The sequence below is a fragment of the Bradyrhizobium sp. CCGB01 genome (assembly GCF_024199795.1).
Taxonomy (GTDB): Bacteria; Pseudomonadota; Alphaproteobacteria; order Rhizobiales; family Xanthobacteraceae; genus Bradyrhizobium.
In genome coordinates this window covers 172569-227861 of record NZ_JANADK010000001.1, presented here as the reverse complement: position 1 = coordinate 227861, position 55293 = coordinate 172569, and the positions used below count along the sequence as shown (strand labels likewise).

Here is a 55293-nt window from a genome sequence, read left to right as displayed (position 1 = left end):
TGGCCATGGGTTACACTCCGGATGAAAGCTTCAGGATCGCGTAGGTCGAGGCGAGCGCGACGGCGACCGAGAAGAAATTGTTGAGCATGATCGAGACGAGCTTCAGCTTCTCGTTATGGACGTAGTCTTCGATCACGACCTGCATGCCGATCTTCATGTGCCAGGCGCTGGCGGCGATGAAGAGCAGCATGATGATGGCGATCGGCAGCGAGCCGAGGATCTGCGCCGCGAACGCCTGGTTGCGGCCGAACAGCATCACGATGACCACGATCACCGGGATCATCAGCAGCACCATCGCGACGCCGGTGATGCGCTGACGCCAGAAGTCGGACGTGCCCGAATGCGCCGCGCCGAGATTGCGGACGCGGCCGAGCGGGGTGCGCATGCTGCGCTTGGGCGAATCGGTTGCGCTCATCGTCCACCTCCGGTCGCGTAGGCGATGATCCAGATCAGCACCGTCAGCACGATGCCGCCGATCAGCGCGCCCCAGGTCAGGGCCTCGCGCTCGTTGGCCTTGAAGCCGTAGCCGAGGTCCCACACGAAGTGCCGGATACCGCTCAGCATATGGTGCATCAGCGCCCAGGTGTAGCCGAACACGATCAGCCGGCCGATGATGCTGCCGGTGAAGGCCTGGACGTGGCCATAGGCGGCCGGGCCGGAGGCCGCCGCGATCAGCCACCAGGCCAGCAGCAGGGTGCCGACATAGAGGGCGATGCCGGTGGCGCGATGGACGATGGACAGCGCCATCGTCAGCGTCCAGCGGTAGACTTGCATGTGGGGGGAAAGCGGTCGTTCGATCCGTGCGGTCATGGGCTTTTGATGTTTATTGCGGCCCAGCATGGGGCGCGCGGGGATCGCGAAAGGTCGGCTCTATTTACGGAGTCGATTTCACCTGCGCAATCACCAAATCGCCATAAATCGAACGGTGGTTCAGCCCTAGACCCTTGATGAAACAAGGCCAATCAGGGGCTTGGTATACCAGAGCCTTGGCCTATCGACCAAAAATCGAATCAATATTCGTTTCTTCAAGCGCGCGCCCGAAGCATTGAAATCGCTATTGGAACACCTCTAAACGGACCATGCCGTCCAAATCACTGCAGGTGCCGGCCAGCGACCTCTCCTTGTCCAACCATCAGGCGTCGACCCGCTGCCACGCCCGCTTTTCGTTGCCAGTCCCGGATATGCGCAGCCTGCATCCCACCCAAGACGCGAGGCGCGGCGTGTCGACCGGCCAAATCAGATCGCCTACAGCTTGGACCGCAGCCGAATCCGGGCGGACGATTCGGAGACGCTGCGGCCAGTCGCCGGGGCAGGTCAGGGGTGATTGCAGGTCTTGATATCAAGGAGATCATCGAGCTCGCGCTGTTGCTGATCGCAACGGGCGCGCTCTCGGGATTCCTGGCCGGTGTGTTCGGCATCGGTGGCGGCGCGATTCTCGTGCCGGTGTTCTACGAATGCTTCCGGATCGCCGGCGTGCCGCTGGAGGTGCGGATGCCGCTCTGCATCGGCACTTCGCTCGCGGTGATCATCCCGACGTCGATCCGCTCGTTCCAGGCGCATTACAAGCGCGGCGCCGTCGACATGACGATCCTGCGGGTGTGGTGGCTGCCGATCGTGATCGGCGTCATCGCCGGCAGCGTGATTGCGCGCTACGCGCCGGAAAAGCTGTTCAAGATCGTCTTCGTCGCCGTCGCCTATTCGGCCGCAGCCCGCCTCATCTTCGCGCGCGAGGGCTGGAAGTTCGGCGACGATCTGCCGAAGGGTCCCTTGATGCGAATCTACGGCTTCTGCGTCGGCATCCTCTCGACGCTGATGGGCATCGGTGGCGGGCTGTTCTCGAACCTGCTGATGACCTTCTACGGCCGTCCGATCCATCAGGCCGTCGCGACCTCGTCGGCGCTCGCGGTGCTGATCTCGATCCCCGGCGCGCTCGGCTACATCTATGCCGGCTGGCCGGCGGCGGCGACCTATCCCGGCGTTTCGGCTCTGCAGGTGCCGTTCGCACTCGGCTACGTCTCGCTGATCGGCGCCGTGCTGGTGATGCCGATGAGCCTCGTGACGGCGCCGTTAGGGGTGAGGGCCGCGCATGCGATGTCGAAGCGGACGCTGGAAGTCGCGTTCGGATGTTATCTCTTCATCGTCGGCAGCCGGTTCGTGATGAGCCTGGTGGGCGGGCAATAGAGTGCAATCGTAGGGTGGGTTAGCCGAAGGCGTAACCCACCACTGTCTATATCCGCGGAAGCAGAAGAGGTGGGTTACGCCGAGCGACTGCGCTCAGCGCAGCCGCAGGGCTAACCCACCCTACGGATCGCCCTTCCTCACTTCTTCGCGTAAATATCCTTGTACGTATCGCGCAGCACGTTCTTCTGCACCTTGCCCATGGTGTTGCGCGGCAGCTCGTCGACGACGAAGACGCGCTTGGGCATCTTGAACTTTGCAAGGCGCCCGTCGAGCGCCTTCAGCACTGCGGCCTCAGTCACATCGGCGCCCTTGTTGCAGACCAGCACCGCGGTGACGCCCTCGCCGAAATCGGCGTGTGGCACGCCGATCACGGCGGATTCGATCACGCCCGGCATCGCGTCGATCTCGCTCTCGATTTCCTTGGGGTAGACGTTGAAGCCGCCGGAGATCACCAGATCCTTTCCGCGGCCGAGGATGTGGACGTAGCCCTTGTCGTCGATCTTGCCGAGATCGCCGGTGATGAAGAAGCCGTCGGGGCGGAATTCCGATTTTGTTTTCTCCGGCATACGCCAATAGCCCTTGAACACGTTCGGGCCCTTGACCTCGATCATGCCGATCTCCTCGCGCGGCAGTTCCTTGCCGGTCTCGGGCTCGGTCACGCGCACGGAGACGCCGGGCAGCGGGAAGCCGACCGCGCCGGGCACGCGCTCGCCGTCATAGGGGTTCGACGTGTTCATGTTGGTCTCGGTCATGCCGTAGCGCTCGAGCACCGCATGGCCCGTGCGCGCCGACCATTCGCGATGCGTTTCGGCCAGCAGCGGCGCCGAGCCCGAGATGAACAGCCGCATATGCTTCGTCGTCTCGCGCGACAGCGCAGAGTTCTGGAGCAGCCGCGTGTAGAAGGTCGGCACGCCCATCAGCACCGTCGCGCGCGCCATCAGCTTGATGATGAGGTCCGGGTCGAGCTTCGGCAGGAAGATCATCGAGGCCCGCGAAAACAACGTCACGTTGGTCGCCACGAACAGGCCGTGGGTGTGATAGATCGGCAGCGCGTGGATCAGCACGTCCTTGTCTGTGAAGCGCCAGTAGCTGACGAGGCTCAGCGAGTTGGACGCGAGATTGTCGTGCGTCAGCATCGCGCCCTTGGAGCGGCCGGTGGTGCCCGACGTGTAGAGGATCGCGGCGAGATCGTCGTTCGCGCGCGCGACGGTCGTGAATTCGCTGCTGGCCTTGCCGGCGGCGTCCGTCAGCGAGCCTTTTCCGTCAGGCCCGAGCGTTTCGACCTTGGCCTTCACCTTGGCCGCGATCGGGGCGAGCCCTTCCGCCTTGGAGGGATCGCAGACCACGAGCGACGGCTCGGCGTCGCCGATGAAGTAATCGAGCTCGTTCAGCGTATAGGCCGTGTTGAGCGGCAAATAGACTGCGCCGGCCCTGACAGTGCCGAGATACAGCACGATATTGGCGACGGATTTCTCCACCTGCACCGCAACGCGGTCGCCGGGCTTCACGCCGCGCGCGACCAGCACGTTCGCCATCTGCCCGGCCCGGGCGATCAGATCGCCATAGCTGATATGAGCGCCGTCCTGCGTCTCGATCGCGAGGCGTTCGGGATCGTCGAGGCCGTCGAACAGGCGGGAAAACAGGTTGGCGTTGGCTGCTTGGTTCATGCAAGATTTCCTCGACCGCAAGACTGACAAGGCCGGTCAAAGCCGAGGGCTGGATTAGCAAAAACCGCCCCAATGAAGCAACGGAGACAGTTTGCATGACCAAAGGTGGGAAACGCGTGGCCTGGGTGACGGGCGGGGGCAGCGGGATCGGGGAAGCCGGTGCCGAGGCGTTGGCTGCTGACGGCTGGACCGTCGTGGTCTCGGGCCGCCGCAAGGACGCCCTCGATGCCGTGGTTGCCAAGATCACCAAGGCGGGCGGGGTGGCCGAGGCCATCGCGCTGGATGTCTCCAGCGCGACTGAGGCCCAGAAGGCGGCCGATCAAATCGTCGCGAAGCATGGCCGGATCGACCTGCTCGTGAACAACGCCGGTATCAATGTCCCCAAGCGGAGCTGGAAGGACATGGAACTGGACGGCTGGGACCAGCTGGTCCAGGTCAACCTCAACGGCGTGCTCTATTGCATGCGCGCGGTGCTGCCGACGATGCGCAAGCAGCAGGACGGCTCGATCATCAATGTTTCGTCCTGGGCCGGCCGCCACGTCTCGAAGATGCCGGGCCCGGCCTACACCACCACCAAGCATGCGGTGCTGGCGCTGACCCATTCCTTCAACATGGACGAATGCGTCAACGGCCTGCGCGCCTGCTGCCTGATGCCGGGCGAGGTGGCGACCCCGATCCTGAAGCTGCGCCCGGTGGTGCCGAGCGAGGCAGAGCAGGCCAAGATGCTGCAATCCGAAGATCTCGGCCGCACCATCGCGTTTATCGCGAGCATGCCGCCCAGAGTGTGCATCAACGAGCTCCTGATCAGCCCGACGCACAATCGCGGCTTCATCCAGACGCCGAACAACAGGGATTGAAGCGGGCACACTGCGCGGCAATCTCTCCTCGTCGTCCCGGGGCGCGACGCAGTCGCGAACCCGGGACCCATAACCACAGGGAGAGGTTGTCGCGCGAGATAGGTACTCCGAGTCTTCGCCAAACGACTTCCTGTGGTTATGGGTCCCGGATCTGCGCTGCGCTTGTCCGGGACGACAGTGAAGCGTGTGGCCGCATCCATCACACGAACTCACCGCCCCATAGTTTCACGCATCACAAAGAATTTTTGTTCGAAACCCCATCGCAAACCCTCCCGTAGTTCGGCCAACGACGGCGCTGCTGCCTCACGTCAAACTGTCGCAGCCACTGTTGTTGCCCAACTCAAACGCCGGCCATTGCCGGTCACAGCTCATCGGGAGACTCTCCATGTCGAAGCGTATTGCCTATCTCGCTGCCGCCGCCTTCAGCGCCCTGGCCATCACCGCGACCGTCGTCGCGCCGGTTCGTGCCGAGGAGAAGACCGTGATGGTCGGCGGCGCCGCGATGTTCCCGTCCAAGAACATCGTCCAGAACGCCGTCCACTCGAAGGACCACACCACGCTGGTGGCGGCGGTGAAGGCGGCCGGCCTGGTGCCGACCCTGGAAAGCAAGGGCCCGTTCACGGTGTTCGCGCCGACCAACGCCGCCTTCGGCAAGCTGCCGGCCGGCACCGTCGACAATCTGGTCAAGCCCGAGAACAAGGCGACCTTGACCAAGATCCTCACCTACCATGTCGTGCCGGGCAAGCTCGAGGCCTCCGACCTCACCGACGGCAAGAAGATGAAGACCGCCGAAGGCGAGGAGCTGACGGTGAAGAAGCAGGACGGCAAGGTCTGGATCGTCGATGCCAAGGGCGGCACCTCGATGGTGACGATCTCCAACGTCAACCAGTCGAACGGCGTCATCCATGTGGTCGACACCGTGCTGATGCCGGCGACGTAACACCGTCCAGCCCTGTTTCATCCCTCGAACAGGATGCTTTGAGACGGCGAGCCGGGGGGACCCGGCTCGCTTGTTTGTGACCACGATAGCCTGACGGCATCGTTTCAATGCGAAACGGGGCGTAACGAAAGCGGAAGTATCGGCGTATATTCAGGGTCACACGGCGTTCAGGACGGAACCATCATGTCGAGCCTCACAGTCACCGACGAACAGGTCAGCGCTACCCCGGCCAAAGTGATCCAGCCGGCCTGGGTCCGGGTCATGCACTGGATCAACGCGCTCGCCATGATCCTGATGATCCTGTCGGGCTGGCAGATCTACAACGCCTCGCCGCTGTTCGGCTTCAGTTTCCCGCGCGAGTATACGCTTGGCGGCTGGCTCGGCGGCGGTCTGCTCTGGCACTTTGCGGCGATGTGGCTCCTGATGATCAACGGCCTCGCCTATCTCGTCACCGGTTTCGCCACCGGCCGCTTCCGCAAGAAGCTGCTGCCCATCACCCCGTCCGGCGTGCTCCAGGACGTCAGGGCTGCCCTGACCTTCAAGCTCGGCCATGACGATCTCACCGTCTACAATTACGTGCAGCGCGTGCTCTATGCCGGCATCATCGTCGTCGGCGTGCTGATCGTGCTGTCCGGCCTTGGAATGTGGAAACCGGTCCAACTCTACTATCTGGTGATGCTGTTCGGCGACTACCCGACCGCGCGCTATGTCCATTTCTTCTGCATGGCCGCGATCTGCGCCTTCCTCGTCATTCACGTCCTGCTCGCGCTGCTGGTGCCGAAGAGCCTGCGCGCGATGATCATTGGCCGCTGAGCGGAGGGAGAACCATGGCCAAGCGCTCGTTCCTGATCCCCGGCGTCGACAAGCGGCTGCTGATCAAGGACTCCATCAAGGCGATGCCTGACTTCACGCGACGCCGCTTCATCGCGGGCGGCGCCAGCTTAGGTGCGCTGACGCTGCTCACCGGCTGCGATGTCGTCGACTCCTCCTCGGCCGAAACCATGCTGGCGAAGGTCTCGAAGTTCAACGACGCCGTGCAGGCTTTCATCTTCAATCCCGACGCCTTGGCGCCGACCTTCCCCGAGAGCGCGATCACGAAGCCGTTCCCGTTCAACGCCTATTACGATCTCGACGACGCGCCCGACATCGACGGCAAGGACTGGAAGCTCGAGGTGCGCGGTCTCGTCGACAACAAGAAGTCGTGGACGCTGGACGAGCTCTACAAGCTGCCGCAGGTGAACCAGATCACCCGTCATATCTGCGTCGAGGGCTGGAGCGCGATCGGCAGCTGGACCGGCACGCCGCTGCGCGATTTCCTCAAGCTGATCGGCGCCGACACGCGTGCGAAATATGTCTGGTTCCAGTGTGCCGACAAGGACGGCTACAACTCGCCGCTGGACATGCGCAGCGCGCTGCATCCGCAGACCCAGATGACGGTCAAATACGCCAACGAGATCCTGCCGCGCGCCTACGGTTTCCCGATGAAGATCCGCGTGCCCACGAAGCTCGGCTTCAAGAACCCGAAATACGTGGTCTCGATGGAAGTCACCAACGACTACAAGGGCGGCTATTGGGAAGACCAGGGGTACAATTCGTTCAGTGGGAGCTAGCTCCGCTGCCGTAGGGTGGATTAGCCGAAGGCGTAATCCACCACGCTTCCGAGTCTGCCGAACGAAGTTGGTGGATTACGCCAAGGGACTGCGCTTCGCGCAGCCCGGGGCTAATCCACCCTACGGCACCGAAGCCTTCGGCCCGACCTTCCGCTGGCACAGAGCCGCCACCGCCCCGAGCGCCAGCAACGCCGCTGAGACGTTCAGCGCGTAACTCAAACTCCCCAGCGCATCCGTGATCGCGCCGACCACGATCGGGCCGAGCGTCTGCCCGACGCCGAACGAGATCGTCATCGCCGCGATCGCGGTCGGCCACACCTCCGGCGGGTAGTTGAAGCGGACGAAGGCGGTGGTCGAGCCGACCACGGCGAAGAAGGCGACGCCGAACACCACCGCCGACACCGCGAGCCACGCGGGGGAATGCCCCAGCATCGGCAAGGCCGCGCCGAGCGCGTTGGTGCCGAGGATGATCGCGGTGGCGAGGCCACCGCGATCCAGCGCCAGCACGCCGCGCCAGGCCCAGGGCGTCGCAAAGGCGCTGAGGCCGATCAGGCTCCAGAACGCAGCCTGTGCCGCGGCCCCGCCGCCGCCGTCGCGCACATAGGCGATCATGAAGGTCATGTAGGCGATGTAGCCGGCGCCGAACAGGAAGTAGCCGGCGAGATAGATCAGCACCGGAACTATCGCGAAGGTGGCGTGGCTGCCTTCCGAAAAACGCACGTCGCTCGCGATGCGGACCAGGAACAGGGGCACGGTCATGACGACGGACAGCAGCGTCAGCGCCCACCACACCATCCACCACGAGCCCGGCCCGAAATATTGCAGCGTGAACGGGGCGATCAGCCCTGAGGCGAGAATGCCGATACCGGGCCCGGCATAGAACAGGCTCAGCAGGAAATTGGCCCGCTCGGGACGAGACTGCGCGATGGAAGCGGCCAGCGCGCCGCCGGCGACGAAGCCGGCCGCGGCACCCAGGCCCAGCACGAGACGCGCAAGGCTCAGCGCGACGAAATTGCCTGTCAGCGCGCAAGTGGCGAGCGCGGCGACGCAGGCCAGGGTTCCGCCCCGGATCGCCGCCGACCAGCCGACGCGCTGGATCAGCCGCGACGCCACAAGCGCGCCCGCGAGATAGCCGACGGCGTTGATGGTGTTCATGAAACCGGCCGCCGAGTAGGACCAGCCGAGGGTCTCCCGCATGTCCGGCAGCACCAGCGCATAGGCAAAGCGGCCGATGCCGAGCCCGACCGTCGCCGCCAGCGACAGGGTCAGGATCAGCCGCGCGGGATGCGCAGGAGGCAGAGGGCGATCAGGGGCGTGCAAGGGCTACTCCGGCATCCGGCAGTGTGGCAGGCCCCGCCCGCCTTGCACAGCCGCGAGGCGGCAATGGTGTCTTGCCAAGCGCGCAACGCCGCTCTAGCACTCCGGCCGAATTCGATCTGAGAGGAAACGACCATGGCGACCCACAAACTGCTGCTGCTCCCCGGCGACGGTATCGGCCCCGAGGTGATGGGCGAGGTGAAGCGGCTGATCGACTGGCTCAATTCGGCGGGGATCGCCAAATTCGAGACCGACACTGGCCTCGTCGGCGGCTCCGCCTATGACGCCCACAAGGTGTCGATCTCCGAGGGCGACATGGCCAAGGCCAAGGACGCCGACGCGATCATCTTCGGTGCGGTCGGCGGCCCGAAATGGGACGCGGTGCCCTACGAGGTGCGCCCCGAAGCCGGCCTGCTCCGCCTGCGCAAGGATCTCGGTCTGTTCGCCAACCTCCGCCCCGCGGTGTGCTATCCGGCGCTGGCCGACGCCTCGAGCCTGAAGCGCGAGGCGGTCGAGGGCCTCGACATCGTCATCGTGCGCGAGCTCACCGGCGGCGTCTATTTCGGCGAGCCCAAGACCATCACCGATCTCGGCAACGGCCAGAAGCGCGCCATCGATACCCAGGTCTACGACACCTACGAGATCGAGCGCATCGCCCGCGTCGCCTTCGAGCTTGCCAAGAAGCGCAAGAACAAGGTGACGTCGATGGAGAAGCGCAACGTCATGAAGTCGGGCGTGCTCTGGAACGAGGTCGTCACGCAAGTCCACAAGCGCGAATATGCCGACGTCACGCTCGAGCACCAGCTCGCCGATTCCGGCGGCATGATGCTGGTGAAGTGGCCGAAGCAGTTCGACGTCATCGTCACCGACAATCTGTTCGGCGACATGCTGTCCGACATCGCGGCGATGCTGACGGGCTCGCTCGGCATGCTGCCATCGGCCTCGCTCGGCGAGGTCGATGTGAAGAGCAAGAAGCGCAAGGCGCTGTACGAGCCCGTGCACGGCTCGGCGCCCGACATCGCCGGCAAGGGCCTCGCCAATCCGATCGCGATGATCTCGTCCTTCGGCATGGCCCTGCGCTATTCCTTCGACATGGGCGATCTCGCCGACAAGGTCGATGCCGCGATCGCTGCCGTGCTGGCCAGCGGCCTGCGCACCGCCGACATCAAGTCGGAAGGCACCACGGCCGCCTCGACCACGCAGATGGGCGAAGCGATCCTGAAGGAATTGCAGAAGCTGCACGCGTAAGACGAGCACAGCTCTCGTAGGGTGGGCAAAGCGCAAGCGTGCCCACCAATCGGTTTTGATTTGAGAGAGATGGTGGGCACGGCGCTTTGCGCCTTTGCCCACCCTACGGCACCTGCTCTCGGAGTTACGTTCATGGATGCCTCACCCCGCCCCAAGATCGCGGAAACCATCATCCATGAGACGGTGCGTCAGCGCGAGGCGCAGATCGGGCGCCGCTGCGAGATCCTCGCCAACACGCGCATCGAGTATGCTTCGCTCGGCGACTATTCCTATCTCGGCGAGAACTGCGAGGTCGCCGACGCGGAAATCGGAAAGTTCACGGCGATCGCCAACTCGGTACGGATCGGCGCGCCGAATCATCCGATGGGCCGCCCGTCCCAGCATCGCTTCACTTATGTCCCTGAATATTACGAGGCGGGCGTCACCCGCGACTGCGATTTCTTCGCGGATCGCCGCGGCGATCGCGTCATCGTCGGCAATGATGTCTGGATCGGCCACGCCGCCATCTTGCTGCCGGGCGTGAGCGTCGGCGACGGCGCGGTGATTGCCGCAGGCGCGGTCGTCAGCCGCGATGTGCCGCCCTACACGATCGTCGGCGGCGTTCCCGCGCGCGCGATCCGCAAGCGCTTCGACGATTCCGTCGCGGACAGCCTGCGCCGCATCGCGTGGTGGAATTGGCCGGACGAGCTCATCTTCGAACGCCTTGGCGATTTCCGCTCCGAGGCGATCGAGGAATTTTGCAGGCGCTACGATCCGGCGGCCAATTCGTAAGCTGGATGTTGCCTCAACGGCAGGTTTCGTACGGTGGGCAAAGCGAAGCGTGCCCACGCATTTCCTGCGATCGAGAAAGGTGGTGGGCACGGCGCTTCGCGCCTTTGCCCACCCTACGGCACCTTCCAAAACAAAAATGGCCGGGCGTGAGCCCGGCCATTTTGATTCGTCAGGTAGGTCCGCCTCAGTACAGCGGGAAATTCTGCGGATAGCCGCCGACATCGAGCGGCGGGCTCAGCGGCTGGCGATCGATCGGGCGGTTGAGGTTTTCGCGGCCGAAGGACGGATAGCCGACGGCCGGCGGGAAGGCGTAGTCGGAGTACTTGCGGTCGCCCGGATTGACTTCGGTGCCGCCGTCGAGCCAGGAGCGCTTGCTCACATAGATACGGGTGCGGCCCTGCTGATAGACCGCGTTGGGGCCGCTCGGGCCGTAATAGGGACGGCCGTTGTCATAGCGCTGCTTCTTGGTGTCGGCCGAGGCTGGTGTCGCGAGGGCTGAGGACATGGCAATGACGGCGCCGGCCGCAAGCCACATCGCCAGTTTGTTCGCGGCAGAGAAATTCGAGCTCATCACGTCCCCTTCAGGCGGCAAGCCGCCAATCGATTTCATCTCCATACTAGCCCGGCCGGGGCGGCCGCAACTAGGTCTATTGGGTCACACCAGCACGGAATAATCGTGCGCGTCGGCAAAAGTTGCATCAATACCAGCCACTTGGGCTTGATGCAGGTCAAAGCGCCCCGCGCAATTGCGCGTTCGCGGCGCCCAGCAGCCAGTCCGACGAGCCTTGGGGCGCGCAGGCGCGGCGCTTCAGCTCCGCATGGGCGAACAATTCCGCCAGCTTCGGCTCGTTGCCCGAGGTCAGCAGCGTCAGCCGGTTCAAGGTGCAGGCGATCGCCGCGCGCCGGGCGGGCAGGGTGTCGCCCTGGCAGGAGAAGCCGGAAATCTGCAGCGCCGGCTCTTCGCTGCGCTTGAGATAGGCCAGGCACGCTCGCGCGCCCTCCGCCGTGCCGGTTGGCCGGAACAGGGCGACGGGGCCGAACTTCGTGTCGATCAGGCCGGCCTGCTCGAGCGGGGTTGCCTCACCCAGGCCCATGTGGACCGCCAGATCGGCTGTCGCTGGGCGGGTCACGTCGAATTCGCCGCCCTCTCGATAAATCTCGAGCTCCGCCACGGGCCTGTCGGCCTCGCCGGTCCAGCGCAGCACGTCCCTGCGGCCGCCCTCGGGGTGCCTGAAGATGGTGTAAGATGCTGTTTTTTCTGATGAATCGATCCGGCTGAGGGCGAAGGCCGGATGCGAGCGGTCGGCGACGCTCCATCCCGGTCTCGAAGCGGGCTCGTCGTCAGGCAGGCTGGGCAGCTGGCCGAGCGCCGCGAGGCCGAGGATGGCAAACAGGATGAGCGCCCCCACATAGGCGAACAGGCGCGCCAGCGTGCCGACCACCTCGTCGGCGAATGCTGCAAGCGCCAGATGGAATTGGGCGGGAGTTGCGGCCGTTCTGGCCTCAGGCGACTGCATCCACGGCCTTCAGGCAGGGTCCAACGTTGTCTTGAGGCCGGTTCTCGCATAGAAGCGCTGCTCTTCCTGTTTAAGCGTCAGCTTCAGGAACGGGCTTTTTCATCGGAGAGTGAACGATGGGTTACAAAGTCGCAGTCGTCGGCGCGACCGGCAATGTCGGACGGGAAATGCTCAACATCCTGGATGAGCGCCAATTCCCCGCGGACGAGGTCGTGGCCCTGGCGTCGCGCCGCAGCGTCGGCGTCGAGGTCTCCTATGGCGACCGCACCCTGAAGGTCAAAGCGCTCGAGCATTATGACTTCTCCGACGTCGACATCTGCCTGATGTCGGCCGGCGGCTCGGTGTCGAAGGAATGGTCGCCGAAGATCGGCGCCGCCGGCACCGTCGTGATCGACAACTCGTCCGCCTGGCGCATGGATCCGGACGTGCCGCTGATCGTGCCCGAGGTGAATGCGGACGCGACGGCCGGCTTCAAGAAGAAGAACATCATCGCCAACCCGAACTGCTCGACCGCGCAACTCGTGGTCGCGCTCAAGCCGCTGCACGACAAGGCGAACATCAAGCGCGTCGTGGTCTCGACCTATCAATCGGTCTCGGGCGCCGGCAAGGACGCGATGGACGAATTGTTCTCGCAGACCAAGGCCGTCTACACCAATGACGAGCTGGTCGCGAAGAAATTCCCGAAGCGCATCGCCTTCAACGTCATCCCCCACATCGACGTCTTCATGGAGGACGGCTACACCAAGGAAGAGTGGAAGATGATGGCGGAGACCAAGAAGATCCTTGATCCCAAGATCAAGCTCTCCGCGACCTGCGTGCGCGTGCCGGTGTTCGTCGGCCACTCCGAGGCCGTCAACATCGAGTTCGAGAATCCGATCACGGCGGACGAGGCGCGCGACATCCTGCGCAAGGCGCCCGGCTGCCTCGTCATCGACAAGCAGGAGCCCGGCGGCTACGCCACGCCGTATGAAGCCGCCGGCGAGGACGCGACCTATATCAGCCGCATCCGCGAAGACGCCACGGTGGAGAACGGCCTCGTGCTGTGGTGCGTGTCCGACAATCTGCGCAAGGGCGCCGCGCTCAACGCGATCCAGATCGCGGAAGTGCTGATCAACCGCAAGCTGATCAGCGCAAAGAAGAAGGCGGCGTAAGCGCCGTCACCGGTCTCGTAGGGTGGGCAAAGCGAAGCGTGCCCACCACCTGCGTTTCAATCGAGATAGATGGTGGGCACGGCGCGTTGCGCCTTTGCCCACCCTACGAATTCAAGCCGAGCCGAAGCAGGGCTAAGCCGCGTCCCTGACGCTCTTGAATTCCTTGCTCGCCTTGTCGAGCACGAACAGCGATCCCTCCGCCACGCCGAAATAGGCGCCGTGGGTCTGCATCTGGCCGGCGTCCACGGCCTTGCGCACGAACGGGAACGTCATCAGGTTTTCCAGGCTGCGGAACACCGCGGCCTTCTCGATACGCTCGACGAATTGCGCCATGGTCTCGTGGTCGCGCTGCTCGACCACTTCGCCCGGCTTGATGAACATCTGCATCCACTTGCCGATGAAGTCGCCCGGCGTGAGCGGCTCGATCTTGTCGACGAAGGCGCGGATGCCGCCGCATTGCGCGTGGCCGAGGATGACGATGTGCTTCACCTTCAGCACCGTCACGGCATATTCCAGCGCCGCGGAGACGCCGTGCGCATTGCCGTCGGGCTGATACACCGGCACCAGATTGGCGATGTTGCGGACCACGAACAGTTCGCCCGGGCCGACGTCGAAGATCACCTCCGGCGAGACGCGGCTGTCGCAGCAGCCGATCACCATCACTTCCGGGAACTGCCCCTTCACCGACAGCTCGCGATAGCGGCTCTGCTCGGTCGGCAGCCGCTGGGTGGCGAAGGCCTTGTAGCCTTCCAGCAAATGCTCTGGGAATGTCATCATGACCTATGCCTAATCATAGACCGCAGGGGCGAACAAGCCTTTCGAATAGGCAGGCCAGATGCTATCGGCTTCGGTCGGAAGTGAGACGAGGAAACCGGAAGGAACGCTTGCATGACCCGCCCGCGCCGCAGCCATCTGTTCATGCCCGGCTCCAACCCCCGCGCGCTGGAAAAGGCACGGAATCTCGCCGCCGACGGCCTGATCCTCGATCTCGAGGATTCCGTGGCCCCCGATGCTAAGGCAGCGGCGCGTGACGGGATCGCCGCCGCGATCGCGGCCAAGGGCTTTGGCAAGCGCGAGATTTTGATCCGGACCAACGGCCTCGACACGCCCTGGTGGGCCGATGACGTCGCGATGGCCGCCAAAGCCTCGCCGGACGGAATTCTGGTTCCGAAAGTTTCAAGCATCGAAGATCTCCAGACGATCGGCAGCCGCCTCGCGGAGCTTGGCGCCGCGCCGACCGTCAAGGTCTGGGCCATGATCGAGACCGCGCGCGCGGTGCTGCATGCGGAGGAGCTGGCCGCCGCCGGGCGCGATCCATCGAGGCGCCTGTCGGGCTTCGTGTTCGGCCCCAACGACATCTCGCGCGAGACGCGCATCAAGATGCTGCCCGGCCGCGCCGCGATGATCCCGATGATCACGCACTGCATCCTGGCAACGCGCGCTCACGGCCTCGAAATCCTCGACGGCCCCTACAGCGACATCGCCAACCCCGATGGCTTCGCCACGGAGTGTGCGCAGGGCCGCGACCTCGGCTTCGACGGCAAGACGCTGATCCATCCCTCGCAGATCGAAGCCTGCAACGTCATCTTCACGCCGCCTGAAGAGGAAGTCGCGCGCGCCCGAAAGATCATCGCGGCCTTCGAACTGCCGGAGAACGTCTCGCGCGGCGCGATCCGTCTGGATGGTGCGATGGTCGAGCGGCTGCACGCGGATATGGCCCGGCGCACGATCGAGATCGCGGATGCGATCGCGGCGATGGGGAAAGGCTAGGGCGCCTGCTTCAGAACGGCGATCGCTGCTTTTCCGACGCCATCAGTCAATCTTCTGTTTACCGAGGGCATGACCGCTTCTGAACGAAGGCGGCGCTTCGTCTCTTTGGCACAAACTGCACAGGACATTCGGATAGCCGCTGTTACTCTCTTTCGAAAAATCGATAGAGGGTGCCATGAAAAGAGCAGCGCTCGGATCCGCTCTCTGCGTGCTTTCGCCACTCGTCCTTTTCGGCCCGGTCCTGATTTCGGCCGCTGACGCGCAGACCCTTTCCAGGGAGCAGGCTTACGAAATCGCCCGCGACGCATACGTCTTCGCATATCCAATCGTCACCATGGACGTGTCCAGGCGCCAATCGACGAACGTGCCGGATCCCAATGCGGTGCCGTTGCGTGCGCCCATCAATCAGTTTGCCCATGCACGCAGCTACCCTCGCGCCGAGGACCGAGACGTCGTGCGCTACAATTTCGATACGCTTTATTCTCCGGCTTGGCTCGACCTTGGGCCTGAACCCATCGTACTATCCGTTCCTGATACGGCGGGACGCTACTATTTGCTTCCCATGCTCGATGCGTGGACCGACGTATTTTGCGTCGTCGGCTCGCGGACGACCGGAACGAAGGCAGGCAATTTCCTTCTTGTGGGCCCGGATTGGCGCGGGTCACTGCCCGACGGCATGACCAAGATTGTAGCCCCGACACAGATGATCTGGATACTCGGGCGCACCCAGACGAATGGGCCTGCCGACTACGAGAATGTCCATAAGGTTCAGGATGGTTACAAGCTGACGCCGCTGAGCCAATGGGGCAAAAGCTACGTTCCGCCGGCAAGTGCCGCGACCGACCCGGCCATCGACAGCAAGACGCCCCCACTCGTTCAGGTAAACCGGATGGACGGCGTCGAGGTGCTGGGCCGTTTCGCCGAACTGGCGGCAAAGAATCCGCCGCATTCGAACGATTATCCACTTCTGTTCCGCATGAAGCAGATTGGCCTTGAACCTGGCAAGGCGTTCGGCGCATCGACGCTCGATCCCGCTCTCATCAAAACGATCAATGCGGCCGCGAAGGATGCGCTCGCTGATATCGAGCAGTCGGGTAAGCGCGGGGCCGGCATCGGCCTTCACGTCAACGGCTGGTTTTATCAAACCAGCACAGTTGGCACTTATGGAACGGCCTACAAGCTTCGTGGCATGGCGGCATTGATCGGGCTCGGCGTAAACCTACCGGAGGACGCCATTTATCCTGCGTCCTTTATCGATGCAGAGGGCAGGCCTTACAACGGAACGAGCCGCTACGCATTGCACTTCGACAAGGGGAGACTGCCGCCCGCCGAGGCCTTCTGGTCGGTCACGCTCTACGACAGGGACGGGTTTCAGTCGCCAAATGCACTCAACCGTTTTGCGCTCGGCGACCGGGACAAGCTCAAGTTCAACAGCGATGGGTCGCTCGACATTTTCATCCAGAACGAGACGCCTGGCCCGGACAAGGAGAGCAACTGGCTTCCAGCGCCGGCAGGCGAGTTCAATCTGGCCATGCGGCTTTACTCACCGATGCGCGAAGCCATAGACGGCCGCTGGACGCCGCCACCGGTCAAGAAGGTGAACTAGCGCGACGTCGACGCGTCGCATTGGGCCGTTTGCGTGAGGCGAAGCTGATCGGCGGCCTCACGCAAATCGGGTAGTGCCATAAGGGGCGTCTGCTCTTTGCCCCACGCGGCTATGCCGCCTTGGGCTGAGTTGCGGCTGCGAGGGTATCGCGCAGGTGCTGCTCTTTCTTTTCATCGAGCGAGGTCTTGAGAACCACCCCTCCCGCATCCTTGATCTCATTGAGAACCTTGTCTGCGGTCATGCTCTTGATCAGCAGGAACAGAACGGCATCGCCCGATTTCACCTTCGCGGCCAGATCCTTCATGAACTGATCTCTGATCCCGAAGTCGGTGAGAGCGCCGCCCAATGCGCCTGCGCCGGCACCGAGAGCCACGCCGATCAGAGGATTCAGGAACACCAACCCGAATAGCAGTCCCCAGAAGCTGCCGCTTGCGGCGCCCGTCATCGCGGTGTTCACAAGCTGATTGAGTTTGACGGAATCCCCGGTTTTGACCGCGATCACGGCATCGTGGATCGTGATCAGATACTCTTTCTGAAGCGTGAGAATCTTCTGCCGGACTTCCTCTGCCTTGGCTTCGGATGGGTACACGATCGCAACGAGGTCTGACATTGAATACTCCCGTACTGACTGGAAGTGCTGCCCCTGCTCCGCTTGATACGCGCGGCTAGGTTTAACACAGACCGAAAAGCCTCTTGTCGGCGAATCGGTGCCATGTGTTCACAAGTCGGAGATGGTTTCGAGTGCCCGCGCAATTGAGTAAGCGGGATTGTCTTACATCTCGTCAGGGGCGCTTTCCAAGTACCCAGTAGGCCGCTCGTCAATGCGTTGCTGCGACGTCGCGATCGAGCGACTCCAGTGTGGAGGCATTCGGGCAATAGCCCTGATAGTTCTCCGCAGCAGTGCCGTCGGCGAGATCGCGGTCGCACTGTCCCTTGTTATGGCAAAGCGCGCAGACCCGCTCCATGTCGCGCAGCAGCAGCGGCTGTGCGCGTCCTAACCCTTCTGCGCTGATGCCGAGCTGTTCGAGCATCTTCGGCAGCTCGTCGGCGGCATGCTTACCATGGCGGACCAGCTCCTCCAGATCGTCAGGCGCGATCCTCAGATCGCTCGCGATTCGGTCGAAATCGGCGCGATCGAGCTGTCGCATCTCGTTCATCTCGCGGCGATGCTTCAGCCAGGCGGCAAAGGATTCGATGAGGTCCTGGACGATGGGATACGGCCTGCTTGCGGTGCTCATGCGAGGCTCCATTCGAATAACGGGATTGGAGCGAGACTAGGCACAATCATGCAGAAGCGCGTTGCGCTGGATCAAATTGAGAATGGGGCCGCGGGCGTTCAACCTCACCGCAGGTGCGAGGACTATCGCATTGAGAGTGGCTTCGCTGCGGCCATCCTTCGAGACGCCCGCCTTTGGGCGGGCTCCTCAGGATGAGGACGGAGTGCGCGGCAACGATTTCGACAGGCACCGAGGTCGATTAGCCTCATCCTGAGGAGACCGCGGAGCGGTCGTCTCGAAGGACGAGGCGCGCGCTCTGGCGGCCCTAAAAGGCACTCTGCCCGCGAACAAGAAAGCACGTCCTGTGCGGCAGCTACGCGAACCGCTCCGCGGCCCAGGCATACAGGCTGCCCGGAATCGGCTTCTCGCCGCCGCGCCCCTTGGGCGAGATGTGCAGGCCGATGATCTCGGGGTTGGTGACGAGGCCGAGATAGCTCGAGGGATCGAAGAACAGCTTTGGCTCGGCATGCACCGCGTAGAATGATTGCTTCGGCAGCGCGCGTTCCAGCTCGCCGGTGCGGCGCGCGAGTGCCGTGAGTGCGGCAGGCCCGAAGATCGCGACGCGGATGTCGGAGAGACGGTTCGAGCCGCCGCGCAGGCGGCGCATCATGAAGGTGATGCGATGGCGCACCGACAGCCAGTTCGGCGTCAGCTCCTCCTGCTCCATCAGCTCCTCGAAGGCGGCAACGATGCCGTGTTCGGGCGGCAGGTAGATCACGGAATTGCCGAGCTGGCGTGGCCGCTCCCAGGCGAAGTAGGGCTTTGCCGGATCGATCTCGACGGGCTTGAGCAGCAGCACGTCGGCATCGAGCCAGAGGCCGAGGTTCTTCGCCATCAGCTTCATGCGGAAGAAATCGCTGAACTGAAGCGTGGTCCAGTCGCGCCAGCTTCCGTCCGGCTGCGGCGGCCGCAAGCGTTCGGAGAAGGCATGCGGCAGAATCGCCTCGGCGTCCGCGTTCGCAATGCCCGCGGGCAGGCCGGGAATGGTGTCGAAGCTGTAAACCGTGACCTTGTGGCCGGCAGCCAATTGCGAGCGCAGACAGGTCTGGCGCAGTGCGTCCATCGGGCCATGCCAGAAGGTGACGATGTCGGGCAGCATGCGTGCAAACTTAGGAGATAATCAGGGCAAAGAAAAAGCCCCGGCGCCGTCAGCACCGGGGCTCGAACCGGATATCGAGATCAGGCCCAGGCGCGTTCGTGCTTGAGCTTGTCCTCATAGGTGTCGATCGAGGACTTCTTCTCCATCGTGAGACCGATGTCGTCGAGGCCGTTGATCAGGCAGTGCTTGCGGAACGGATCGATCTCGAATTTGACCTTGCCGCCGTCGGGGCCGCGGATCTCCTGGTTCGGCAGGTCGATCGTCAGCGTCGCGTTGGCGCCGCGCTCGGCGTCGTCGAACAGCTTGTCGAGGTCTTCCTGGCTGACGCGGATCGGAAGAATGCCGTTCTTGAAGCAGTTGTTGTAGAAGATGTCGCCGAACGAGGTCGAGATCACGCAGCGGATGCCGAAGTCGAGCAGCGCCCAGGGCGCGTGCTCGCGGCTCGAGCCGCAGCCGAAATTGTCGCCGGCGACCAGCACCTTCGAATTGCGATAGGCGGGCTGGTTGAGCACGAAATCCGGGTTCTCGCTGCCGTCGTCCTTGTAGCGCTGCTCGGAGAAGAGCCCCTTGCCAAGGCCGGTGCGCTTGATGGTCTTGAGGTACTGCTTCGGAATGATCATGTCGGTGTCGACATTGATGATCTTCAGCGGCGCCGCGACGCCTTCCAGCGTGGTGAACTTGTCCATGGTTGCGCTTTCCCGGGGGTGGTTCAGGGGAACCGATTATCTATCGCGATCGACGTCCGAATCCTAGGCCGAATTCGGCAGATCTAGTCTGCTTGAGCCTCAATCGCGGCCATATCGTCGTCCGAGAGGCCGAAATGGTGGCCGATCTCGTGGATCAGGACGTGGCGGACGATGTGGCCGAGGCTCTCGTCGTGTTCGGCCCAGTAATCCAGGATCGGCCGCCGGTAGAGCCAGACCATGTTGGGCAGCCGCGCCACGTCGCCAAAACTCTGCTGGGGCAGGCCGACGCCCTGGAACAGGCCGAGCAGGTCGAACTCGCTCTCGCATTTCATCTCGTCCAGGACTTCCTCGGTCGGGAAATCGTCGACGCGGATGATCACGCCCTCGCAGAGCTTCCGAAACTCCGCCGGCAGGCGCTCGAACAGTTCGTGGGCCGTCGCTTCCATTTCGGCCAGCGAGGGCGCTTTCAATTCCGTCCACATAAGCACCTCTTAGCGCGGGTTCCCCGTTGATGCATCTGGCTTTATAAGCGCGTCGAGGTTGACGGGCGCCGCCAAAACGGGGAGCGTGGGGCCTCGAATGGGACGTTTCAGGTGGGCGGAAAAATGCGAGCGAAAACAGCGCTGACGCTACTGTGCATGGGGTTGTTTTCGCAATTTTGCGTTGGCGCGGAAGCCCAGACGGCCGGCGCCGAAGTCCGCGTCGCCCAGGCGGACGTGCCCGACGCCCCGCCGCCGCGCAAGCGGCCGCCGCCGCGGATCCGCGTCACGCCCTATTACAGCCCGGACGGCGTCTATCCGCGCTACGACCCGGGTCCCGACGCGGTCCGCGAATGCAACGCCACCTATGTGCAGGAATACAGGCCGAGCGGCACGGTGATCGTGCCGCATATGAGCTGCTACTGGCGGCGGGGCTGATCGACCCTCCTGGCGCAGCAGAGGTGATCATGACGAGATGGATCGGATTGGCCGTCGTCGTCGGGCTTGTTGCTGGCATGCAATGCGCTTCCGCGGGGCAGGGTACGGTGAAGCCGGAAGCCTCGGCGGGGACTGCGGTGTTCGATGCGCGGCGGCACGGGCGCTCCTACGACATTGCGCGGCCCGCTGCGCGCCATGACCCGCGCTACTACGCGCGGCCTGTCTACTACCGGCCATATCCCTACGGCGTGCCTGCACCGTTCGTGTTCGGCTTCGGGCCGTTCTGGTGATCGGCTAGCCGCCGGGCGCAAATCCCCTGACCAGCAGCACAGTCGCTTGCGCGCCGGCCTTGCGATCGCGCGAGATGTCTTCGTAGTCGGGCGAATTCGAGAACGCGAGGAATGCGGCCTCGTCGGGAAACGACATCATGACGAGCTTGTCGAACGGCCATGCGCCTTCGAGCACGCGCGGCTGTTCGTCGGCGGCGAGCAGGCGTCCATTGTACTTTTTGAACACGTCGAAGAAGCGCGCCTGATAGCGGTCATAGGCCGCGCGATCCGTCATCTTCAATTGCGCAATCGCGTAGACAGTCATCTCTCAAATCCCTCTTGTCTCGCAGCCCGGATGGAGCGCGCCGCGACGGGAACGTCGTTCATTCATGAGGCGTTCACGTCGCCATCCCTAATTCTAATCTTGGGAGCGACCGCAAATGAACAGCGGTGGCGTGAGACGCTGCGCCAAACTGACGCTGTCAGACTCAGGGAGGAGTCATGCTGAGGATATTCGGTCTCAGGGCAAGGCCGATGCGCTTGCTCGGGATCGCGGCCGCCGCGACGCTGATGCTGTTGGCCGGGACCGCGCGTCGTGCTGAAGCGCTGAGCTTGATCAATCCGGCAACGTCACCCGCGACCAAGGCCGCGACCGACGACCTCGTCACGCAGGTTCGCCATGGTGGCGGCGGGCACGGCGGTGGCGGACATGGCGGAGGTTTTCACGGCGGAGGTTTTCGCGGTGGTGGCTTCCATGGTGGCGGAGGACATTTCGGCGGTTTCCGCGGCGGTGGCTTTCGTGGCGGCCATATCGGTGTCGTCCGTGCCGCGCCGGCCTTCCACGGCGGCGGCTATCGCTATGGCGGATTTCACCGCTATGGCGGCTATCATCGCCACTGGGGCTATCGCCCGCATTATGGCTATCGTCACTTCCACCGGCGCTACTATTACGGCGGCTATTATCCCTACTACCACTATCCGCGCCGCTGCCGGGTGATCTGGACCTATTACGGTCCGCGCCGCATCTGCCGGTGGCATCGCTGGCATTATCCGTACCGCTATTGGTGAAGTGCGATCGACATGAAAAGGGCGCCTCGACGGCGCCCTTTGTTTTTGGCTAGAGCCAATCCTTCAGCTTCCATGACGCCGACTTCCATCGCGTCAAATTCTCGAGCTTCCACTGCTTGAACATCGCCGGCGGCCAGCGGCTGAGCCTTGAGGTCTCCTCGACCTCGGGCCTGGCGACGGCGCGCAGCGGCGTCGCGCGCCGTCGGTGCTGGCGCGTCGCATCGCCGATCAGGTCGACATATTCAGGCTTGTTGGCCATGAGACGCGTCCTCGCGAAACCGTCGCGAGGACGCAGTGTCGGTGCTGGCGATTAACGGCCGTTTGCCGCTTTCGCTCAAATTGCGGGGAACGGCTTACCGCCACTCCCTGACATCGACGAAGTGACCCGCGATCGCGGCTGCTGCCGCCATTGCCGGCGACACCAGATGCGTGCGGCCCTTGAAGCCCTGGCGTCCCTCGAAGTTGCGGTTCGAGGTCGAGGCGCAGCGCTCTTCCGGCTTCAGCTTGTCCGGGTTCATCGCGAGGCACATCGAGCAACCGGGCTCACGCCATTCGAAGCCGGCCTTGATGAAGATCTTGTCCAGACCTTCGGCTTCCGCCTGCTCCTTCACGATGCCGGAGCCCGGCACGACCATGGCGTTGACATGCCCCGAGACGTGCTTGCCTTCGGCAATCTTCGCCGCGGCGCGCAGGTCTTCGATGCGGCCGTTGGTGCAGGAGCCGATGAAGATGCGATCGACCTTGATGTCGGTGATCTTCGTGCCCGCCGTCAGGCCCATGTATTTCAGCGCACGATGCTTGGACAGGCGCTTGGCCTCGTCCGCGATCTTGTCGGGATCGGGTACGAAGCCGGTCACCGAGATCACGTCCTCAGGGCTCGTGCCCCAGGTCACGATCGGCGGCAGCTTGGCGGCGTCGAGGCGCAGCTCGTTGTCGAAATGCGCGCCCTCGTCGGAGCGCAGCTTCTCCCAGTAGCGCATCGCCGCATCCCAGTCCGCGCCCTTCGGCGCCTTCGGGCGGCCGCGCAGGAAGTCGTAGGCCTTCTGGTCGGGCGCGACGAGGCCGGCGCGCGCGCCGCCTTCGATCGACATGTTGCAGACCGTCATGCGGCCTTCCATGCTGAGCCCGCTGATCGCATCGCCGGCGTATTCCAGCACGTAGCCGGTGCCGCCCGCGGTGCCGATCTCGCCGATGATGGCCAGGATGATGTCCTTGCCCGTCACGCCTTCAGGCAATTTGCCGTCGACGGTGACGCGCATGTTCTTGGCCTTCTTCTGGATCAGCGTCTGCGTCGCCAGAACGTGCTCGACTTCGGAGGTGCCGATGCCGTGCGCAAGCGCGCCGAACGCGCCATGCGTCGAGGTGTGGCTGTCACCGCAGACGATGGTGGTGCCGGGCAGGGTAAAGCCCTGCTCGGGGCCGATGACGTGGACGACGCCCTGGCGCTTGTCGAACTCGTCGTAATATTCGATGCCGAATTCCTTGGCGTTCTCGGCCAGCGCCTTGATCTGCTCGATGCTCTCAGGATCGGGGTTCGGCTTGGTGCGATCGGTGGTCGGCACGTTGTGGTCGACGACGGCGAGCGTCTTTTCCGGCGCATGGACCTTGCGGCCGGTGGCGCGCAGGCCTTCGAACGCCTGCGGCGAGGTCACCTCGTGCACCAGATGGCGATCGATGTAGAGCAGGCAGGTGCCGTCCTCGGCTTCGTGCACCAGATGATCGTTCCAGATCTTGTCGTACAATGTGGTCGGCTTGGACATGAGCGTCAGCTCCGAAGGAATGTTGTGTAAGCGGATGTGCGCGGGTGGCGCGCGGGGCAACAAAATCGTCAGCGCAGCTTTTAGGCTGCGCGCGTAAGCTCTGACGTTGCCGAGGTCGCGAAGCGTCCGAAGAACCGGCCGGGCAGCCGCGAGCGATCGTCGATGACGATGCGCTTGACGGACGAGGGGCTGGTCAGATCTGGAAACATTCCAAGAATATATAGCAGGCCGATTTGGAAGCGCGAGAGGTTTGACGCGCACGGCTGACGCAACAAAAAAGCGCGGGGTTTGGCCCCGCGCTCTCTGAAACTCGCCTGGTGGCGGAGATTACTCGCCGACGGCAGTCGCGCGGTCCTGCTTCTCGACGATGCGGGCCGACTTGCCGCGAAGGTTGCGGAGGTAATAGAGCTTGGCGCGACGCACCTTGCCGCGGCGCACCACCTTGATCGAGTCGATCATCGGCGACATCACCGGGAACACGCGCTCGACGCCCTCGCCGTAGGAGATCTTGCGGACGGTGAAGCTCTCGTTGAGGCCACCGCCGGAACGGCCGATGCAGACGCCTTCATAGGCCTGCACGCGGGTGCGGTCGCCTTCGACGACCTTCACGTTGACGATCACGGTGTCGCCGGGACCGAATTCCGGGATGGTCTTGCCGGCGGAGAGCTTGTCGAATTGCTCTTGCTCGAGCTGCTTGATCAGGTTCATGGGTAAATCTCCATCGGCGCGCCCAGCCGTGAGAACCGGGGGCTGCGCGAAATTCGTTGATCCAGCTATTGCGGATGTGGGCGCTCCTATAAGGCAAGCCGGAGCGTTTGTCACCCGTCTGTCTTGTTTTTTGGCGTTTTTTGGCGACCGGCGCGATTCGGGGCCTTGGCCGGGATTTGGGCCCATAAATCGGGCCGCCGGGCCGCCGTCAGGGCCTCGGATTGCGCCCGCCGCCAGCTCGCAACCTTGGCGTGGTCGCCGGAGGTCAGGGTTTCCGGGATCGGAGCCCCCTCGAACAGCTGCGGGCGGGTGTATTGGGGGTATTCGAGCAGGCCTTCGGAGAAGCTTTCCTCGGTTCCCGAGGCTTCCTTGCCCATCACGCCCGGCAGCAGCCGGACGCAGGCATCGATCAGTGCCAGGGCGGCGATTTCGCCCCCGGAGAGGACGTAATCGCCGATCGAGACCTCCTCCAGGCCCCGTCCGTCGATCACCCGCTGGTCCACCCCCTCGAAGCGCCCGCAGACGATCAGGGGGCCGGGGCCCTTGGCGAGCTCGGTGACCCGGGCCTGGGTCAATGGCCGACCCCGCGGGCTCATCAGCAGGCGCGGCCGGTCCGGGCCGATCTCCGCCGCGTCGATCGCGGCGGCCAGAACGTCCGCCCGCAGCACCATGCCGGGGCCGCCGCCGGCCGGGGTGTCGTCGACGCTCCGATGCCGGTCGGTGGCCGAGGCCCGGATGTCCCGCGCCTCAACCGCCCAGAGCCCGGCGGCCAGCGCGCGGCCGGCCAGGCTCACGCCGAGCGGTCCCGGAAACATCTCCGGAAACAGCGTCAGCACCGTCGCGCGCCAGGGGGAGGGGTTGGTCATTCGATCTCGGTTCTCGTCGTCCCGGACAAGCGAAGCGCAATCCGGGACCTATAACTGCCGCAGCTAGTTTTGCGATGGCTGGAGCGATCAGCTTAGCCAAAACCGCGGCCTGTGGTTATGGGTCCCCGCGTTCGCGGGGACGACTCGCGGAGGGATCGTCGCCCTCGTCCCGATCGCCTTCGACCTCGAGCGGCAGCGCGATCACGACGCGGCCGCCGGCAAGATCGACCTCCGGCACCACCGCGTTCGAGAATGGCAGCAGCATCGTCGTGCCCTTGAGGGGCGCGATCTCAATGATGTCGCCGGCGCCGAAATTATGGATCGCGAGCACGCGGCCGAGCGGCTCGCCGTCAGTGGTGACGGCGGCGAGCCCGATCAGGTCGGTGTGGTAATATTCGTCCGCATCGGTCGCGGGCAGCTTTTCGCGCGCGACGTAGAGCTCGATGCCGTTGAGGCGTTCGGCCTCATCGCGGGTCGTGACGCCCTTGAACGTCGCGACCAGATGATCCCGAGCCTCACGCGCCGTTGCGACCTCGAACTGGCGCTTGCCGTCCTTGGCGAGCAGCGGGCCGTAGCGTTTGATGGCAAAGGGATCTTCGGTGAAGGTCCACAGTTTGACCGCACCGCGCACACCATGCGCGGCGCCGATCCGCGCGACGCAGACCAGCGCCGACATGTCCTGGCCTTAGCCCTTCGCGGCGGCTTCGGCCTGCGCCTTGCGCTCCTTGCGCGGCACGGCCTTCTGCGGGTTGTTGTGGGCTTCACGCTTCTTGACGCCGGCGGCGTCGAGGAAGCGCGACACGCGGTCCGACGGCTGCGCGCCCTTGGCGACCCAGGCCTTCACCTTGTCCATGTCGAGCTTGAGGCGGGCTTCGTTGTCCTTCGGCAGCAGCGGGTTGAAATACCCGAGACGCTCGATGAAGCGGCCATCGCGTGGGAAGCGCGAGTCGGCGACGACGACGTGATAGACGGGGCGCTTCTTGGTGCCTGCGCGAGCGAGGCGGATAACGACGGACATTTAGTTCTCCTTCAAAATACAGTTTGTTCGGTTGATCGGTATTTTCGCGTCACGCGGGGCATTTGCGACCCGTGCGACGAATTCCTCATTTCTTCTTGCCCGGGAAACCGCCGAGGCCCGGCAGCATCGGCTTGCCGCTCAGCCCGGTCAGTCCTGGAACGTTCGGCAGACCCTGGCGCAGCCCGGCCGGCAAATCCTTCGGCAGATTCGGCAGGCCACCGCCGCCGCTCTGCATCTTTTCCTGCAACGCCTTCATCTCTTCCGGCGAAGGCGGCTTCATGCCGCCGCCAAAGCCCATCGCCTGTGCGATGCCGGCGAGAGGGCCGCGCTTGCCCGAGCCCATGGCCTTCATCACGTCGGCCATGTTCCGGTGCATCTTGAGCAGCTTGTTGACCTGCTCGACGCTCTGGCCACTTCCCGCGGCGATGCGCTTCTTGCGGCTGGCCTTGAGCAGATCAGGGTGACGGCGCTCGTCGCGCGTCATGGAATCGATCACCGCGACCTGGCGCTTCAGGATCTTGTCGTCGATGCCGGCGGCCGCGATCTGGTTCTTCATCTTGGCGATGCCGGGCATCATGCCCATCAGGCCGCTGATGCCGCCCATGTTCGCCATCTGCAACAGCTGCTCGCGCATGTCGTTCAGGTCGAACTGACCCTTGCGCATGCGCTCGGCGGTGCGCGCGGCCTTTTCGGCGTCGATATTGGCGGCGGCACGTTCGACCAGCGACACCACGTCGCCCATGCCGAGGATGCGGCCGGCGATACGGTCGGGGTGGAAATCTTCCAGCGCATCGGTCTTTTCACCGGTGCCGATCAGCTTGATCGGCTTGCCGGTGACGGCGCGCATCGACAGCGCCGCGCCGCCGCGGCCGTCGCCGTCCACACGGGTCAGCACGATGCCGGTGAGGCCGACGCGCTGATCGAAGGCGCGCGCGAGGTTGACGGCGTCCTGGCCGGTGAGGCTGTCCGCGACCAGCAGCACTTCATGCGGGTTCGCGGCGGCTTTGATCGCGGCCGCTTCGGCCATCATCTCTTCGTCGAGCGTGGTGCGGCCGGCGGTGTCGAGCAGCACGATGTCGTAGCCGCCGAGCTTGCCGGCCTCCAGTGCGCGTTTTGCGATCTGCGGCGGCTGCTGGCCCGCCACGATCGGCAGGGTCGGAATGTCGAGGTCGCGGCCGAGCACGGCCAGCTGCTCCATCGCCGCCGGACGATAGACGTCGAGCGAGGCCATCAGCACCTTGCGCTTGTCGCGCTGGACCAGGCGGCGGGCGAGCTTTGCGGTGGTCGTGGTCTTACCCGAGCCTTGCAGACCGACCATCATGATCGGCACCGGCGGCACGGAATTGACGTCGATGGTCTGGCTTTCGGCGCCGAGCGTGTTGATCAGCTCGTCATGGACGATCTTGACCACCATCTGGCCGGGCGTGACCGACTTGACGACGGTAGCGCCGATCGCCTGCTCGCGGACGCGCTCGGTGAAGCTGCGCACCACTTCGAGCGCGACGTCGGCCTCCAGCAGCGCGCGGCGCACCTCGCGCATCGCGGCGTCGACGTCCTTTTCGGTCAGCGCACCGCGCCCCGTCAGACGATCGAGAATGCCACCAAGCCGTTCCGACAGATTGTCGAACAATGCCGTTGTCCTTTGTCCTGCTCGCGCAGGGTTGTCGCGTTCACTACTGTCATGCCCCGGCTTGACCGGGGCATCCAGTACGCCGCGGCGCCTCGGTTCCAGCCGGGGCTGCCTCTGGGATACTGGATCCCCCGCTTTCGCGGGGGATGACCACTTACTTGGGCAAGCGATCTTCCAAACACCTTCACGCCCGAGGGCGCACAGCGCTGTCGGGCGTTGACCTCTGGCCTCCAGGGCCAGTCGGCGGGTCGAAAAGAAAGCCTTTCCGAGAAAGTGGCGGGGTTAAACGCCGCTCCCGCCCAAAAGTCAAGGAAAGTTAGGGTGCCGCGGCCTCTTTGCCAGGGCAAGGCCCTGAAAACATGGCTCTTTTGGGTGCGGGTTCCTTTTCCGCCGGCCCCGCCCATATGAGAGGGTGATGTCTGACCGCCTCGATCATCCCTGAAGCCTGTGCCGATCACCCGCCGCCACCTTTTCGGACTGCTTGCCGGGACCGGCGCGCTGGTCGGTCTTCCGTCCCTTTGGATCTCCCGCATGAAGAACTACGACGGTCCCGTCTCCGATCATTTCGACGGCCTGCACTTCTTTGATCCGAACGGCGCGCCGCCGAGATCGCTCGGCGAAGTGTTCCGTTGGCAGTTCGGCGGCGGACGGAAACGCGAGTCCTGGCCGGATTGGGTCCCCAACCCCCAAGCCGACGCTCCGCCGCCCCGTGTCGACGGCGACAAGGTGCGGCTCTCGTTCGTCGGCCACGCCAGCTGGTTGATCCAGACCGGCGGCCTCAACATCCTCGTCGATCCCGTCTGGTCGATGCGGGTCTCGCCGGTGGGGTGGGCCGGACCGAAGCGTCACAACGATCCCGGCATCGCGTTCGACAAACTGCCGAAGATCGACGCCGTGCTGGTTTCGCACGGCCACTACGATCATCTGGACATCGCGACGCTGTCGCGGCTCACCAAGAATTTCGCGCCGCGTGTGGTAACCCCGCTCGGCAACGACGTGACGATGCGTAGCGCCGATTCCGCCATCAAGGTGGAAGCGTTCGACTGGCACGACCGCGTCGAGCTCGGCGGCGGCATCGCCGTGACGCTGGTGCCGACCCGGCACTGGACCGCGCGCGGCATGTTCGATCGTAACAAGGCGCTGTGGGCAAGCTTCGTGCTGGAGACGCCGGCGGGCAAACTCTACGTCGTCTGCGATTCCGGCTACGGCGATGGCGGGCATTTCCGCCGCGTCGCCGAGAAGCACGGGCCGCTCCGCCTGGCGATCCTCCCGATCGGCGCCTATGAGCCGCGCTGGTTCATGCGCGACCAGCACATGAACCCGGAAGATGCAGTGAAGGCCCTATGCGATTGCGGCGCGCAGCAAGCGCTCGGGCATCATCACGGCACGTTCCAGCTGACCGACGAGGCGATCGACGCGCCGGCCAAGGCGCTGGTCGAGGCGCTCGATGCGGCGCAGATTCCGCAGGAGCGGTTCGTGGCGATGAAGCCGGGGCAGGTGGTGGAGATTTAGCTCTCGCTGTCGTCCCGGACAAGCGAAGCGAAGGCAGTGTGCCTGTTCCGGCCTATTGCTCCTTGGCCTTGATCGCCCAGCTCACATTCACCGTCACCGACAGCGTCTCCTCGCCCGGCGCGACCGCAGCGGGCGCGGCCATCGGCGCCGTCGCCATCCGCGACTTGAACAGCGGCACCGGAGCGCCGCCCTCGGACACGCTGAGCGGGGCGCCCAGCGTCACGCCGGTGGCCTTGGCATAGATCTCCGCCTTGCGGCGGGCATCGGCGACCGCCTGCTCGCGGGCGTCGTCGAGCAGTTTTGAGGCCTGCGTCACCTCGAAGGAGATATTGCCGATGTCGTTGGCGCCGGCGCCGACCAGCGTGTCGATGATGCCGGCGACCTTGGTCACGTCGCGAATCTTCACGGTGACGCGGTTAGAGGCACGGAAGCCGACCACGGGCGAGGCGCCGGTGGATTTGTTCTGGCCGTATTGCGGCTGAAGCGACAGGCGCGAGGTCTGATAGTCCTTCTCGGCGATGCCGGCGCCCTTCAGCGCCAGCAGCACCTTGCCCATCGCGGCGTTGTTGGCATCGGACGCTTCCTTCGCCGTCTTGGCATCGTTGGCGACGCCGGCGTCAATGTGCGCCAGATCCGGCGCCGCGGACGTCGTGGCTTCGCCGCTCACCGTAATGGCGGCAGGAAAATCATCGGCGCGTGCGGGCGCTGCCAGCAACATGGCGACGACAACGGCGGCAAGGGTAACAGCGGCAGGCTTTTTCATCGGTCTCACTTCAGCGGCACGAACACGTTGATCACGAGCTTGTCCTCGGCCGTCTTCAGGGGATCGGTGAGGTATTCCTCGACGAAGGTGTCCTTGGCTTCCAGCTTCTTGTCGTCGAGGTGATTGGTGATCGCCTCGTAGGTGTTGTCCATGTTGTCGTAGGAGCCGCGGTGGACGAACTTCAGCGCCTTGCCTTCCGGCGATTTGCCGACGCTCATGTCCTTGGGCAGGTTCTTCGGGTCCTGCTCGACCGGGATCTCGGCGAGGAAGGTGAAGCCGGTGTCGTCGGTCGAAGTGTAGACGATCATCGAATTGCCGGCGTGCTTGATGCCCTGCTTGTCCAGCAGCGTGTTCAGCGCCTTGAAGGCGTCGATCAGGGTGTCGAAGGCCGAATCCCAATTGGCAGTGCCCTTGACCATCACGACCTTCTTCGGCTCGAGCGTGGTCTCAAGGCCGAAGGGATCGGCGGTCTGCACCGGGGCAGGCGTTGCGGCCGCAGCGGGCGGCGGGGCCGCAGGACCGGGTGACGGCGAAGCGCTGGCCGCAGGCGATGGCGCTGGAGAAGGCGTTGCCGCGGGCGCAGGCGCGGCACTTGCGGCCGGGGCGGGCGAAGCCGACGGTGCCGGCGAGGGGCTGGCCGATGCGGCGGGCGCCGGGCTCGCGGTCTGCGCCAGGGCGCCGGGCACACCAAACGACATGGTCGCTGCCGGGATCAGCGCGAACAGAGCAAGACGGCAAAAACGATACATTCTATTCTCCCCAAGAGCTTATCCGCCAAGGCCTTACACCCCCAAAGGCCTTAGGCCCCCCAAAGCCTTAAGCCGGCCGCGCGTCCCGGATTGCGCCAACCGCGCCGTTCTAACACGCGAGTGCCGAATTCGTCCCATGACAGATGCGTCATGGCAGCGTCTTGGCCATGGCGGCAAATCACTGGCCAAGCCGGCAAGGATCGCCATATAAGGCAGGCGAAATTCGGGAATTTTCATGAGCGCGCTGGCCAACCACGCATTTGCCAAGATGAACGGCATCGGCAACGAGATCGTCGTTGTCGACATGCGCGATTCCACGGCAAAGGTGACACCGGACGACGCCCGCGCGGTTGCGTCGGCGCAAGGCGGCGTGCCCTACGACCAGCTCATGGTGCTCCAGAGGCCGCGGTTCGACGGCACCGAAGCCTTCATCAGCATCTACAACAATGACGGCTCCGAGGCCGGCGCCTGCGGCAACGGCATGCGCTGCGTGATGCGGCGCATCTTCGAGAAGAGCGGTCAGACCACGGCGACGTTCGAGACCGCTGCCGGCCTGCTCAACGCCTGGCAGGGGCCGGCGCCCGATCTCTACACCGTCGACATGGGCGCGCCGAAATTCGGCTGGCAGGACATTCCGCTGGCGGAAGAGTTTCGCGACACCCGCTACATCGAATTGCAGATCGGGCCGATCGACAATCCGATCCTGCATTCGCCGTCGGTCGTGAGCATGGGCAATCCGCACGCGATCTTCTGGGTCAATGACGTCAACGCCTACGATCTCGAGCGTTTCGGTCCGCTGCTGGAAAATCACCCGATCTTCCCCGAGCGCGCCAACATCACGCTGGCCCAGATCGTCGATCGCGAGCACATCACGATGCGCACCTGGGAGCGCGGTGCCGGCCTCACCAGGGCCTGCGGTTCGGCGGCCTGCGCGACCGCGGTTGCGGCTGCGCGTCTGAAGCGCACCGAGCGCAATGTCGAGATGACGCTGCCAGGCGGCAAGCTCGGCATCGAATGGCGCGAGCGCGACGACCATGTGCTGATGACGGGCACCGCGACCTTCGAATATGAAGGCAATTTCGATCCGGCGCTGTTCGCGCCGGTCGGCTGATGGCCGTCGACATCGTCACCTTCGGCTGCCGCCTCAATGCCTTTGAGGCGGAGGTCATCCGCCGCGAGGCCGAGGGCGCGGGGCTTTCCGACACCATCGTCATCAACAGCTGCGCCGTTACCAACGAGGCGGTGGCGCAGGCGCGTCAGTCGATCCGCAAATTGAAGCGCGAGCGGCCCGGTGCGCGCATCGTCGTCACCGGCTGCGCGGCGCAGACCCAAAGCCGGATGTTCGCCGACATGGCCGAGGTCGACCGCGTCGTCGGCAATGACGACAAGATGCGCGGCGAAGCCTGGCGCGAGGCGCGTGCCGCTTTCGATCTCGGTGCGAACGAAAAAATCGCCGTCAGCGACATCATGTCGGTGAAGGAGATGGCGCCGCATCTGATCGACGGTTTCGCGAGCGGCCTGCCGCGCGTGTTCGTGCAGGTGCAGAACGGCTGCGACCATCGCTGCACCTTCTGCATCATCCCCTTCGGCCGCGGCAATTCGCGTTCGGTGCCGATGGGCGCGGTTGTCGATCAGGTGCGGGCGCTTGTTGCGCGCGGCCATGCCGAGATCGTGTTGACCGGCGTCGATCTCACCAGCTACGGCGCCGATCTGCCCGGCGCGCCGAAACTCGGCATGCTGACCAAGCAGATCCTGCGGCATGTGCCGGAGTTGAGGCGCCTGCGCATCTCTTCGATCGATTCGATCGAGGCCGACAACGATCTGCTCGACGCCATCGCCGACGATGCGCGGCTGATGCCGCATCTGCATCTGTCGCTGCAATCCGGCGACGACATGATCCTGAAGCGCATGAAGCGGCGGCATTCGCGCAGCAATTCGATTGCGTTCTGCAACCGGGTGCGCCGCCTGCGCCCGGACATCGCCTTCGGCGCCGACATCATCGCGGGCTTTCCGACCGAGACCGAGGAGATGTTTTCGCGCTCGCTGGATCTGGTCGAGGAATGCGGTCTGACGTTCCTGCACGTCTTCCCCTATTCCCCGCGCCCCGGCACGCCGGCCGCGCGGATGCCGCAGGTTGCGGGGCCAGCGATCAAGGCGCGTGCGAAGCGGCTGCGTGAGGCCGGTGAGGCGGCGTTGCGGCAGCGGCTGCAAGCCGAAGTGGGTGCGACGCGCGATGTGCTGATCGAGAGCGAAGGGCAGGGACGCACGGAGCATTTTCTGCCGGTGGCGATTGCGGGTGGGCGTGTGGGGAGTGTTGTGGCGCTGACGATTGCCGGGAGTGATGGCGTGCGGCTGACTGCATAGACGGTGTCGTCGCCCGGCTTGACCGGGCGACCCAGTACGCCGCGGCTTCTCCGCATCTCAGGAACGTCTCTGGAATACTGGATCACCCGCTTTCGCGGGTGATGACAGCGGAATGTGTGGCCCTACGACGCTCGCACCTGCCAGAACCGCAGCGTCCGCCGCGCATTCTCCGGCGTCATCCTTGCGTAATGTCCCTGCGCCCTCGCGATGTCCGCCGGCTTCATCGCGCCGGTGGCGAAACGGCTTTCGAGCACGGCGACGGTGGTTTCCCAGCTGAGCTGCGCCGCCTTGCACGGCACCAGCAGGCCGTCCTCGCGCAGGCTCTGCATCAGCGGGCGAATCACTTCGACGGTCGACCCGGACAGCGCCGCCAGGGCAGCCACGGCTTCCTCGTAGCGCCGCTGCGTGGCGAAGCCGAGCAACGTTGCTTCGGTCAGCTGGCCCGCGGCCTTGAGATTCGCAATCGCCCGCTTGGCGCCTTCGAAGTCGCGGACGCCCGACATCTCGCGCTCGACGCCGACGGTCACGGCGGCGATGGCAGTCTGGATTTCCTCGAACAGATGCGGCGGGGCGCGCGACAGCAGGCGGGTCCGCACGGCATCCGTGGCCGAGCGCAGCAACTGGCGGCGCAAGTCGGACGGCAGGTCGACGCGCACGCCGACGCTCACGGCGAGCTCGGGGTCGGCCTCGGCCTGTCCGACGATGACGGCAAACCCCTTGCCGGAGACGCGCGCGCCGGGATTGGCGGCAAGCCGCCGGCTGACGCTGGGATAGCGGCGCGCCAGCAAGGCATCGGTGACGATCTCCTTCAGCCACCAGCGCCCGGCGACCGCGAGCAGATGCGGCTCGCCCTTGCTGGAGGCGATCTTCACCAGCTCGCCGTCGTCGAGGCGCGCGGATTCCTGCAGCACGGGACCGGCGATGCGGATCTCGTCATTGTTGGCGAGGCGGCGCATCACGGAGGGCGGCGCCTGCGCGATCGGCGCAAGCTGCGCGCTGATCTCGGCTAGCGCAACGCGTGCACCCATGTCCGCGATGGCGCGCAGCTCGATGGTGCCGATCAGGCGCTCGAGCACGTCGTCGAACAGCGCGATCTGCTCGTCGTCAAAACTGCCGGCGGAGGAGAGGAACAGGTCGGTGACGCGGCGGGCCGTTTCGAGGCCCTTTTCCGCCGAGCCGAGCCGAATCGCGGATTCGACTTCGTCGATGATCGATAGCCCGGCCGTGGACATGACGCGTAGCTCGTCCTGAGCAGATTGACGGAAGCTTGTTCTAAGCAACCGCTATCATTAGAGACGAGCCCTGAACGTTTCGTAAACCATGGCGCGGTAGCCGGGCACTGTTCCTCATCCTGAGGAGCCCGCGCAGCGGGCGTCTCGAAGGATGGCCGCGGGCGAGATACGGCAGCGGGGCCTCTATGGTTCGAGACGGCGCTGACGCGCCTCCTCACCATGAGGGTCGCCTATTCCCCATTCCATCCGCAGGCGCGGAGCTTCTCGTGCATGTGGGGCGGCGCCGGCGCGACCACGCGGACCGGCTCCTTGTTCCGGGAGATCGGCACCACGATCTCGCGGGAATGCAGGTGCAGCTTCGGCTCGCCGAAGCGCGGGCCGTTGCCGTAAATGTTATCGCCGAAGATCGGCCAGCCGGTCGCGGACGAATGCACCCGCAATTGATGGGTTCGGCCGGTCACCGGTTCCATGGCGAGCCAGGTGAAGCCATCACCCCGGCCCATCACCTTCCAGTTGGTGATGGCCTTCTGCCCTTCCGGATCGGGCTTCTGCCACCAGCCGCGCTCGGCGTTGAGCCGGCCGAGCGGCATGTCGATGGTGCCTTCGTCTTCGGCAGGGCCGCCCTCGACCACGGTCCAGTAGGTCTTGCCGATCTTGCCGTGCTTGAAGAGGAGGCCGAGCGAGGCGGTCGCCTTGCGATGGCGCCCAAGCACGAGGCAGCCGGAGGTGTCCTTGTCCAGCCGGTGGGCCAGCACCGGGGGCCGCGGCAGGCCGAAACGCAGCGCGTCGAACGATGTTTCCAAATTGGCCCCGCCCTTGGGGCCGCGATGCACCGGCAGGCCGGCCGGCTTGTCGATGACCAGCATCAGCCCGTCGCGATGGAGCACGCGCGCCAGGATCTCATCAGCGGTCAATTCGGGAACATCGAGCAACTGCAAGACTTTCGTTTGGGAGCCGGAACGGCTAACACACCAGTGCGGTGGATTTGGCATTCGCTCAGCGCTCGCCGCGAAACGTGAAGCGAATGCCAAATCCAGGGCCGCACTGGCAACAATATTTTCTCGTGCCGCTCTTCGATTTGAAGTTCCTAACCGAACTTGCGGCAAGAGAGTAGGAACTTCAAATCGGCGGCACGAGCACCATGAACGATACCTCCGAGACCCCCAAGCTGAGCTGGTGGCGCCGGCTGTCCAACGGGCTGAAGCGCACCTCGTCCTCGCTCGGGACCGCGGTCGCCGACCTCGTCACCAAGCGCAAGCTCGACCGCGCCATGCTCGATGACATCGAGGACGTGCTGCTGCGCGCCGACCTCGGCACCCAGGTCGCGGTTCGCATTGCGGACGCCGTCGGCACGGGGCGCTACGACAAGGCGATCTCCGCGGACGAGGTCAAGGACGTCGTCGCGACCGAGGTCGAGAAGGTGCTATCGCCGGTGGCGAAGCCCCTCGTGATCGACACGGCGAAGAAGCCGTTCGTCATCCTCGTGGTCGGCGTCAACGGCTCCGGCAAGACCACGACCATCGGAAAGCTCTCGCAAAAATTCGCCTCCGAGGGCCGCAAGGTGATGCTCGCCGCCGGCGACACGTTTCGCGCCGCAGCCATCGAACAGCTGAAGGTCTGGGGCGAACGCACGAAGACGCCGGTCGTCGCCGGGGCGCAGGGGTCGGATTCGGCGAGCCTTGCCTTCAACGCGCTGACCGCGGCGAAGGAACAGGGCGTCGATGTCCTGCTGATCGACACCGCCGGCCGCCTCCAGAACAAGGCCGAGCTAATGAACGAGCTCGAAAAGGTCGTGCGCGTGATCCGCAAGGTGGATGACACTGCGCCGCATGCGGTGCTGCTTGTGCTTGATGCGACCGTCGGCCAAAACGCTTTGTCGCAGGTCGAGGCCTTCCATCGCACCGCCGGGGTCACCGGCCTCGTGATGACGAAGCTCGACGGCACCGCGCGCGGCGGCATCCTGGTGGCGCTCGCGGAAAAATTCAAACTGCCGGTGCATTTCATCGGCGTCGGCGAAGGCGTCGACGATCTCGCGCCGTTCACCGCGCGCGATTTCGCCCGCGCGATCGCCGGAATCGAAAGCTGAGAATGGACAAGACCCAGCCGCATCCGCTGTTCAAGCTTGCGACCGAACTCGGTCCGCTGCTCGTCTTCTTCTTCGTGAATGCGAAGTTCAATCTGTTCGCCGCGACCGGCGCCTTCATGGTCGCGATCGTCGCGGCGATGATCGCGTCCTATGTGGTGACGCGCCATATTCCGATCATGGCGATCGTGACAGGCGTGATCGTGCTGGTGTTCGGCACGCTGACGCTGGTGCTGCACGACGAGACCTTCATCAAGGTCAAGCCGACCATCATCTACGGCCTGTTTGCCGCGATCCTCGGCGGCGGCCTGTTGTTCGGCCGCTCCTTCATCGCCGTGATGTTCGACCAGATGTTCAACCTGACCCCGCAGGGCTGGCGCATCCTCACGCTGCGCTGGGCGCTGTTCTTCGCCGGCATGGCAATCCTGAACGAGATCGTCTGGCGCACCCAGAGCACCGACTTCTGGGTGAACTTCAAGGTGTTCGGCGTGACCCCGCTGACCATGGTCTTCGCCATCGCGCAGATGCCGCTGACCAAGCGCTACCACCTCGAGCCGGTGTCGCTGGAAGCGAGCGAGGCCGAGGCGGGGGATGTGCGGAAGGGCTAGAGCACGATCCGGAAAAGCGCGCAGCGGTTTTCCGGAAAGATCATGCTCGAACGGCGACCTGAAGCGCGACGACGATTCATCCTCATCTCATCGCGCTTTGGCGTCAGCGCTTGCCGCGCGCCTTTCGTGCCGGAGATGCCTTTCGCGCCACCTTCGGAAGATCCTTGCTCGGGCTCACACCTTCCAGCCGGTGATCGGCGGAGAGCTGGATGGATAGCGCGGGTTGCGTGCCGGCGATGACAGTTCCGAGCGCGGTGATCGAAGGGATGAAGAAGTAGCCTCCGCCGGACGCGGTCACGAATTGTCCGTCGGCCTCGACCGGCGCCTGCTGCAGTCCCTTGCCGAAAATACCGCACCTGCGCACGCCGTCTGCCGTGGCCGCGTTCTGTCCGACGATCATGTCGTGGCCACTCGGCGCCTTGGGCCGCGATTCATCGTTGATCCAGCGCGCCTGGAGGAATTCGAATTGCTCCTCGATCGAGCTTTGAATGCTCAGGAACAGCAATCCGCGCTCCGGTTCGCCTTCCACCTTCCTGGCGTAGCGATTCATCAGGGACGGGCCGAAGGGAACGCCGACGCGCAGGAGTCTCCGCTCATAGGTGGAGCTGCGTCCGCCCATATCCGAGGGAGCATCCCGCGTGTTCACCTTGCGGATGTGTGCGGCGAGCGGGCAGGTTAGTCCGACCGGGTCCGCCTTCGCCTGCGGGAACGGATCCTTGCCGCCGATGAGCTTCAAGGCATGCGTGTCGGAATCAAAGTGGAAGTGGTTGTTGGCGAACGAGTTGTTGCCCAGGTCCTTGTCGTCGCCCTCGGGTACCCGATTAACGGGCGCGCCACTCGGCCAGCGTCCGACCAGCCGGGACGCGAGCGTCTTCTCGTCCATCTTGTCGAAGCCGGGAAGGGTGGAGAGACGCTCTGCTTCGTCCCGCATCGTCCGCCAGAACAGGCCAACATCCTGCAAGAGGCGGCGATAGACCAGATAGGACCCGTTTCGCATCCACCACGGTGATGGCTCGAGGACGGGGCCAGGTATCAGCGGGTCGGGGCCCGTTTGCGGATAGCCGATGACGAATTCACCCGGCCAAACCAGATCCTGTCCCGGATAGCCACAAAGCGCGGCTGCCGGAAATTGCGATCGGTCCACATATCTGTCGGTGATGAAGTCGTCCTCTGCGTCGGATGCCCGTCCGCGAATGCCCGGTTGCGACACTCCGTCGTCGAACCCGAAGTGCTCGTGGCCGACCTCGCCCTTGACGTCGTCCCGGACATTGCCGACCTGCTGGTCGACCTTGGCGCCGGTGGCCACGAAGGCCTTCACGATCTCGTCCGCGCGCAACCGGACCGATTTCCGGTCGTCGCCGGCGACGACAACGAGAATGTCGAGCTCTTCACCGGGCTTGCCGACGCTCCAGGTCGTCGGATTGCCGGGCGTTCCCGGCTCCGCCGAGTCGCCCAGCAAGGCGGAGCGCGCGACCATGCCGTTCTTGTACGCCACGCTCGGGATCAGCGCGGCGCCGACCGCGAGATCGAACAGTCCCTGATAGCCGAAGCCGATTGCCACCAGTGGCGGGAAGATCTTCTTTTTCCGCTCGGAGGACTTGTTCTGGTCGGAGGGCTTGGCCAACTGCCGGTGCTCGCGGCGATCGCGCAGGGTATCGGCCGCGGTCGAGATGTCGGGCGTCATCTTCGCCAGAAGCGATCTGAGCCTCGCCATGTCGGGCTCTTTGCGCTGATAGCGAATGCCGAGCAGAATTTGGTGCGGTTTCAGAAAACCGGGCGCCGCAATCCCCTGGATATCGTCCATGTCGAGGCGAGGCTCGAGCGGCCAAGGCATGTTGTCGGCGTTGCTCATCGGACCCCCCTGTCGGGCCGCGCGCTTGCGAGCGTTGCGCGCGTCACCCGCTGCGCCAGTTCTCCGCTTTCATAGACGAAGGCCGGGATGGTCCCGTTGGGCACGCCCCTTCGCGCGCCGACGAAAACTTCGCGGGCCCCGACGGGATCGACGTAACCGACGCCCGGCATCGGCAGCGACGGATTGCTCATCGAGCCGATTGCCCCCGCCGCGCCAACGAGCTTGACCGTGATGCATTCGGCGATGTGTCCGCCGAAGGCGATGGGCACGCCGCCGATCGTGATGTCGGATACCGTGAACTCGTCGCCGGGCACTTCCACGACCAATCGCTCGATGAGGTGAGGCTGCCCGCGCACGATATGGACGCACTCGTCCGGAGCCATGCCGCCGGGGAATTCCCACCCGGTGAGGTCGATGTGATCCATGTAGAGCCCGACAGGATTGGCCAGGGTGACCACGGCCCCCAATCTGGCGAGCGCGTTCACGGTGGCTGCAATTGTCGGGTCGCTGTTGCGGTTGGGACCGCCCATGCCCGTTCCGGCGATGAAAGCGTCCGGATCGGTCACCGGATTGCCATGCGCATTATGATAGAGCTGGGTTGCATCGGCGCCCAGCTGGATCTCGGCAGTCAGCGCGTTGGGCGGTGCGGTCAGGTGCACGATGCCGTGCGTCGTATTCCACTTGTTGTGGGGGTTGTAGTCGCCAGGCTTCAAATTGCCGAAGGGCGAATTGATCGGCGCCTGCGCCTGCAGATCCTTCAACTCGACCTTTGGACTGACGAGCTTGCGATAGAGCTCCAGCACCAGATCCCTGGACCCCGGAAAATCGACCTTCGATCCATCCATCGTGCCGCCATACATCGCGAACCAATACTCGGGTGGTTCGGATGTGAAGCACACGCGGCGGATTCGGCCCGAATCCGGATCGCGGTCGACGTGCCATTCGCAATACTCGACCGTGGGCCGGAAAAAGATGTCATCGGGCAGGCTGACGCCGGGCTCGCCGGCGCCGGTCCGCGCCGGCACGTCCGGATTGTAGCGCCAATCATATTGATAGGCCGACATCGGCCAAAGCCGGTCGGCCTCGATCAGCGCGCGCCGCCGGCCGAAACGGCGCAGCAATTCCTTGGGAAACGCATTCCAGAGGACGGCCTGCTCGATCGTCGGACCCGGGTCAAACCGTACGGCCGAGAAAAAAGCCGGTCGAGCCGCCTCTTCCGTGACTTTCCGCAAGGCCGCGTTTTCGGTGGCGATCGAGGAATCGAACGACTCGAGAACAAATCTGTGCCAGGCCTCGCGCTGTCCCTTGATGGAATCGAAATCAGTCATCCGCGCGGGAGGGTCGTAGGCTTCGAGCAGCGCCATGCGCAATTCCTCGCTCACAAGCAATAGTCATAAAAATTCATGATGAAATCGATGGCTGGAACGGTCAGCCACTGGTGGCGAGCCTAATCCTCACCCTTTGGTTGTCAAGCGGGCTGGCGAGGATCTCGCGACGCAACGAAGGGCGCTGACAGGCCGCGACGTCTTTACTTCAACGCCTTTTCCATTTGCGGCAGCAGCACCGTGCGCAAATTGTCCGGCGTGATCGGTCCCACCAGCTTGTAGACGATGGTGCCTTCGCGCCCGACGATGAACGTCTCCGGCACGCCGTAGACGCCCCATTCGATCGAGGCGCGGCCGTTGGCATCCACGCCGACGCGGCCGAACGGGTTGCCGTAGCGGCCGAGGAAGCGGCGCGCATTGTCGGCGGCGTCCTTGTAGTTGATGCCGATGAGCTGGAAGCGCTTGTCCTTGGCGAGCTCGGTCAGGAGCGGCGCCTCGTCATGGCAGGGCACGCACCAGGAGGCCCAGACATTGACGAGGCTGACCTTGCCTTTGAACACGGCGGGATCGAGGCCCGGCACCTGCGCGTTGTCGGCCTGCAATCCCTCGAGCTGCGGCAGCGCGGTCTGCGGCGCGGGCCGGCCGATCAGCGCGGAGGGAATCCGCGAAGGATCGCCGCTGCCGAGCCGGAACCAGAACAGCAGCGCCAGGGCGATGAAGGCGAGCAGCGGCAGCACCATCAGGAAGGTGCGGCGCTGCGGTCCGGAGCTCGACTGATCGCTCATGATGGATGCCTCACGGCCGATCTGTCGCGCTGCGGCCCGAACGGCGCGTGACGCCGCTGCGGTCGAGCTCGCGCAGGCGCTCCGTCTGGCTGCGATAGTCGAGCACGATCCAGCCGATCAGGATCACGACGACGAGCGCCGCAGCGGCGTAAGACGTCACGATGAAGGACGCGTAGGGACCGAGCGACATGATCACGCAGCTTTCTGGCTCGCCTGCATCATCTGCAGCGAACGGACACGGCGGCGCAAAATCTCGTTGCGCATCGCCGCCAGATGCAGCGTGACGAACAGCAGCGTGAACGCGATTGCCATCAGCAACAGCGGAATCAGGAACGATTTGTCGAGCGTCGAGCCGCCCATGCGCATCACCGACGCCGGCTGGTGCAGCGTGTTCCACCAGTCGACCGAGAACTTGATGATCGGCAGGTTGATCGCACCGACCAGCGTCAGCACCGCGGCGGCGCGCGCCGCGCGCGAGGGATCGTCGACCGCGCGCCACAGCGCCATCAGGCCGAGATACATCAGGAAGAGAATCAGAACCGAGGTCAGCCGCGCGTCCCATTCCCAATAGGTGCCCCACATCGGCCGGCCCCACAGCGAGCCCGTGAGCAGCGCGAGGAAGGTGAAGCTGGCGCCGATCGGTGCTGCGGCCTTCGCGGCGACATCGGCGAGGGGGTGGCGCCACACCAGCGTGCCCAGCGAAGCGATGCTCATCACGCCCCAGACGAACATCGACAGCCAGGCGTTGGGCACGTGGATGAACATGATCTTCACGGTCGCACCCTGCTGATAGTCGTCGGGCGCAAGCGCGGACTGGTAGAGGCCGATGGTGAGCAGGATGACGGTCGCGGCCGCAAGCCATGGCAACACCCGCGCCGTCAGCGCGAGGAACCGTGTCGGATTGGCGAGGTCGATCAGCGTCATGGTATTCTGATAATCACAGCTAAGCGCTCAGGCAATCAGCACGAAAGCGAGCGACGAAAATTGATCGGGGTCAAGGTCAGTCGGGCCCATCTCAGTCGAGACCATGCCGCAGGCTCGCCGCCGCGGCGAAGGGGCCGACCACGAGGCTGACCAGCGACAGCGCGCACAGGATCGAGAACGGCGCGCCGAACGTCATGGGGCCGACGATCACGGCCTGCGAGGCCGCGACCCCGAAAATCAGGACGGGAATCGACAGCGGCAGCACCAGCACGGCCATCAGCAGTCCGCCTCGGTGCAGCGTCACCGCCAATGCTGCGCCAATCATGCCGGTGAAGGTCAGCGCAGGGGTGCCGGCAAGCAGCGTCAGCGCCACCGCGCCGGTGGCGACCATGTCGAGGTTGAGCAAGAGGCCGAGCACCGGGGTTGCGACAATCAGCGGCAGGCCCGCCGCCAGCCAATGCGCCAGCGCCTTGGCGGCGCAGGCGAGTTCCAGCGGCGTCCGGCTCATCGTGATCAGATCGAGCGAGCCGTCCTCATGATCGGCCATGAACAGCCGGTCCAGGGTGAGCAGGCTCGCCAGCAGTGCGCCGAGCCACAGGATCGCCGGCCCCAGCCGCGACAGCAGCGCCAGATCCGGCCCCACCGCGAACGGCATCAGCACCACCACGGTCAGGAAGAACAGCACCCCGATCAGCGCCCCGCCGCCGACGCGGAGCGCGATCCGGATGTCCCGGCGGATGAGGGCGGAGAGGGCGGTCATGCGGTGGCTCCAGTGGCGAGGCGGCCATGAGAGCCCGGCGCCTGCCCTAGGCAAACTGCGCTCCCTCCCCCCTTGCGGGGGAGGGTGGGGGAGGGGGGTAGCCCCGGGCGAGATGCTCTTTGGGGGCGAGTCGCCGGGAGCAGATCGCCCGTTGCTCGAACGCTAGAACCGATACGCCCTGCCGCGCCGCATCCCCCTCCCTGACCCTCCTCCGCAAGGGGGAAGGGAATGGAGAGAGCGAAGCCTTGCCGCTCGAAAAGCTGAGGGTCCCTCCGCTTCATGCCGCGCCCCCGATCCGCAATTCCCGCGATTCGATCCCCAGGGGGGCGTGGGTGGCGGCGATGATCAGGCCGCCGCGGGCGAGATGGTCGCGCATCAGGCGCTCGAACATGTCCTGGCCGGCCGCGTCCAGCGCCGTGGTCGGCTCGTCCAGCAGCCAGACCGGGCGGCGCACCGTCAGCAGACGGGCCAGCGACAGCCTGCGGCGCTGGCCGGCGGACAGGAAGCCTGCGGGCAGGTGGGTGGCATGGTCGAGCCCGACGATGGCGAGGCTCTCGGCGGCGTCACAGCGCTCGCCGCCAAGAAAATCAGCCCAGAACGACAGGTTTTCCTTCACGCTCAGGGCCGGCTTCAGGGCGTCGCGATGGCCAAGATAGTGGCATTGCTCCGGCAGCGTCAGCTCGGCATCGCCGCCGTCCAGCGCGATTGTCCCGCCGGCCGGAATGAGCAGGCCCGCGATCAGCCGCAGCAGCGAGGTCTTGCCCGATCCGTTGCGGCCCACGACGGCCACGGCCTCGCCTGAAACTGCCTCGAAATCGAGCCCGGAAAACACCTCGCGGCCGCCCCGCACGCAGGTCACCCCGCGTCCGGACAGCTGCATCTCGCCTTGCTTCAACCCGCTCAAAGCCAGGCCTCAGGAAAACTTGGGGTAGCGCATGGGAATTTTTGGCTCGCGAATTGCTGCGGTACGATTGTGGCTGTGGCGGCGCGGTTAGAAAGCTTCTATAAGCCCGGAACTACTTGATGCAGCAACTCAACCTGCCCCTGCAAGCGACCCAGCCGGACTCGCTGACGGTGTTAAAATACCCCTTGCCGGGTATAACTAACAATTGGGATTTTCCTACATGACCTCGCTCGACAGCTTCAAATGCAAAAAGACCCTCAAGGTCGGCGCCAAGACCTATGTCTATTACAGCCTGCCCACGGCCGAGAAGAATGGTCTGAAGGGAATTTCGAAACTCCCCTACTCGATGAAGGTCCTGCTCGAGAACCTCCTGCGCAACGAGGACGGCCGCTCGGTCAAGAAGGAAGACATCGTCGCGGTGTCGAAGTGGCTGCGCAAGAAGTCGCTGGAGCATGAGATCGCCTTCCGCCCGGCCCGCGTGCTGATGCAGGATTTTACCGGCGTGCCGGCCGTCGTTGACCTCGCCGCGATGCGCAACGCGATGCAGAAGCTCGGCGGCGATGCCGAGAAGATCAACCCGCTGGTGCCGGTCGACCTCGTCATCGACCACTCCGTGATCGTGAACTTCTTCGGCGACAACAAGGCCTTCGGCAAGAACGTTGCCGAGGAATACAAGCAGAACCAGGAGCGCTACGAGTTCCTGAAGTGGGGCCAGAAGGCGTTCTCGAACTTCTCCGTCGTGCCGCCCGGCACCGGCATCTGCCACCAGGTCAACCTCGAATATCTCTCCCAGACGGTCTGGACCAAGAAGGAGAAGATGACGGTCGGCAAGAAGACCGGCACCTTCGAGGTCGCCTATCCCGACTCGCTTGTCGGCACCGACTCCCACACCACCATGGTCAACGGTCTCGCCGTGCTCGGCTGGGGCGTCGGCGGCATCGAGGCGGAAGCCTGCATGCTCGGCCAGCCGCTGTCGATGCTGCTGCCCAACGTCGTCGGCTTCAAGCTGAAGGGCGCGATGAAGGAAGGCGTCACCGCGACCGATCTCGTGCTGACCGTCACGCAGATGCTGCGCAAGCTCGGCGTGGTCGGCAAGTTCGTCGAGTTCTTCGGTCCGGGCCTCGACAATCTCTCGGTCGCCGACAAGGCCACGATCGCCAACATGGCGCCGGAATACGGCGCGACCTGCGGCTTCTTCCCGGTCGATGCCGCCGCGATCGACTACCTCAAGACCTCCGGCCGCGCGCCGGCGCGCGTCGCGCTGGTGCAGGCCTATGCGAAGGCGCAGGGGCTGTTCCGCACCGCCAAGTCGGTCGATCCGGTGTTCACGGAAACGCTGACGCTCGACCTCGCCGACGTCGTTCCCTCGATGGCCGGTCCGAAGCGTCCCGAAGGCCGCATCGCGCTGCCGTCGGTCGCCGAAGGCTTCTCGCTCGCACTCGGCACCGAGTACAAGAAGGCCGAGGAGCCGACCAAGCGCTTTGCCGTCGATGGCAAGAATTTCGAGATCGGCCACGGCGACGTCGTGATCGCCGCGATCACGTCCTGCACCAACACCTCGAACCCGAGCGTGCTGATCGGCGCCGGCCTCCTGGCGCGTAACGCCGCCGCGAAGGGCCTCAAGGCAAAGCCGTGGGTGAAGACTTCGCTCGCGCCGGGCAGCCAGGTGGTCGCCGGCTATCTCGCCGATTCCGGCCTGCAGGCCGATCTCGACAAGGTCGGCTTCAACCTAGTCGGCTTCGGCTGCACCACCTGCATCGGCAATTCCGGTCCGCTGCCTGAGGAGATCTCGAAGTCGATCAACGACAACGGCATCGTCGCAGCCGCCGTGCTCTCCGGCAACCGCAACTTCGAAGGCCGCGTCTCGCCGGACGTGCAGGCGAATTATCTGGCCTCGCCGCCGCTGGTCGTCGCACACGCGCTCGCCGGCAGCGTCACCAAGAACCTCGCGGTCGAGCCGCTCGGCGAGGGCAAGGACGGCAAGCCGGTGTACCTGAAGGACATCTGGCCGACGACCAAGGAGATCAACGCCTTCATGAAGAAGTTCGTGACCGCGTCGATCTTCAAGAAGAAGTATGCTGACGTGTTCAAGGGCGACACCAACTGGCGCAAGATCAAGACGGTCGAGAGCGAGACCTATCGCTGGAACATGTCTTCGACCTATGTGCAGAACCCGCCCTATTTCGACGGCATGAAGAAGGAGCCGGAGCCGGTCACCGACATCGTCGAGGCGCGCATCCTCGCCATGTTCGGCGACAAGATCACCACCGACCACATCTCGCCGGCCGGTTCGATCAAGCTCACCTCGCCCGCCGGAAAATATCTCAGCGAGCACCAGGTGCGTCCCGCCGACTTCAACCAGTACGGCACGCGTCGCGGCAATCATGAAGTCATGATGCGCGGCACCTTCGCCAACATCCGCATCAAGAACTTCATGCTGAAGGGCGCGGACGGCAACATTCCCGAGGGCGGTCTCACCAAGCACTGGCCCGACGGCGAGCAGATGTCGATCTACGACGCGGCGATGAAGTACCAGCAGGAGCAGGTGCCGCTGGTGGTGTTCGCCGGCGCCGAATACGGCAACGGCTCCTCGCGCGACTGGGCCGCGAAGGGCACGCGTCTGCTCGGCGTGCGCGCCGTGATCTGCCAGAGCTTCGAGCGCATCCACCGCTCCAACCTGGTCGGCATGGGCGTGCTGCCGCTGACCTTCGAGGAAGGCACCTCATGGTCGTCGCTGGGCCTGAAGGGCGACGAGAAGGTCACGCTGCGCGGCCTCGTCGGCGACCTGAAGCCGCGTCAGAAGCTGACCGCGGAGATCGTCTCGGGTGACGGCTCGTTGCAGCGCGTTTCGCTGCTTTGCCGCATCGATACGCTGGACGAGCTCGACTACTACCGGAACGGCGGCATCCTGCACTACGTGCTGCGCAAGCTCGCGGCCTAAGCGCGAATTTGTGAACGGTGGCTCACCGCGACGTGAGTAGAAGGTTAAACGAAGGCGGCCTATCAAAAGGCCGCCTTCGCGCGTTTGCGGCATGCTTCTGTGGGCCCGCCCGGCGGAAAACCTCCCCTTGGACGGTTGCCTGGACGGATGAATGTGCTGCGCCCCGTAAGACTACGGTGACCATCAGGCGATAAGATTTCCCTTCACGAGCAATGGTGTGCGGCGTTCGACATGACAACAATGACGGCTTCTCATCTGGTTTCGCGCTGGTCCGGTGCCCTCTGGTCGGGAGCACTTGGGATCTGCGCAATCGTCGCCGTCATCCGCCCCGCCGAGGCTGATCCCCGCGCCGTGGTCGAGCTTTTCACCTCGCAGGGCTGCTCCTCCTGCCCGCCCGCCGACAAGGTCATCGGCGATCTTTCCAACGACCCGTCGATCATCGCGCTGAGCATGCCGATCGACTATTGGGACTATCTCGGCTGGAAGGACACGCTTGCGGATTCGCGCTTCTCGGCGCGGCAGCGCGCCTATTCGCGCATGCGCGGCGACCGCGAGGTCTATACGCCGCAAGTCGTGGTCAACGGTTCCACGCATGTCATCGGCAGCGATCGCGCCGGCATCGAGAGCGCGATCGGCAAGACCGACAAGGGCATGGGCGTGATGAGCGTGCCGGTGACGATGTCGCTTGCGGGCAAGCACATCAATGTCTCGGTGGCGGAGAGCAAGGAGCCGGCGGTCTCGCACGGCGAGGTCTGGATCTGCTCGATCACGAAATCGGTGCCGATCGAGATCAGCCGTGGCGAAAATCGCGGACAGCAGCTCACCTATCACAACGTCGTGCGCAATCTACTCAAGGTCGGCGACTGGAACGGACGTCCGGAAAGCTGGACGGTACCGCTGGAAAATCTCACGCGCGACGGCGTCGACGGCGCTGTGGTCTATGTCCAGGACGGCAACCGTGAAAAGCCGGGCGCGATGCTCGGCGCGGCGTACACGTCGCTGCACTGAAGCGACCCCTTCTCATCTCCCGACGCAAACACGGTCTAAATCCTCATGGTGAGGAGGCGCGTCAGCGCCGTCTCGAACCATGCAGGCCCCGCTGATGCCGCGCGGCCTCGATCCTTCGAGACGCCGCTTCGCGGCTCCTCAGGATGAGGGGAGAAAGTTTTCGCGCGGATGTTCGAAGAAGGGTGCGTCGTGCAGGAAACATCCAGCCACAAACAAAAAAGGACCAACTTGCGTTGGCCCTCCTTGTCGCGCGTACAGACCCGATCCTGACGGCCCCGGGGGGCTGGGGGCTGAGGAATCCGGAACCGAAAGGACCGGGTCAACGCACACAAGTCTTTTCGCAATGCAGGGCGGCAGGCGCTTGGCGGAAAAGAGGCGATACTATGATTCCTTCTAACGATCCCGTGACGGTTCGTCGCGACAGAGTTCCACTCCTGCGTGTGCTCCGATTCGCACCCGATTCAATGAGTTGAGTAAGGGAGCCCCTTGCGGTGCGGAACGGTTGGCGCAATCATGCAACTGTCATGATCCGCGGTTCCGGGGACGGTCTTCGCGGGCGCGATCATGCTGATGCGACAGGAGCCGCCATGGGTGTGACGTCGGAGGATGCCGATCCGAGCGGACAGCGTGCAGTGGCGCACCCCGCCGCTGCGAACGCCCAGCCGAACCGGGTGACGTTCAACCGGCTCGAACTGCACCGCATCCTCAATCTCTACGGCCGCATGGTCGCCGACGGCGAGTGGCGCGACTATGCCATCGACTTCCTGAAGGACCGCGCCGTGTTCTCGGTGTTCCGCCGCGCCTCGGAGGTGCCGATCTATCGCATCGAGAAAGACCCGCGCCTCGCGCGCAAGCAGGGCATGTACAGCGTGATCTCCGCGACCGGCCTGATCCTGCGCCGCGGCCACGAGCTCGAGCGCGTGCTGCTGGTGATCGATCGGAAGCTGGCGGTGGTGTAGCCGCCGTCCGTAGCCCGGATGAGCGAAGCGACATCCGGGACCTTGCTTGCAGCGTTCCCGGGTATCGCTGCGCTCACCCGGGCTACGAGACCGCCCCTACTTCCCCGGCACCGTGCTCGCGCCCTCGCCGAGGTCGCGCTGCATCATCACCGTGTCCAGCCAGCGGCCGAATTTCAGCCCGACACTGGGATGCGTGCCGATCATCTTGAAGCCGCCGCGCGTGTGCACGCCGATCGAGCCGGCATTGGCGGAATCGCCGATCACCGCGATCATCTGGCGGAAGCCGCGCGCCTCGCATTCCGTGACCAGCCGGTCCAGCAGCAACGAGCCGATGCCGCGGCGGTGGAAGCTGGGGTCGAGATAGATCGAGTTCTCGACCGTGAAGCGGTAGGCCGGCCGCGGCCGGTAGGCGCCGGCATAGGCGTAGCCGGCCACGCGACCGTCGAGGATGGCGACGAAATAGGGATAGCCGCCATCGACCAGCGCGCGGTAGCGGCGCGTCATTTCAGTGAGGTCGGGCGGCTCCAGCTCGAACGTCGCGGTGCCCTCGCGGACGGCCTGCTGGTAGATGGCGGTGATGGCGGGAAGGTCGGCCTCGGTTGTAGGCCTGATTTCAGGTGCGGACATAGGGGAAGATTAGAGCCTTCCCGCGGCCGCTGGAAGGCCCACCGGCGCCTCCACCCCCGTCATTGCGAGCGCAACGAAGCAATCCAGAGATGCATCCGCGGTGGGACTCTGGCTTGCGTCGTCGCAAGGGCTCCTCGCAATGACGGCGCGTGTGGGACGAGCCCCGGCCCAAACAAAAACCCCGGCCTCCCGGCCGGGGTTTGCGTCCGTTCCCTCAGGTCCAGCGCTTAGTCGCGCTGGCCGAGGAGCTGCAGGAGCAGCGTGAACAGGTTGATGAAGTTCAGGTACAGCGACAGGGCGCCGGTGATGGCCGCACGCTCTGCGATTTCACCGCCGGCCGAAGCGTAGCCGTAGATGTAGTCGTTCTTCAGCCGCTGGGTGTCCCAGGCGGTGAGGCCCGCGAACACCAGCACGCCAACCACCGACACGATGAACTGGAGCAGCGAGCTGCCCAGGAACAGGTTCACCAGGCTGGCGATGATGATGCCGATCAGGCCCATGAACAGGAACGAGCTCATCCCGCTCAGGTCACGCTTGGTGCTGTAGCCGTACAGGCTCAGTGCACCGAACGTGGCGGCCGTGATGAAGAACACCCGCACGATCGAGGTGTGCGTGAACACCAGGAAGATCGACGACAGCGAGATGCCCATCAGCGCCGCGAACACCCAGAACAGGATCTGCGCGGTCGAGGGGGCGAGACGGTTGATGCCCGCCGAGATCACGAACACCATTGCGAGCGGCGCGAGCATGAACAGCCACTTCAGGGGGCTGACGAACATCGCGTAGCCAAACGGCGTCAGGAACAGCTTGCCGACGCGGACCGCTTCCGGGGTCGGAACGTCGGTCACGGCGGCCATATAGACGCCAAGCGCGGCAAGGCCGGTGATGGCCAGGCCGATGCTCATGTAATTGTAGATGCGCAGCATGTAGGCGCGCAGGCCGGCATCGACCGTCGCGGCGTCAACACGCCCGGCGGCCCTGCCGAAAGGAGAAGCGTAGTTACGGTCTAGGTCCGACATGGTCGAATTCCCGTTGGTTGGCCCGGTCCGGCATGAGGGTCGCCATGCCGCCGGTTCGTCAAATTCTATCTCGGATACCGGTGTGCGCCGACATTAAATTTGGCTCACAATCGGGGGTCCGAACCCATTGGATATGTGGGAAACTAACACATTCGCTGCAACCGTCCACGCGCGGCTGAATGTCGCCCTCGCCCGCAATCCTGACGAGCAGGCGTGGTTAATCGCTGGAATCGTGCAATTCCGACATTGCGCGGCTACCCGCTACCATTTGTCACAAATTCCGCAACACCGTGGCGGGCTTTTTGTTCAAAGCCAGCAGCGTCCCGGCGAGCCCAAGTCCGACCGTGACGACCAGGGCGGCCGCGACCACGCCGGCCGCGCTGCCGGCCTGCCAGACGAACGTCAGCGTCATCAGCCGCGTCACGATCATCCAGGCCGCGATGCTGCCGGCGATCACGCCGAACACCGCGGTGGCGAGGCCAATCAGCAGGTATTCGAGGGCATAGGCGCCGAGCAGCCGCAGCCGGGTCGCGCCCAGGGTCTTGAGGATCACGGCATCGTAGACCCGGTGGCGGTGGCCGGCGGCGAGTGCCCCGCCCAGCACCAGGATCGCCGAGATCAGGGTGATCGCGCTGGCGCCGCGGATCGCCAGCGCCAGATTGGTCACGACCGAGCCGACCGTCTCCATCACCTCGCGCACGCGCACGCTCGTCACCATCGGATAGGTGTCGGCGACTTGCCTGATGATCCTGCCGTCGCCGGCCGCATCGCCGCCGGCCTCGGTCAGCGTCGCGATATGGGTGTGCGGAGCGCCCTTGAAGGCGTTCGGCGAGAACACGAGAACGAAATTGATGCCCATCCCCTGCCAGTCGATGGTGCGCAGATTGCCGATTCTGGCCGGGATGTCGCGGCCGAGCACGTTGACCACGACCTCGTCGCCGAGCTTGAGGGCGAGCCCGTCGGCGATCTTCTTCTCAATCGAGACCAGCGGCGGGCCGGAATAGTCGGCCTTCCACCATTCGCCTTCGACCACCTTGGAGCCCTTCGGCAGCTCCGCGGTATAGGTCAGGCCGCGGTCGCTTTGCAGCACCCACTCCGAATCGGTGGTGGGCTTGAGCTCCTCGGCGCGGACGCCGCGCGCACCGACGATGCGCCCGCGCAGCATCGGCACGTCCTCGACCGTCGCGCCCGGCGCGATCTGGCGCAGATAGCCGTCGAACTGCTCGGCCTGCGTGCTCGGGATGTCGATGAAGAAGAACGACGGCGCGCGGTCCGGCAATGCCGCGAGGAATTGCCGGCGCAGATTGCCGTCGATCTGGGTGATGGTGACGAGCACCGCGAGCCCGAGCCCGAGCGACAGCACGACGGAAGGCGTCAGCGCGCCCGGCCGGTGGATGTTGGCGATCGCAAGCCGCAGCATCGGCAGGCGGGTGCGCGGCAGCCGCCGCGCGATTCCCATCAGCAAGGCGGCAATGCCGCGGAGCAGGGCGAACACGACGACCGAAGAGGCCACGAACACCGCGGCGATGCGCTTGTCGAAGGACAGTCCGATCACGACCGCGATCAGCAGCGCCACCACGGCGGCCATGAACACGAGATAGCCCAGGCGCGGCCGGTGCCATTCGGAGCTGATGGTGTCGCGGAACAGCGCCGCCACCGGCACGTCGTGCACCCGCCCGAGCGGCCACAGGCCGAAGGCCAGCGCGGTCAGCAGGCCATAGACGAAGGACAGCGCCAGCTCGTCGGCATGCACGGCCGGCACCACCGGCAGCGGCAGCAGTTTGCCGAACAGGCCGACGATGGCGAAAGGCATGGCGGCGCCGAGCGCAAGCCCGATCACCGAGCCGATTCCGGCCAGCAGGAGGACCTGCGCCAGGTAGATGCCGAACACGTCGCGCCCGGTGGCGCCGACGGCCTTGAAGGCCGCGATGACCTCGAGCTTGCGGTCGATGTGGCTCTTGACGGCATTGGCAACGCCGACGCCGCCGACCAGCAGCGCGGCGAGGCCGACCAGCGTCAGGAATTGCGTGAAGCGGCTGATGTTGCGCTCGAGCTGCGGCGAGGCATTGGAGCGGCTGCGGACCTCCCAGCCGGCCTGCGGCGCCGCGTTGCGCGCATCCGCGATGAAGGCCTCCGTGGCGCGCTCGCTGTTGCCGGTATCAGGCAGCTTCACCCGGTAGACCCAGCGCACCAGGCTGCCGGGCTGGATCAGGCCGGTGGCGCGCAGGCCCGCCTCGCTGATCAGGAAGCGCGGCCCGAAGCCGATGCCGCCGGCGAGCTTGTCGGGCTCGGCTTCGACGGTGCTGCGGATCTGGAACGTTGCGCTTCCGATGGTGACGCGGTCGCCGGTCTTCAGCGACAGCCGCGCCAGCAGCGTCGGATCGGCGGCGGCACCGAACGCGCCGTCGCGCATCGCGAGCAGATCGGACATCGCTAGCTGCGGCGCCAGCGTCAGCTGGCCCAGCATCGGATAGGTGTCGTCGACCGCCTTCATCTCGACCAGCGCGAGCTTGCCGTCCGCTGAGCGCGCCATGCCGCGCAAGGTGGCGGCGGTCGAGACGGTGCCGCGCGAGCGCAGGAAGGAGACCTCTTCGGGCTTCGCCTCGCGCTGGAACAGCGCGAAGGAGACGTCGCCGCCGAGCAGCGTGCGGCCCTCGCGGGCGAGACCGTCGGAGAGGCTCGCCGAGACCGAGCCGACGCCGGCGATGGCCATCACGCCGAGCGCGATGCAGGCGATGAAGACATAGAAGCCGCGCAGGCCTCCGCGCAATTCGCGCAGCGCGTAGCGCAGCGACAGCGCGACGGCGTTGGGCCTCGCGAACGGTTCAGCCGCGACGCTCATGCCGGCGCGGACTGGGTGTCGATGCGCCCGGAGCGCAGGCGGATGACGCGATCGCAGCGATGCGCGAGCGAGGAATCGTGCGTCACCAGCACCAGCGTCATGCCGCGCTCGGCATGCTTGCCGAACAGCAGATCGACGATCTGTTTTCCCGTGGCCTCGTCGAGGTTGCCGGTCGGCTCGTCCGCGACGAGGATCGCGGGATCGGGCGCCAGCGCGCGGGCCAGTGCGACGCGCTGCTGCTCGCCGCCCGACAGCTGGGTCGGATAATGATGCAGGCGGTCGCCGAGCCCGACCGATTGCAGCTCCTGCGCCGCGCGTTTTGCAGCGTCCGGGTTGCCGGCGAGCTCGAGCGGCACGGCGACGTTCTCCAGCGCCGTCATGGTCGGGATCAAATGGAAGGACTGGAAGACGATGCCGACCTGGCGGCCGCGGAAGCGGGCCAGCGCGTCCTCGTCGAGGGCATTGAAAGGCGTGCCATTCACCACCACCTCTCCGCTATCAGGACGCTCCAACCCCGCCATCACCATCAGCAGCGTGGATTTGCCCGAGCCTGACGGGCCGATCAGGCCGATCGTCTCGCTACGGCCGACCCGCAGGCTGATATCCTTGAGGATGTGAACGCGTGCCGCGCCCGTACCCAATGAAAGATTGACGTTGGAGATGGCGATGGTGTCCGGCGCGGTGCCGGCGAGCGAAGAGGTTTCGATGCGAGTGTCCATGGTCCGGTCATATGGCAACTCCGCACACGCGGTCGAGAGGCGTTACGGATTCTTCATGCACATAGCCGTGTTGATGCTCGCTTTGATGACGGTCGTGAACCCGGCTTGGGCGGAAGCGACGAAACCGGTCAAGCTCGTCGTTCTCGGCGATTCCCTGAGCGCCGGCCTCGGCCTTCAGGTCCAGGAAGCATTCCCGACAAAACTTCAAAAAGCCTTGCAAGCCAAAGGGATAGCGGTGGACATGACGAATGCCGGGGTGTCCGGCGACACCTCGTCCGGCGGCCGTGACCGGCTTGACTGGTCGGTCCCGGACGGAACCGACGGCGTGATCATCGAGCTCGGCGCCAACGACGCGCTGCGCGGCATCGATCCCGACCTGACACGGACTGCGCTGACCGACATCGTCGCGCGGCTCAAGGCCCGCAAGATCGCGGTGATGCTGTGCGGCATGCTGGCACCGCCGAATTACGGCGCGGAATATGCGGCGCGCTTCAATTCGATTTATCCGGATCTGGCGAAGAAATTCGACGTGCCGCTCTATCCGTTCTTCCTCGACGGTGTTGCGGCCGACGCCAAGCTCAACCAGGCCGACGGCATTCATCCGACCGCAGCCGGTGTCGACATCATCGTCGGCAACATCATGCCCACAGTGGAGGCATTCCTTGGCACGATAAGCGAGCAACGGCGTTGAAAAGCGGGCAGCGCCAGCCGTAATTCCCAGGGATTTACCGGGGTGGGGCGCGCGATGCTTCGCAGAGTCACACAACTGCGATAGGAATCAGGGTACCGGTGATTCGTCGCCGGCTCTAATTTGGGTAAGGTCCTGCTCAGGGACTGTGCCCAAGCATCGGGAGTGCTGAACGATGCCGCGTTTGTTCACTGGTCTGGAAATTCCGGCCGAGATCGGCCAGTCGCTTTCCAACTTGCGGGGTGGCCTTCCCGGCGCCCGGTGGATCGATCCCGAAAATTATCACGTCACCTTGCGCTTCATCGGCGACATCGACGGCCTGTCCGCCAACGAGATCGCCTCGATGCTGTTTCGCGTCGACCGCAAGCCGTTCGAGGTGAAGGTGCAGGGGCTGACGAGTTTTGGCGGCCGCAAACCGAGGGCAGTCGTTGCGACGATCGCGCCGAGCAAGCCGCTGATGGAATTGCAGGCCGAGCTCGAGCGCATGATGCAGCGGATCGGTCTTAATCCGGAGGGACGCAAGTTCATCCCGCATGTCACGCTGGCCCGGCTGCACGACGCCACCGACCGCGACGTCGCCGACTATCTCTCGCTGCGCGGCTACTTCCCGAGCAAGGCGTTCATGGCCGAACGCTTCGTGCTGTTCTCGTCGCGCGCCTCCACCGGCGGGGGGCCGTATGTGGTCGAGGACGCCTA

59 protein-coding genes (2 of these 59 running past the window's edge) are annotated in these 55293 nt (G+C 64.7%); 23 read left to right on the top strand and 36 right to left on the bottom strand.

Annotation, left to right across the window (positions count from 1 at the left end):
• The 3 genes in view from sdhA to sdhC are tightly spaced (at most 3 nt apart) and all read right to left on the bottom strand, a layout consistent with a single transcriptional unit that may run on beyond the window.
• Positions 1-7 carry the beginning of a succinate dehydrogenase flavoprotein subunit gene (sdhA, locus tag NLM25_RS01000; RefSeq protein WP_254135710.1) on the bottom strand. The gene continues 1829 nt to the left of window position 1, outside the view, so the window shows 7 of its 1836 coding nt (coding positions 1-7); its start codon is at positions 5-7; its stop codon lies off the left edge, out of view.
• Positions 8-10: 3 nt separating this feature from the next.
• Positions 11-415 (bottom strand): succinate dehydrogenase, hydrophobic membrane anchor protein, encoded by a 405-nt coding sequence (gene sdhD, locus NLM25_RS00995; RefSeq protein ID WP_254114981.1) that lies wholly within the window; start codon positions 413-415, stop codon positions 11-13.
• Entirely contained in the window at positions 412-810 is a 399-nt protein-coding gene (gene sdhC, locus NLM25_RS00990) for a succinate dehydrogenase, cytochrome b556 subunit (RefSeq protein ID WP_254114983.1), read from the bottom strand. Before sdhC ends, sdhD begins: the two co-directional genes overlap by 4 nt.
• Positions 811-1320: 510 nt before the next feature.
• On the opposite strand from sdhC, the gene NLM25_RS00985 reads away from it, so the two are divergent.
• Positions 1321-2181, top strand: coding sequence for a TSUP family transporter (locus tag NLM25_RS00985; protein WP_254114984.1), 861 nt, complete (start codon positions 1321-1323; stop codon positions 2179-2181).
• A gap of 137 nt (positions 2182-2318) precedes the next feature.
• Here the strand turns inward: NLM25_RS00985 and NLM25_RS00980 are convergent, their stop codons facing one another.
• Entirely contained in the window at positions 2319-3848 is a 1530-nt protein-coding gene (locus tag NLM25_RS00980) for a malonyl-CoA synthase (RefSeq protein ID WP_254135709.1), read from the bottom strand.
• 95 nt (positions 3849-3943) lie between these two features.
• On the opposite strand from NLM25_RS00980, the gene NLM25_RS00975 reads away from it, so the two are divergent.
• From NLM25_RS00975 to NLM25_RS00960, 4 genes are all read left to right on the top strand, one after another.
• Complete coding sequence (locus tag NLM25_RS00975) at positions 3944-4705, top strand: SDR family oxidoreductase (protein WP_254135708.1); 762 nt, start codon at positions 3944-3946, stop codon at positions 4703-4705.
• Positions 4706-5090: 385 nt separating this feature from the next.
• Positions 5091-5645 carry a fasciclin domain-containing protein gene (locus NLM25_RS00970; protein WP_254114987.1) on the top strand — a complete coding sequence of 185 codons (555 nt, stop codon included), beginning with the start codon at positions 5091-5093 and terminating at the stop codon, positions 5643-5645.
• Between the two features lie 183 nt (positions 5646-5828).
• On the top strand, positions 5829-6458 hold the full coding sequence (locus NLM25_RS00965) for a cytochrome b/b6 domain-containing protein (RefSeq protein ID WP_254135707.1): 630 nt from the start codon (positions 5829-5831) through the stop codon (positions 6456-6458).
• 14 nt (positions 6459-6472) lie between these two features.
• Positions 6473-7255, top strand: a complete 783-nt coding sequence (locus NLM25_RS00960; RefSeq protein ID WP_254135706.1) for a molybdopterin-binding protein — start codon at positions 6473-6475, stop codon at positions 7253-7255.
• A gap of 120 nt (positions 7256-7375) precedes the next feature.
• Here NLM25_RS00960 and NLM25_RS00955 read toward each other — a convergent pair whose 3' ends face one another.
• Positions 7376-8575 carry a YbfB/YjiJ family MFS transporter gene (locus NLM25_RS00955; RefSeq protein ID WP_254135705.1) on the bottom strand — a complete coding sequence of 400 codons (1200 nt, stop codon included), beginning with the start codon at positions 8573-8575 and terminating at the stop codon, positions 7376-7378.
• 132 nt (positions 8576-8707) lie between these two features.
• Between NLM25_RS00955 and leuB the strand changes: the two genes are divergently transcribed.
• Positions 8708-9820: a 3-isopropylmalate dehydrogenase gene (gene leuB / locus NLM25_RS00950; RefSeq protein ID WP_254135704.1), complete on the top strand. Its 1113-nt coding sequence runs from the start codon at positions 8708-8710 to the stop codon at positions 9818-9820.
• Positions 9821-9952: 132 nt separating this feature from the next.
• A complete protein-coding gene (locus NLM25_RS00945; protein WP_254135703.1) occupies positions 9953-10591 on the top strand; it encodes a DapH/DapD/GlmU-related protein in 639 nt (212 codons plus the stop codon).
• A 184-nt stretch (positions 10592-10775) separates the two neighbouring features.
• Here NLM25_RS00945 and NLM25_RS00940 read toward each other — a convergent pair whose 3' ends face one another.
• Both NLM25_RS00940 and NLM25_RS00935 read right to left on the bottom strand, forming a co-directional pair.
• Positions 10776-11162 (bottom strand): hypothetical protein, encoded by a 387-nt coding sequence (locus NLM25_RS00940; RefSeq protein ID WP_254114996.1) that lies wholly within the window; start codon positions 11160-11162, stop codon positions 10776-10778.
• Between the two features lie 157 nt (positions 11163-11319).
• A complete protein-coding gene (locus NLM25_RS00935; protein ID WP_254135702.1) occupies positions 11320-12108 on the bottom strand; it encodes a hypothetical protein in 789 nt (262 codons plus the stop codon).
• 116 nt (positions 12109-12224) lie between these two features.
• Between NLM25_RS00935 and NLM25_RS00930 the strand changes: the two genes are divergently transcribed.
• The gene (locus NLM25_RS00930; RefSeq protein WP_254115000.1) at positions 12225-13259 is read left to right on the top strand and encodes an aspartate-semialdehyde dehydrogenase; all 1035 of its coding nucleotides are present in this window, start codon (positions 12225-12227) and stop codon (positions 13257-13259) included.
• 132 nt (positions 13260-13391) lie between these two features.
• Here the strand turns inward: NLM25_RS00930 and NLM25_RS00925 are convergent, their stop codons facing one another.
• Positions 13392-14036, bottom strand: a complete 645-nt coding sequence (locus NLM25_RS00925; protein WP_254135701.1) for a carbonic anhydrase — start codon at positions 14034-14036, stop codon at positions 13392-13394.
• Between the two features lie 111 nt (positions 14037-14147).
• Here NLM25_RS00925 and NLM25_RS00920 point away from each other — a divergent pair, with 111 nt between their 5' ends.
• Positions 14148-15029 carry a CoA ester lyase gene (locus tag NLM25_RS00920; RefSeq protein ID WP_254135700.1) on the top strand — a complete coding sequence of 294 codons (882 nt, stop codon included), beginning with the start codon at positions 14148-14150 and terminating at the stop codon, positions 15027-15029.
• A gap of 175 nt (positions 15030-15204) precedes the next feature.
• The gene (locus NLM25_RS00915) at positions 15205-16635 is read left to right on the top strand and encodes a DUF1254 domain-containing protein (RefSeq protein WP_254135699.1); all 1431 of its coding nucleotides are present in this window, start codon (positions 15205-15207) and stop codon (positions 16633-16635) included.
• Positions 16636-16744: 109 nt separating this feature from the next.
• Here NLM25_RS00915 and NLM25_RS00910 read toward each other — a convergent pair whose 3' ends face one another.
• The 5 genes from NLM25_RS00910 to NLM25_RS00890 all read right to left on the bottom strand — a co-directional run bounded on the left by NLM25_RS00910 (position 16745) and on the right by NLM25_RS00890 (position 20179).
• Positions 16745-17245, bottom strand: a complete 501-nt coding sequence (locus NLM25_RS00910; protein WP_254115006.1) for a DUF1269 domain-containing protein — start codon at positions 17243-17245, stop codon at positions 16745-16747.
• A gap of 208 nt (positions 17246-17453) precedes the next feature.
• The gene (locus NLM25_RS00905) at positions 17454-17873 is read right to left on the bottom strand and encodes a hypothetical protein (RefSeq protein ID WP_254115007.1); all 420 of its coding nucleotides are present in this window, start codon (positions 17871-17873) and stop codon (positions 17454-17456) included.
• Positions 17874-18225: 352 nt separating this feature from the next.
• The gene (locus NLM25_RS00900; protein ID WP_254115008.1) at positions 18226-19011 is read right to left on the bottom strand and encodes a capsular polysaccharide synthesis protein; all 786 of its coding nucleotides are present in this window, start codon (positions 19009-19011) and stop codon (positions 18226-18228) included.
• An 80-nt stretch (positions 19012-19091) separates the two neighbouring features.
• Positions 19092-19697: a 3-isopropylmalate dehydratase small subunit gene (gene leuD, locus NLM25_RS00895; RefSeq protein WP_254115010.1), complete on the bottom strand. Its 606-nt coding sequence runs from the start codon at positions 19695-19697 to the stop codon at positions 19092-19094.
• Between the two features lie 83 nt (positions 19698-19780).
• Positions 19781-20179: a metallopeptidase family protein gene (locus NLM25_RS00890; protein ID WP_254135698.1), complete on the bottom strand. Its 399-nt coding sequence runs from the start codon at positions 20177-20179 to the stop codon at positions 19781-19783.
• Between the two features lie 156 nt (positions 20180-20335).
• On the opposite strand from NLM25_RS00890, the gene NLM25_RS00885 reads away from it, so the two are divergent.
• Together NLM25_RS00885 and NLM25_RS00880 are read left to right on the top strand one after the other, a co-directional pair.
• Entirely contained in the window at positions 20336-20614 is a 279-nt protein-coding gene (locus tag NLM25_RS00885; RefSeq protein ID WP_254141088.1) for a hypothetical protein, read from the top strand.
• Positions 20615-20643: 29 nt separating this feature from the next.
• Positions 20644-20904, top strand: a complete 261-nt coding sequence (locus NLM25_RS00880) for a hypothetical protein (protein ID WP_254135697.1) — start codon at positions 20644-20646, stop codon at positions 20902-20904.
• Positions 20905-20908: 4 nt separating this feature from the next.
• On the opposite strand, the gene NLM25_RS00875 is transcribed toward NLM25_RS00880, so the two are convergent.
• Entirely contained in the window at positions 20909-21208 is a 300-nt protein-coding gene (locus NLM25_RS00875) for a DUF1330 domain-containing protein (protein ID WP_254135696.1), read from the bottom strand.
• Positions 21209-21384: 176 nt separating this feature from the next.
• Here NLM25_RS00875 and NLM25_RS00870 point away from each other — a divergent pair, with 176 nt between their 5' ends.
• Positions 21385-21951 carry a hypothetical protein gene (locus NLM25_RS00870; protein ID WP_254135695.1) on the top strand — a complete coding sequence of 189 codons (567 nt, stop codon included), beginning with the start codon at positions 21385-21387 and terminating at the stop codon, positions 21949-21951.
• A 49-nt stretch (positions 21952-22000) separates the two neighbouring features.
• Here NLM25_RS00870 and NLM25_RS00865 read toward each other — a convergent pair whose 3' ends face one another.
• The 7 genes from NLM25_RS00865 to ffh all read right to left on the bottom strand — a co-directional run bounded on the left by NLM25_RS00865 (position 22001) and on the right by ffh (position 27933).
• Complete coding sequence (locus tag NLM25_RS00865; RefSeq protein WP_254135694.1) at positions 22001-22210, bottom strand: hypothetical protein; 210 nt, start codon at positions 22208-22210, stop codon at positions 22001-22003.
• A 94-nt stretch (positions 22211-22304) separates the two neighbouring features.
• Entirely contained in the window at positions 22305-23711 is a 1407-nt protein-coding gene (gene leuC, locus NLM25_RS00860; RefSeq protein ID WP_254135693.1) for a 3-isopropylmalate dehydratase large subunit, read from the bottom strand.
• Between the two features lie 327 nt (positions 23712-24038).
• Positions 24039-24419, bottom strand: coding sequence for a 50S ribosomal protein L19 (gene rplS, locus NLM25_RS00855; protein WP_254115021.1), 381 nt, complete (start codon positions 24417-24419; stop codon positions 24039-24041).
• A gap of 110 nt (positions 24420-24529) precedes the next feature.
• Positions 24530-25285 (bottom strand): tRNA (guanosine(37)-N1)-methyltransferase TrmD, encoded by a 756-nt coding sequence (gene trmD, locus NLM25_RS00850; protein WP_254115022.1) that lies wholly within the window; start codon positions 25283-25285, stop codon positions 24530-24532.
• A 115-nt stretch (positions 25286-25400) separates the two neighbouring features.
• Entirely contained in the window at positions 25401-25961 is a 561-nt protein-coding gene (gene rimM, locus NLM25_RS00845; protein WP_254135692.1) for a ribosome maturation factor RimM, read from the bottom strand.
• Between the two features lie 9 nt (positions 25962-25970).
• Entirely contained in the window at positions 25971-26303 is a 333-nt protein-coding gene (gene rpsP, locus NLM25_RS00840; protein WP_254135691.1) for a 30S ribosomal protein S16, read from the bottom strand.
• An 85-nt stretch (positions 26304-26388) separates the two neighbouring features.
• Positions 26389-27933, bottom strand: a complete 1545-nt coding sequence (gene ffh / locus NLM25_RS00835) for a signal recognition particle protein (RefSeq protein WP_254135690.1) — start codon at positions 27931-27933, stop codon at positions 26389-26391.
• A gap of 447 nt (positions 27934-28380) precedes the next feature.
• Here ffh and NLM25_RS00830 point away from each other — a divergent pair, with 447 nt between their 5' ends.
• The gene (locus tag NLM25_RS00830) at positions 28381-29445 is read left to right on the top strand and encodes an MBL fold metallo-hydrolase (RefSeq protein WP_254135689.1); all 1065 of its coding nucleotides are present in this window, start codon (positions 28381-28383) and stop codon (positions 29443-29445) included.
• A 52-nt stretch (positions 29446-29497) separates the two neighbouring features.
• On the opposite strand, the gene NLM25_RS00825 is transcribed toward NLM25_RS00830, so the two are convergent.
• Both NLM25_RS00825 and NLM25_RS00820 read right to left on the bottom strand, forming a co-directional pair.
• Entirely contained in the window at positions 29498-30208 is a 711-nt protein-coding gene (locus NLM25_RS00825; RefSeq protein ID WP_254135688.1) for an SIMPL domain-containing protein, read from the bottom strand.
• A 5-nt stretch (positions 30209-30213) separates the two neighbouring features.
• The gene (locus tag NLM25_RS00820) at positions 30214-30957 is read right to left on the bottom strand and encodes a GyrI-like domain-containing protein (RefSeq protein WP_254115028.1); all 744 of its coding nucleotides are present in this window, start codon (positions 30955-30957) and stop codon (positions 30214-30216) included.
• Between the two features lie 235 nt (positions 30958-31192).
• Here NLM25_RS00820 and dapF point away from each other — a divergent pair, with 235 nt between their 5' ends.
• Together dapF and mtaB are read left to right on the top strand one after the other, a co-directional pair.
• Entirely contained in the window at positions 31193-32068 is an 876-nt protein-coding gene (dapF, locus tag NLM25_RS00815) for a diaminopimelate epimerase (protein WP_254135687.1), read from the top strand.
• Positions 32068-33321, top strand: a complete 1254-nt coding sequence (gene mtaB, locus NLM25_RS00810) for a tRNA (N(6)-L-threonylcarbamoyladenosine(37)-C(2))-methylthiotransferase MtaB (protein WP_254135686.1) — start codon at positions 32068-32070, stop codon at positions 33319-33321. The genes dapF and mtaB overlap by 1 nt, the downstream gene beginning before the upstream one ends.
• A gap of 122 nt (positions 33322-33443) precedes the next feature.
• Here mtaB and NLM25_RS00805 read toward each other — a convergent pair whose 3' ends face one another.
• Together NLM25_RS00805 and NLM25_RS00800 are read right to left on the bottom strand one after the other, a co-directional pair.
• A complete protein-coding gene (locus NLM25_RS00805) occupies positions 33444-34553 on the bottom strand; it encodes a DUF2336 domain-containing protein (RefSeq protein WP_254135685.1) in 1110 nt (369 codons plus the stop codon).
• 230 nt (positions 34554-34783) lie between these two features.
• Positions 34784-35485: an RluA family pseudouridine synthase gene (locus tag NLM25_RS00800; protein ID WP_254135684.1), complete on the bottom strand. Its 702-nt coding sequence runs from the start codon at positions 35483-35485 to the stop codon at positions 34784-34786.
• A gap of 209 nt (positions 35486-35694) precedes the next feature.
• Between NLM25_RS00800 and ftsY the strand changes: the two genes are divergently transcribed.
• Entirely contained in the window at positions 35695-36639 is a 945-nt protein-coding gene (gene ftsY, locus NLM25_RS00795) for a signal recognition particle-docking protein FtsY (protein ID WP_254115034.1), read from the top strand.
• 2 nt (positions 36640-36641) lie between these two features.
• Positions 36642-37244, top strand: coding sequence for a septation protein A (locus NLM25_RS00790; RefSeq protein WP_254115035.1), 603 nt, complete (start codon positions 36642-36644; stop codon positions 37242-37244).
• A 103-nt stretch (positions 37245-37347) separates the two neighbouring features.
• Here NLM25_RS00790 and NLM25_RS00785 read toward each other — a convergent pair whose 3' ends face one another.
• The 7 genes from NLM25_RS00785 to ccmA form a co-directional block, all read right to left on the bottom strand.
• Positions 37348-39096, bottom strand: coding sequence for a Dyp-type peroxidase (locus tag NLM25_RS00785; RefSeq protein WP_254135683.1), 1749 nt, complete (start codon positions 39094-39096; stop codon positions 37348-37350).
• Positions 39093-40460 (bottom strand): hypothetical protein, encoded by a 1368-nt coding sequence (locus NLM25_RS00780; protein WP_254135682.1) that lies wholly within the window; start codon positions 40458-40460, stop codon positions 39093-39095. Before NLM25_RS00780 ends, NLM25_RS00785 begins: the two co-directional genes overlap by 4 nt.
• A gap of 164 nt (positions 40461-40624) precedes the next feature.
• Positions 40625-41206: a DsbE family thiol:disulfide interchange protein gene (locus tag NLM25_RS00775; protein ID WP_254135681.1), complete on the bottom strand. Its 582-nt coding sequence runs from the start codon at positions 41204-41206 to the stop codon at positions 40625-40627.
• A gap of 10 nt (positions 41207-41216) precedes the next feature.
• Positions 41217-41402, bottom strand: coding sequence for a heme exporter protein CcmD (ccmD, locus tag NLM25_RS00770; RefSeq protein ID WP_254115037.1), 186 nt, complete (start codon positions 41400-41402; stop codon positions 41217-41219).
• Positions 41399-42130: a heme ABC transporter permease gene (locus NLM25_RS00765; RefSeq protein WP_254135680.1), complete on the bottom strand. Its 732-nt coding sequence runs from the start codon at positions 42128-42130 to the stop codon at positions 41399-41401. Before NLM25_RS00765 ends, ccmD begins: the two co-directional genes overlap by 4 nt.
• 91 nt (positions 42131-42221) lie before the next feature.
• A complete protein-coding gene (ccmB, locus tag NLM25_RS00760; protein WP_061880182.1) occupies positions 42222-42890 on the bottom strand; it encodes a heme exporter protein CcmB in 669 nt (222 codons plus the stop codon).
• Between the two features lie 277 nt (positions 42891-43167).
• Positions 43168-43770 (bottom strand): heme ABC exporter ATP-binding protein CcmA, encoded by a 603-nt coding sequence (gene ccmA / locus NLM25_RS00755; RefSeq protein ID WP_254141087.1) that lies wholly within the window; start codon positions 43768-43770, stop codon positions 43168-43170.
• Between the two features lie 244 nt (positions 43771-44014).
• Between ccmA and acnA the strand changes: the two genes are divergently transcribed.
• The 3 genes from acnA (at position 44015) to NLM25_RS00740 (ending at position 48702) form a co-directional block, all read left to right on the top strand.
• Positions 44015-46735 carry an aconitate hydratase AcnA gene (gene acnA, locus NLM25_RS00750; RefSeq protein ID WP_254115041.1) on the top strand — a complete coding sequence of 907 codons (2721 nt, stop codon included), beginning with the start codon at positions 44015-44017 and terminating at the stop codon, positions 46733-46735.
• A 231-nt stretch (positions 46736-46966) separates the two neighbouring features.
• Positions 46967-47743 (top strand): thioredoxin family protein, encoded by a 777-nt coding sequence (locus tag NLM25_RS00745; protein ID WP_254115042.1) that lies wholly within the window; start codon positions 46967-46969, stop codon positions 47741-47743.
• A gap of 587 nt (positions 47744-48330) precedes the next feature.
• Positions 48331-48702 (top strand): DUF2794 domain-containing protein, encoded by a 372-nt coding sequence (locus tag NLM25_RS00740; protein ID WP_254135679.1) that lies wholly within the window; start codon positions 48331-48333, stop codon positions 48700-48702.
• A gap of 96 nt (positions 48703-48798) precedes the next feature.
• Here NLM25_RS00740 and NLM25_RS00735 read toward each other — a convergent pair whose 3' ends face one another.
• The 4 genes from NLM25_RS00735 to NLM25_RS00720 all read right to left on the bottom strand — a co-directional run bounded on the left by NLM25_RS00735 (position 48799) and on the right by NLM25_RS00720 (position 53909).
• Complete coding sequence (locus NLM25_RS00735; protein WP_254135678.1) at positions 48799-49329, bottom strand: GNAT family N-acetyltransferase; 531 nt, start codon at positions 49327-49329, stop codon at positions 48799-48801.
• A gap of 227 nt (positions 49330-49556) precedes the next feature.
• Positions 49557-50348 carry a Bax inhibitor-1/YccA family protein gene (locus NLM25_RS00730; protein ID WP_254115045.1) on the bottom strand — a complete coding sequence of 264 codons (792 nt, stop codon included), beginning with the start codon at positions 50346-50348 and terminating at the stop codon, positions 49557-49559.
• Positions 50349-50619: 271 nt separating this feature from the next.
• Entirely contained in the window at positions 50620-53190 is a 2571-nt protein-coding gene (locus tag NLM25_RS00725) for an ABC transporter permease (RefSeq protein WP_254135677.1), read from the bottom strand.
• Positions 53187-53909 (bottom strand): ABC transporter ATP-binding protein, encoded by a 723-nt coding sequence (locus tag NLM25_RS00720; protein WP_254135676.1) that lies wholly within the window; start codon positions 53907-53909, stop codon positions 53187-53189. The genes NLM25_RS00725 and NLM25_RS00720 overlap by 4 nt, the downstream gene beginning before the upstream one ends.
• A 55-nt stretch (positions 53910-53964) precedes the next feature.
• Between NLM25_RS00720 and NLM25_RS00715 the strand changes: the two genes are divergently transcribed.
• Both NLM25_RS00715 and thpR read left to right on the top strand, forming a co-directional pair.
• Positions 53965-54600: an arylesterase gene (locus NLM25_RS00715; RefSeq protein WP_254135675.1), complete on the top strand. Its 636-nt coding sequence runs from the start codon at positions 53965-53967 to the stop codon at positions 54598-54600.
• Positions 54601-54772: 172 nt separating this feature from the next.
• Positions 54773-55293: the 5' portion of an RNA 2',3'-cyclic phosphodiesterase gene (gene thpR / locus NLM25_RS00710; protein WP_254115048.1), read on the top strand. Its footprint extends 16 nt past the window's final position; 521 of the gene's 537 nt are visible here — the first part of the coding sequence; it begins with the start codon at positions 54773-54775; the stop codon falls past the right edge of the window.

Coding starts and splice junctions, on each gene's coding strand:
- sdhD (WP_254114981.1), bottom strand. CDS start 415: ATGAGCGCAACCGATTCGCCCAAGCGCAGCATGCGCACCCCGCTCGGC.
- sdhC (WP_254114983.1), bottom strand. CDS start 810: ATGACCGCACGGATCGAACGACCGCTTTCCCCCCACATGCAAGTCTAC.
- NLM25_RS00980 (WP_254135709.1), bottom strand. CDS start 3,848: ATGAACCAAGCAGCCAACGCCAACCTGTTTTCCCGCCTGTTCGACGGC.
- NLM25_RS00975 (WP_254135708.1), top strand. CDS start 3,944: ATGACCAAAGGTGGGAAACGCGTGGCCTGGGTGACGGGCGGGGGCAGC.
- NLM25_RS00970 (WP_254114987.1), top strand. CDS start 5,091: ATGTCGAAGCGTATTGCCTATCTCGCTGCCGCCGCCTTCAGCGCCCTG.
- NLM25_RS00965 (WP_254135707.1), top strand. CDS start 5,829: ATGTCGAGCCTCACAGTCACCGACGAACAGGTCAGCGCTACCCCGGCC.
- NLM25_RS00960 (WP_254135706.1), top strand. CDS start 6,473: ATGGCCAAGCGCTCGTTCCTGATCCCCGGCGTCGACAAGCGGCTGCTG.
- leuB (WP_254135704.1), top strand. CDS start 8,708: ATGGCGACCCACAAACTGCTGCTGCTCCCCGGCGACGGTATCGGCCCC.
- NLM25_RS00945 (WP_254135703.1), top strand. CDS start 9,953: ATGGATGCCTCACCCCGCCCCAAGATCGCGGAAACCATCATCCATGAG.
- NLM25_RS00940 (WP_254114996.1), bottom strand. CDS start 11,162: ATGAGCTCGAATTTCTCTGCCGCGAACAAACTGGCGATGTGGCTTGCG.
- NLM25_RS00935 (WP_254135702.1), bottom strand. CDS start 12,108: ATGCAGTCGCCTGAGGCCAGAACGGCCGCAACTCCCGCCCAATTCCAT.
- NLM25_RS00930 (WP_254115000.1), top strand. CDS start 12,225: ATGGGTTACAAAGTCGCAGTCGTCGGCGCGACCGGCAATGTCGGACGG.
- NLM25_RS00925 (WP_254135701.1), bottom strand. CDS start 14,036: ATGATGACATTCCCAGAGCATTTGCTGGAAGGCTACAAGGCCTTCGCC.
- NLM25_RS00920 (WP_254135700.1), top strand. CDS start 14,148: ATGACCCGCCCGCGCCGCAGCCATCTGTTCATGCCCGGCTCCAACCCC.
- NLM25_RS00915 (WP_254135699.1), top strand. CDS start 15,205: ATGAAAAGAGCAGCGCTCGGATCCGCTCTCTGCGTGCTTTCGCCACTC.
- NLM25_RS00910 (WP_254115006.1), bottom strand. CDS start 17,245: ATGTCAGACCTCGTTGCGATCGTGTACCCATCCGAAGCCAAGGCAGAG.
- NLM25_RS00905 (WP_254115007.1), bottom strand. CDS start 17,873: ATGAGCACCGCAAGCAGGCCGTATCCCATCGTCCAGGACCTCATCGAA.
- NLM25_RS00900 (WP_254115008.1), bottom strand. CDS start 19,011: ATGCTGCCCGACATCGTCACCTTCTGGCATGGCCCGATGGACGCACTG.
- leuD (WP_254115010.1), bottom strand. CDS start 19,697: ATGGACAAGTTCACCACGCTGGAAGGCGTCGCGGCGCCGCTGAAGATC.
- NLM25_RS00890 (WP_254135698.1), bottom strand. CDS start 20,179: ATGTGGACGGAATTGAAAGCGCCCTCGCTGGCCGAAATGGAAGCGACG.
- NLM25_RS00885 (WP_254141088.1), top strand. CDS start 20,336: ATGGGGTTGTTTTCGCAATTTTGCGTTGGCGCGGAAGCCCAGACGGCC.
- NLM25_RS00880 (WP_254135697.1), top strand. CDS start 20,644: ATGACGAGATGGATCGGATTGGCCGTCGTCGTCGGGCTTGTTGCTGGC.
- NLM25_RS00875 (WP_254135696.1), bottom strand. CDS start 21,208: ATGACTGTCTACGCGATTGCGCAATTGAAGATGACGGATCGCGCGGCC.
- NLM25_RS00870 (WP_254135695.1), top strand. CDS start 21,385: ATGCTGAGGATATTCGGTCTCAGGGCAAGGCCGATGCGCTTGCTCGGG.
- NLM25_RS00865 (WP_254135694.1), bottom strand. CDS start 22,210: ATGGCCAACAAGCCTGAATATGTCGACCTGATCGGCGATGCGACGCGC.
- leuC (WP_254135693.1), bottom strand. CDS start 23,711: ATGTCCAAGCCGACCACATTGTACGACAAGATCTGGAACGATCATCTG.
- rplS (WP_254115021.1), bottom strand. CDS start 24,419: ATGAACCTGATCAAGCAGCTCGAGCAAGAGCAATTCGACAAGCTCTCC.
- trmD (WP_254115022.1), bottom strand. CDS start 25,285: ATGACCAACCCCTCCCCCTGGCGCGCGACGGTGCTGACGCTGTTTCCG.
- rimM (WP_254135692.1), bottom strand. CDS start 25,961: ATGTCGGCGCTGGTCTGCGTCGCGCGGATCGGCGCCGCGCATGGTGTG.
- rpsP (WP_254135691.1), bottom strand. CDS start 26,303: ATGTCCGTCGTTATCCGCCTCGCTCGCGCAGGCACCAAGAAGCGCCCC.
- NLM25_RS00825 (WP_254135688.1), bottom strand. CDS start 30,208: ATGAAAAAGCCTGCCGCTGTTACCCTTGCCGCCGTTGTCGTCGCCATG.
- NLM25_RS00820 (WP_254115028.1), bottom strand. CDS start 30,957: ATGTATCGTTTTTGCCGTCTTGCTCTGTTCGCGCTGATCCCGGCAGCG.
- dapF (WP_254135687.1), top strand. CDS start 31,193: ATGAGCGCGCTGGCCAACCACGCATTTGCCAAGATGAACGGCATCGGC.
- mtaB (WP_254135686.1), top strand. CDS start 32,068: ATGGCCGTCGACATCGTCACCTTCGGCTGCCGCCTCAATGCCTTTGAG.
- NLM25_RS00805 (WP_254135685.1), bottom strand. CDS start 34,553: ATGTCCACGGCCGGGCTATCGATCATCGACGAAGTCGAATCCGCGATT.
- ftsY (WP_254115034.1), top strand. CDS start 35,695: ATGAACGATACCTCCGAGACCCCCAAGCTGAGCTGGTGGCGCCGGCTG.
- NLM25_RS00790 (WP_254115035.1), top strand. CDS start 36,642: ATGGACAAGACCCAGCCGCATCCGCTGTTCAAGCTTGCGACCGAACTC.
- NLM25_RS00785 (WP_254135683.1), bottom strand. CDS start 39,096: ATGAGCAACGCCGACAACATGCCTTGGCCGCTCGAGCCTCGCCTCGAC.
- NLM25_RS00780 (WP_254135682.1), bottom strand. CDS start 40,460: ATGGCGCTGCTCGAAGCCTACGACCCTCCCGCGCGGATGACTGATTTC.
- NLM25_RS00775 (WP_254135681.1), bottom strand. CDS start 41,206: ATGAGCGATCAGTCGAGCTCCGGACCGCAGCGCCGCACCTTCCTGATG.
- NLM25_RS00765 (WP_254135680.1), bottom strand. CDS start 42,130: ATGACGCTGATCGACCTCGCCAATCCGACACGGTTCCTCGCGCTGACG.
- ccmB (WP_061880182.1), bottom strand. CDS start 42,890: ATGACCGCCCTCTCCGCCCTCATCCGCCGGGACATCCGGATCGCGCTC.
- ccmA (WP_254141087.1), bottom strand. CDS start 43,770: ATGCAGCTGTCCGGACGCGGGGTGACCTGCGTGCGGGGCGGCCGCGAG.
- acnA (WP_254115041.1), top strand. CDS start 44,015: ATGACCTCGCTCGACAGCTTCAAATGCAAAAAGACCCTCAAGGTCGGC.
- NLM25_RS00745 (WP_254115042.1), top strand. CDS start 46,967: ATGACAACAATGACGGCTTCTCATCTGGTTTCGCGCTGGTCCGGTGCC.
- NLM25_RS00740 (WP_254135679.1), top strand. CDS start 48,331: ATGGGTGTGACGTCGGAGGATGCCGATCCGAGCGGACAGCGTGCAGTG.
- NLM25_RS00735 (WP_254135678.1), bottom strand. CDS start 49,329: ATGTCCGCACCTGAAATCAGGCCTACAACCGAGGCCGACCTTCCCGCC.
- NLM25_RS00730 (WP_254115045.1), bottom strand. CDS start 50,348: ATGTCGGACCTAGACCGTAACTACGCTTCTCCTTTCGGCAGGGCCGCC.
- NLM25_RS00725 (WP_254135677.1), bottom strand. CDS start 53,190: ATGAGCGTCGCGGCTGAACCGTTCGCGAGGCCCAACGCCGTCGCGCTG.
- NLM25_RS00720 (WP_254135676.1), bottom strand. CDS start 53,909: ATGGACACTCGCATCGAAACCTCTTCGCTCGCCGGCACCGCGCCGGAC.
- NLM25_RS00715 (WP_254135675.1), top strand. CDS start 53,965: ATGCACATAGCCGTGTTGATGCTCGCTTTGATGACGGTCGTGAACCCG.